This window comes from Pseudomonas sp. CFII68, assembly GCF_000416195.1.
Lineage (GTDB): Bacteria > Pseudomonadota > Gammaproteobacteria > Pseudomonadales > Pseudomonadaceae > Aquipseudomonas > Aquipseudomonas kilonensis.
Map to the genome: position 1 here is coordinate 1 of NZ_ATLN01000035.1, position 50262 is coordinate 50262.

Genomic DNA, 50262 nt, shown 5'->3' on the forward strand with positions numbered 1-50262 from the left:
CAGCAACGGATATGTACCCAATCCAATCCAATCCAATCCAACCCAGAACCCAGTCACCCCAACATCGGCTTCGGCACCGAAGGGTCGGCCTCCTCCTCGGGGATCTTGACGAACACGCTGTACCGCGCGCCCTCCATCGCCTCGAAGGCAATGAGTTTTTCGATCAACGGCCCGCTCAGGACTTTGCCAGCGTTGAGCAGCAACATGCCGTTGTCGGCATTGAGGTTGCGCGCCAGGATCATCCCGGGGGTCAACTCGCGCGTGGTGGAGACTTGCACCGTCGGGTCCGACAGGGTCACGTCTTCCAGGTATTCGGCACACGCCTTGATGAAGTCCTCGATCATGTCCGGGTCGTACAGCTTGCCGGCGTATTTGCGGATGTAGACCAGCGCTTCGTCGCTGTTCATCTGCCGCTCCAGGATCAACCCGCGCTGCAGCTCGATGAAGTCCACCGCCAGTTTCAACAACCGCGAACCGAACGGAATGGCGTCGCCCCGAAGGTGCTCGGGGAAACCGCTGCCGTCCCAACGCTCCTGGTGATGGCGGATGATCCGCGCCGCGTCCTTCATCGGGTCCAGGGTCATCAGCAGCGATTCGCTCTGCTTCGGATAGGCCCGATAGAGCTCAAGTTCCGTGTGGTGCAGCATGTCGGCGGGCGTGACCATCATGTTGTCGGTCCAGCTCAGCTTGCCGATGTTGTAGAGCGCCGCCGCCATGGTCAGGTCGCGGTCGGTGGACTCATCGAGGAAATGCAGCCGGCTGTAGACCCTGATCAACTCGATGATCTGCCGGTTGGTCTGCTTGGCCTTGGGCAGGCGCAGGTTGGCGATCAGCGAAAACACTTCAGTGCTGGTCACATAACTGCGCTTGAGCTCGTCATAAGCCAAATCGAGCATGTCGGCGGTCTGCTGCAGCTCGGAGGTGCGCGACGCCACGCGTTTTTCCAAGGTGGCGTTAAGGGTCTTGAGTTGCTGGTTCTGCTCGCGGTTCAGCGCTTCGAGGCGCTGACGCTCGCTTTCGGAATGCTGGTGGGACAGGGCCTGGCGCAAGGCCTGGACCAATTCCTCATCGTTCCAGGGCTTGCTGAGGTAACGATAGAGCTGCCCCTCGTTGATGGCCTTGGTCATCATGTCCACATCGGCATAACCGGTGAGCAGGATGCGCAAGGTCGATGGGTACAGCTTGCGGATCTCGGCCAGCAGCGTGGCGCCATCCATGTTCGGCATGCGCGCGTCGGTCATTACCAGGTCGACCGGCCGCTCCTTGAGAATTTCCAGGGCCTTGGCGCCACTGTCGGCCAGCAGGATCTCGTACGGCTGGCTGCGCAATAGCCGACGCAGGCTATTGAGAATCGACTCTTCGTCATCAACCAGCAGCACTGCCGGTTTCTTTACCGGAACGTCCGGCGATTGATCTTCCATTTGAAACCCCCCTCCTAGTCACGACAACCGTTCTACCTTACCCCCGAAATACAGGCTAGTAGATTGCGAACATTTAGACACATTTGCCATCACTGGCCGAGCGTATCCCGATCAGACGACTATGCTCTACCCCATGAAGGGCCAAGTACAGGCCGAATACTCATGCCAGCGAAAGGGATATCAGATGTTTCCAGGGTTCTATAGTCAGCATCAGAACGGTGCACGGCCATGAGCCTGCCATTGGATAAAACCAATCGGCGGATCCTGATCGTCGACGACACGCCAACCATCCATGAGGATTTTCGCAAGATCCTCAGCCCCCAGGCGAGCGCCAATGACAGCCTGAGCAGCGCCGAAGAAGCCCTGTTCGGCTCGCCTGTGGCGGTCTCCGGCACGAGTTTCGTGCTCGATTCGGCGTTCCAGGGCATGGAAGCCTTGAACAAGGTCGAAACGGCACTGGCCCAGGGGCAACCCTTCGCCATGGCGTTCATCGACATGCGCATGCCACCGGGCTGGGACGGCCTGGAAACCATCGAACGGCTTTGGCGCGCCGACCCCAAGCTGCAAGTGGCCCTGTGCACCGCTTATTCGGACTATTCCTGGGAAGACATCGCCGATCGTCTTGAACTGGGCGACCGCCTGCTCATCCTGAAAAAACCTTTCGATGCCATCGAAATCCGCCAGATGGCCAGCACCTTGACCGTCAAATGGCAGATGACCGAGGACGCGGCGCTGAAAATGGACATGCTCGAGCGCGCGGTCGAGGAACGCACCCGGGAACTGGCCGACGCCAACATCATCGTGCAGAACAGCCCGACCATCCTCTATCGCCTGCGGGGCGAGCCGCCGTTCCCATTGATGTACATCTCCCACAACATCACCAAATTCGGCCATTCCGCGGCGCAACTGACCAACGCGCCGGACTGGGCGCAAACCCTGATCCACGCCGATGACCAGGACAAAGTCCATGAGGCCATGGTCCGCGTCCTGGACCGCGATTCCGCAGGGGCCTCCATCGAGTTCCGCATGCGTACCGGCGACGACACGTTCCGCTGGGTGGAGAACCGCTACATCCCGGTGCGCAATGAGCATGGCCTGTTGCTGGAGATAGAAGGCATCATCCTCGACATCACGGAACGCAAGCTGGCCGAAGAAAAAATCTCCTTGCTGGCCCGCACCGACGGCCTGACCGGGCTGGCCAACCGCGCCACCATGATCGAGCGCCTGCACCAGGCCTTCGCCGCCGCTCGTCGCGGGGCCGCGCCGTTTGCCATGTTCTACCTGGACCTGGACCACTTCAAACGCATCAACGACACCTTGGGTCATCCCATCGGCGACCTGCTGCTGCAGGAGGTCGCCGCTCGCATCAAGGCCTGTACCCGGGAAAACGACGTGGTGGCGCGCCTGGGCGGCGACGAATTCGCCCTGCTGCAATTGGACGTCCATGAAGCGACCCACTGCGCCGCGCTGGCGGGCAAGATCCGTGATGCGCTGGTGGCGCCGTACTCCCTGGACGGCAACGACGTGCGGATCTCGGTGAGCATCGGCATCGCCTTGTACACCCCGCAGAGCCTGAGTGCCGATAGCCTGATGGCGCAGTCCGACATGGCCCTGTACCGCTCCAAGGAAAAGGGCCGCAACCAGTACCATTTCCACAATGAAGAAATTAACCAGGAAGTCACCGACCGGGTCGCCCTCGCCAACGACCTGCGCCAGGCCATCGAGAACAACGAACTGCACCTGCACTACCTGCCGGAAGTCGACCTTGGCACCGGCAAGATCCTCGGCATGGGCGTGCAAGTGCGCTGGAACCACCCTCAACGTGGCTGGCTGGAACCAGCGGCCTTCATGCCCGCCGCCGAGAAAACCGGGATCATCATTGGCCTGGGGCATTGGGTACTGGACCAGGCTTGCCAACAAATGCGCCAATGGCGTGACCAGGGCATGGCGCCCCCGGTGATCGCCATCGACCTGTCCCTGACCCAGCTCAAGACCGGCCCGGAATTGATCTACGACGTGCTGCGCACCACCGCGCGCTGGGAACTGGCGCCCTGGGATCTGCGCTTCGACGTCACCGAAGCCACCCTGGCCCAGACCAAGTGGACCCACAACGACGTGCTGCCGCGCCTCTGCGAACTGGGCGTGCAGATCGCCATCGATGACTTCGGCACCGAGTACTCCTCGTTCGATTACCTCAAGACCTACCGGGTCAATCACCTCAAGCTCGCCCAGCGTTTCCTCGACAGCGCCAACGCCGACCCCGAAAACGCCACGACGTTGCGGGCGATCATCAACTTCGCCCGGGACGTGGGCATCGGGATCATTGCCGAGGGTGTCGAGACCCAGGAGCAACGCACCACGCTGATGTCCAGCGGCGGGGACATGCAGGCCCAAGGGCACTACTTCAGCACCGTGGTCGACAGCGGCCAGGCCGCCGAGTTGCTCAAGGTCGGCACCATCGTCCCGGCGACAGACCACTGGACCCGCCCAGCGAGCCAGCTATCGGAGAGCAATCCATGAATCCAATGGCGGTACCTGCCAACCGGCGAATCCTGGTGGTGGACGACACGCCGGCGATCCACCAGGACTTTCGCAAGATTCTCAGCCCCAGCGCCGGCAGTGATGACTCGCTGGACGACACCGAGAGCCTGCTGTTCGGCACCCCGCAGGTCAATCGGCTGCAATTCCAGATCGACTCGGCCTACCAGGGAGAGGAGGCGCTGGAACTGGTCAAGCGCGCCCAGGCCGAAGGCCAGCCCTATGCGCTGGTGTTCGCCGACATGCGCATGCCACCGGGCTGGGACGGCCTGCAAACCATCGAGGCGCTGTGGGAGGCCGACCCGCGCCTGCAAATCGCCCTGTGCACGGCGTTCTCGGACTACTCCTGGGAAACCATGTCCGAACGGATCGAGTTCGACGATCAGTTGCTGATCCTCAAGAAACCCTTCGACACCCTGGAAATCCGCCAGATGGCCAGCGCCATGACCTGGAAATGGCAGCTGGCCCAGGATGCGGCGAGGAAAATGCGCAGCCTGGAACGCACGATCGAAGAGCGCGTCCAGGAATTGCTCAAGGTGTCCCACCTGCTGCAATACGACGTGCTCACCGAGTTGCCCAACAGCATGTTGCTCGGCGATCGGCTGACCCAGGCCATGGCCCAGTGCCGTCGGCATGACCGGCAACTGGCGGTGATGTTCATCGGCCTGGACCGCTTCAAGCGCATCAATAACGCGCTGGGCCATCCGGTGGGCGATGAAATGCTCAAGCGCGTGGCCCGGGCGCTGGCCACCGTGGTGCGTGAATCCGACTCGGTGTTTCGCTACGGTTCCGATGAATTCGTGGTGGTGCTGGGGGACGTCATCGACCCGCAGCAGACCAAAGGCGTGGCCGACAAACTGCTGGCGGCCATCAGTTCCCCACAGCCCATCGACGGCCATGACCTGAGCGTCACCGCGAGCCTGGGCATCAGCGTGTACCCGAACGACGGCTTCGACGCCGTGGCGCTGATCAAGAAAGCCGAGACGGCGATGCGCAACGTCAAGGAAACCGGCCCCAACGACTACCGGTTTTTCACCGAAGACATGAACCGCCGGGCGCGGCAGCAGCAGACCATCGAATCCGGCCTGCGCCTGGGCCTGCTACGCAAGGAGTTCGTGCTGCATTACCAACCCAAGCTCGACCTCAAGAGCGGCAAGGTGGTCGGTGTCGAGGCGCTGGTGCGTTGGGACAGGCCGGATCATGGCCTGGTCTATCCCTCGGATTTCATTCCGGTCGCCGAGGACAGCGGCCTGATCGTCCCGCTGAGCCAATGGGTGCTTCAGGAGGCCTGCCAGCAGGCCTGCCGCTGGCAAGCCCAGGGCATGCGCCCGCTGTACCTGTCGGTGAACGTCTCGGCCATCGATTTCCGCCAGCGCGGCTTCGTCGAAGGCATTGCCCGCACCCTCAAGGAAACCGGCCTGGACCCGACACAGTTAGAACTGGAGATCACCGAAAGCGTCCTGATGCAGAACGTCGATACCACGGTCGCCGTCCTCAAGGCCATCAAGCAACTGGGGATACGCCTGGCCATCGACGACTTCGGCACCGGCTATTCAAGCCTGAGCTATCTGCAGAAATTTCCGGTGGATGTGTTGAAGATCGACCAGTCGTTCGTCGGCGACCTGAGCATCGACAGCAACGACGCCAAGCTGGTGAGCACCATCATCAGCCTGGGCAAGAGCCTGAACCTGCACATCATTGCCGAAGGAGTGGAAACCCTCGAGCAGTTGGAATTTCTCAAGAAACACCACTGCGAGGAGGTCCAGGGTTATTACTTCAGCAAGGCCGTGGAACCACAGGCCTTCGTCGACTGGATGACCGAGTGGGAAAAACGCCAGAACCCGTTTTCGTGAACACCTGAGTGTCATCAACCAAAGTTTCAAGGAAAACATCCCATGGCGTCACATGGACTGATTCTGGCTCTCGGCCTACTCGTGGGAGCAAGCGTGACCGCTCACGCCGAACCACTGGACGAACCCCTCAAACCCCTGCCCCCGATTCCGACCCTGGACCCCAAGCGCGTCCAACTGGGGCTGCGGCTGTTCAATGACCCTCGCCTGTCGGTCAACAACACCCTGTCCTGCGCCAGTTGCCATCGCCTGGACAAGGGCGGCGCCGACGACAAGCCGTTTTCCTTAGGCTTCGACGGCAAGCCGGTGGAGGTCAACACCCCTACCGTGTTCAATGCCAGCCTGAACTTCCACCAGTTCTGGGATGGCCGCGTCGACACGCTGGAAGAGCAGGTCCATGCGGTCGTGACCAGCCCGGTGGAAATGGGCAGCACCTGGGAATCGGTGGTCAAGCGCATCGCCGATGACCCTGGCTATGCCAAGGACTTCAAGGACGCTTACCCCGACGGCGTGACCAAGCCCAATATCCAGGGCGCACTGGCCGACTACGAACGCACCTTGCAGACGCCCAATTCGCGCTTCGACCAGTACCTGCTGGGCAATACCGACGCCCTCACACCCCGGGAAAAGTTCGGTTACCAGCGCTTCAAGGAATACGGCTGCATCGCTTGCCACCAGGGCGTGAACATGGGCGGCAACATGTTCCAGAAATTCGGCGTCTTGGGTGACTACTTCGAGGACCGGGGCAACCCCACCCGAGCCGACGAAGGGCGTTTCAACATCACCGGCGATGAAGCCGACCGCCAGGTTTTCAAGGTGCCCAGCCTGCGCAACGTCGCCGTCACCGCCCCGTATTTCCATGACAGCTCCGCACCGAGCCTGGAACGCGCGGTGGAGGTGATGTTCAAGTACCAGTTGGGCCGCGAGCCCCTGAAGAACGATACCCAGCTGATCGTCGAATTCCTCAAGACCCTGACCGGTGAGTGGGAGGGCAAGCCCCTATGACAGTCCTCCGTCGCCTCGGCCTGGCCTTCATCGGCGTCTTGCTGGCGGGCATCCTGTTGTTCATGTACATCAATTCAGGCGCCCAGCAGGCCGCCTCGTACATCGAGTCCCGGGACCTGATCCGCCTGCTCAAGCAACAGGACGCCATCTGGGACAACGAAGTCCTCAAGTCGCGGATCGCCCTGACCCACAACTATGACCCGCTGGTCTCGCCCCTGCACGAGATGGCACGCCTGTGGCAGCGTCTGGACGCCATTGAATCGGAACCGGGGCGCCACGGGCCGTCACTCTGGGAAGCTCAGCGCGACGAATACCTCAAGCTGGTCAAGGAAAAGACCCGCCTGGTGGAACAATTCAAATCCCATAACGCGGTGCTGCGCAATTCCCTGGCCTTCCTGCCCACCGGCGAGGACGACATCCAGGGCCAGTTCGCCCGGCTGCCCGACACGTACAGGCTGGAGTTGCAGAACGTTGCCATCGACACCTACGACCTGCTCCTCAGCAGCATGGAGTTCGCCCAGCTCAGTTCCCCTGATATAGCGGCCGAGGTTCTGCTGGGGTTGAACCAGCTGGAGGTCAACAAGGAGCGCCTGCCTGAGGGGCTGCTTAGCTCCGTCGAAGTCCTGCGCAGGCACATCGGGGTGATCCTGCGCGAACAGCCACGGGTCAACGAATTGTTGCTGGGAATCGAAGCGATCCCCGTGGCCGATCGCCTGGACACCATCACCCAACTGCTCGAGAAAGACCAGGCAAAAGCCGCCGCCCAGTACGAGCGCAACCACGTTTACCTGCTGGTGTTCGCCACGCTGCTGGTGCTGATCCTGATCTGGCTGGCGATCCGGCTGGTACGCAGCTTCGCCGAGATCAAAAGGGTCAACAACGCCCTGCAAACCGCCAACGATGAACTGGAACAGCGGGTTGAAGAACGGACCCGCCAGCTCAAGGACACCCAGAGCGAATTGATGGACACTGCCCGCCAGGCCGGCATGGCAGAAATCGCGACCAACGTGCTGCACAACGTCGGCAACGTCCTCAACAGCGTGAACATCTCCGCCGACCTGGTCAGCCGCAAAATACGCAGCAGCAAGGCCCAGGGGCTGGGCAAGGCCATGCAACTGATCAACGAACACGCCGATGACCTCGGGCACTTTTTCACCGAAGACGCGAAAGGCAAACTGTTGCCTGGCTACCTCAACCAACTGGTCGAAGCCATCGCCGTTGAGCAGCAGGGTCTTACCGACGAGCTGGCCCAGCTGAGCAAAAGCGTGGACCACATCAAGGATATTGTCTCCACCCAGCAATCCTATGCCGGGGCCAACAGCCTGCTGGAACCGTTGGTGGTCAGTGAACTGCTCGAAGACGCCCTGCGCATGAACTCGGGCGCCCTGACCCGCCATCATGTTACGGTGATCAAGGAATACGGCGAGGTGCCGCGGATCATGGGCGACAAGCACCGCTTGCTGTTGATCCTGATCAACCTGATCAGCAATGCCAAATACGCCATGGCGGGGGTTTCCAATCATGCGCGGAACATGACCCTGAAGGCCGCCGTCATCGATGGCGAAACCTTGCAAATCAGCGTCAAGGACGAAGGCGAAGGGATCGCGGAGGAAAACATGACGCGCATCTTCGCCCACGGCTTTACCACGCGTAAGGACGGCCACGGCTTTGGCCTGCACAGCTGCGCATTGGCGGCCATTGAAATGAACGGCCACCTCACCGCCCACAGTGAGGGGCCAGGAAAAGGGGCGACCTTCGAATTGCAGGTGCCCCTGAAACTTGCAGAAGGTGAGCCATGAATAGCATGAGTAACCGCCGCATCCTGTTGATCGACGATACACCCGCCATTCATGAAGATTTCCGCAAGATCCTCACCCCGGAGGATGACAGCAACGCTGACTTGCTGGACATGGAAAGCGCGCTGTTCGGCGATGCGCCAAAACCTGTCGCCACGGTGTTCGAACTCGACTCGGCCTATGGCGGACAGGAAGGCCTGAACAAGTTGCTGGAGGCATCGGCAAAAGGGCGTCCTTATGCCCTGGCCTTTGTCGACATGCGCATGCCCGAAGGCTGGGATGGCGCCAAGACCATCGAAGAACTCTGGAAGCGCGACCCGTTGCTGCAAGTGGTGGTCTGCACGGCGTATTCGGATTACTCCTGGGATGAACTGCTCGACCGCCTGAACGGCCACGATCGCTTGCTGATCCTGAAAAAGCCGTTCGACAACATCGAAGTCCAGCAGATGGCCAACACCCTGACCACAAAATGGGAAATGACCTCCCGTGCGCAACTGAAAATGAACAAGCTCGAAGACCTGGTGGAACAACGCACCCAGGCGTTCAAACAGGCCAGCGAGCTGCTGCAAATGGAGATCGACGAACGCAAGATGCTGGAAACCCAGCTGGTGCAATCGGAAAAGCTCGCCTCGCTGGGCCAGTTGGCGGCCGGGGTGGCCCACGAAATCAACAACCCGATCGGCTTCATTTCTTCCAACCTGGGGGCGTTGGACGGCTACTTTGGCAAACTCCAGGAAATGCTCAGCGCCTACGGCAGCGCCGAGGGGGCCATCGCCTCGCCGGAGCTGGTGGTGCACTTGCGCAAGCTGCGCGAACAGGTGGAACTGGACTTCCTTGTCGAGGATATCCCTTTGCTGATCAAGGAATCCAAGGATGGCATCGGCCGGGTCGGGCAGATCGTCAAGGACCTGAAGGACTTCTCCCGCGTCGACTCCAGCCAGGAATGGCAGATGGCCAATTTGCAGCAGGGCATGGATTCGACGTTGAACATCGTCGCCAATGAAATCAAATACAAGGCCGACGTGGTCAAGGAGTACACGCCGTTGCCGGAAGTGGAATGCCTGCCGTCGCAGATCAACCAGGTGATCATGAACCTGATCGTCAACGCCGCCCAGGCCATCGGCCCCGAGCGCGGCACCATCACCCTGCGCAACGGCGTCGGTGACGAATCCGTATGGATCGAAGTCGCCGACAACGGCTCGGGCATCCCCCCCGAGACCCTGCAGAAAATCTTCGACCCGTTCTTCACCACCAAGCCCATCGGCCAAGGCACAGGGCTCGGGCTGTCGTTGTCCTACGGCATCGTGAAAAAACACAACGGCGAGATCACGGTACGCAGCGAAGTCGGGGTCGGCACTACCTTTCGCGTGGAATTGCCGGTGCGGCAGATGAAGCAGGCGAGCTGAGCAGCTCCTGGGGTGGGAACACTGTAGAAGCTGTGGGAGCTGTGGGAGCTGTGGGAGCAAGGCTTGCCCGCGATGGAGACACTCGGTATTTCAGAAACCGAGGCGCCTGTATCGCGAGCAAGCTTTGCTCCCACAGTTTTGCTCCCAGACAGCTTTGCTCCCACACACCCTTGTTCCCATGACAATCCCCTCGTCATAGGGTTGCCCGTCGTTTTGCCGTCGGCGCAGAATGCCTGCGCTACCCCTCCCCCAAGGAAACCGTATGAGCCTGTCTCTGCTGAGTCGTTACGCCTTCTTTGCTGGCTGTGTCATCTTCACCCTCGCCAGCCTGCCGTTCCTGCAATACGACTGGCTCTGGCCGATCACACTGGTGACCGGGTTGCTGAGCCTGCTGGGGCTGTTCGACCTGCTGCAAAGCCGCCACGCCGTGCGTCGCAACTATCCGATCCTGGGCAATATCCGCTACCTGGTCGAAGGCATCCGCCCGGAGATCCGCCAATACCTGCTCGAATCCGACAGCGATGCCCTGCCCTTCTCCCGGGCCCAGCGCTCGCTGGTGTATTCCCGGGCCAAGAACGAAAGCGCCGACAAACCGTTCGGCACCTTGATCGACGTGTACCAGACCGGCTTCGAATTCATCGGCCACTCCATGCGCCCAGCCCCGCTGAGCGATCCCAGCGGTTTTCGCGTGACCGTCGGCGGCCCGCAATGCACCCAGCCGTACTCGGCGTCGGTGTTCAACATCTCGGCCATGAGTTTCGGCTCCCTGAGCGCCAACGCCATCCGGGCGTTGAACCAAGGAGCCAAGTTGGGCAACTTCGCCCACGACACCGGTGAAGGCAGCATCAGCCCCTACCACCGCGAACACGGCGGCGACCTCACCTGGGAGTTGGGCAGTGGCTACTTCGGTTGCCGTACGCCTGACGGGCGCTTCGACCCGGAGCGTTTCGCCGCCCAGGCCCGGAACCCGCAGGTGCGGATGATTGAAATCAAGATGAGCCAGGGCGCCAAACCCGGCCATGGCGGGATCCTGCCCAAGCACAAGGTCACCCGGGAAATCGCCGAGACCCGGGGCATCCTCATGGGCGAGGACTGTGTTTCGCCTTCTTGCCACAGCGCGTTTTCCACGCCGATCGAACTGATGCAGTTCGTCCAGCAACTGCGCGAACTGTCCGGTGGCAAACCGGTGGGCTTCAAGTTCTGCCTGGGTCACCCGTGGGAGTTCATGGGCATCGCCAAGGCCATGCTGGAAACCGGGATCCTGCCCGACTTCATCGTGGTCGACGGCAAGGAAGGCGGTACGGGCGCGGCGCCCGTGGAGTTCACCGACCACATCGGCGTACCGTTGCGCGAGGGCCTGCTGTTCGTGCATAACACGCTGGTGGGCCTGAACCTGCGGGACAAGATCAAGCTCGGCGCCAGCGGCAAGATCGTCAGCGCCTTCGACATCGCCAGTGTCCTGGCCATCGGCGCCGACTGGGCCAACGCCGCGCGCGGCTTCATGTTCGCCATCGGCTGCATCCAATCGCAAAGCTGCCACACCAACAAATGCCCCACCGGCGTCGCCACCCAGGACACCCTGCGCCAGCGTGCCCTGGTCGTCCCGGATAAAGCCCAGCGGGTCTACAACTTCCACCGCAACACCCTCAAGGCCCTGGCCGAAATGCTCGCCGCCGCCGGGCTTGAGCATCCTGCGCAATTGCAGCCCAAGCATCTGGTGCGGCGGATGTCGGCCACCGAGGTGAAGTTGTTTTCCCAGTTGCATGTGTTCCTCAAACCGGGGGAATTGCTGACGGGAGAGGTCAATGGGGCGTTTTATTCGCGGATGTGGCAGATGGCGCGGGCGGATAGTTTTGAGCCGCGGGAAACAGCGGCGGCGTAAACATCAGCTATTCGCGGGTGCGCACAAACTCCTGTAGCGAGGGGATTTAGCGAAACGTCGCACCGCCCCGCTGGGCTGAAGCAGCCCCAAAAACAGACGTCGCGATGCAACAGCCAGACCGAGCCAGTCGGTTTACGACTGCTGCGCAGCCGAGCGGGAGCAAGCTCCTCGTCACGGTGATGCGCTGTGGCTACCGCGGATCGGCTAAGTCCAGTGCCCGTTTACCAGCGGTCCAGATGTTGGTTTGATTGCCCACTTCAGTTGAGGACGGAGTTGCTTTGATAATGTATAGGGAAGCAGTCATTTCCTCGGAAACAAAAGTAAGAACTTGCTCCCATTTGCCTTTTGCGCTCGGCCAGACGCTGGACTTATGGGCTATCCACCAGACCCTTGCCCCGGGACATTGCAAAGTATCCACGTCACTCAAATAAGGGTCTTTAAAGCCATCTGAAATCAACGCGTAATGATTACGGCCAGCCTCTTCAGGAGACACTTTAAGATAAAGCTTCGGTTGCACTCCTGTTTTATTGTAATAGCTAAAGACCAGATATGAAAAAAATGTATCAACCACTATATCGTCTGCCAGCTTAATTTCTTGCTTGACTTTGTTTGCCAACACATCAATTTTCATCTCTCTACGAAAACCAATGCCACTCAAGTTATCTGTTTGCTTATACACCGCTCTCAACCCTTGCACCTCTACAAGAACAATGAATATTAAAGCCATCATCACAACACAAGACCGCCGCTCCCAAGAGTCCAAGCACACTGCAATGACTAATGACAAACCGATCGCAGAAAGCAACAGATACCTGGGAACAAAAACCGGAACAAAAAGCGACACCAGAGCGACAGCAAAAATAGGAACCAAAAAACACCCTCCAAGCAAAGCATTGAAACGATATGCGGTCCCCCTCCAGAAACTTATCGATATCGCACATATGCCCAGCATCAAAGGCAACGGATACAAATACACCGATTGAGCCCACCTGCCGTTCAACATAATGAACTGCCAAAACAAACTAAATACTCCCTCCACCGTGATAGCCGGTATCCATTCAATCCCTCGATTGCCTAACAAGTATCGAGTGGAATAAAAGGCCCAAGGCGCGAGCAATCCTAAAATCGCACCATTAGCCAGCATCCATGCTCCCCTTGGCAGCGCGGTCTGAAATACACTGCATCGTCCTGTCCACCAATAAAACCAATGGACAAGCACACCCAGCGCCGCAAAGTAGTGTGTGTAGAAAGCGGCTGTCATTAAACATATATAATAGATCGGAAAATTCTTATTCTCTGGATCCTTGATCCAATACACCAATGCTACGGTCGCGCCCATCAGCCAAAAGCTGAGCAAGGTGTACATACGCGCTTCTTGACTATAGCGGACCGAGATCGGCAGTAACGCCAGCAGTAATGCCGCAATCCAGGTTGCCCTTCGCGTGGCCACCAAACTCATCAGTTTTATGCCCAGCAAAACTGTGCCAACGTCTGCGACGGCGCTAAGCGATCTCACGGCCAAAACCCCATCGCCAAACACCACCATCCAGTAATGCAAAAAGAAGTAATAGAGGGGCGGATGAACATCCCTTGCCGTAATGGACCAGATCTGCCAAGGCTCGTGCCTGGCAAGCAGTACGCTGAAAGCCTCGTCAAACCAGATGGTCGGTATCGTGATTTCGTAAAAACGCACACACAGCGCAAGCAGCACCACGGTTGCCAAGGCTGAGCCGTCGATATACCGGTTTGAAAGCTTGCCTGGATACGCGTGAGAGTCAGTCATAGACGATCCCCGATCAGCTCGTGAAAGGTCTCGTCGGTTTCTCGCATGCCCAACTCTCCTCGGATTATTTCCCTGATGACATATCTCGGCCGATGTTTCGTCTCCAGATAAATCCGCCCAATGTACTCACCCAACACACCAATGCCGATCAGTTGAACCCCACCCAAAAACAAAATCGCCGTCATCAACGATGGATAACCGGGAAGATCATTCCCAAAGAACAGCTTGTCCAACACCATGTACGCGGCATACAGCAGCGATAAAAACGAGATGCAACCGCCGACATAAGTCCACAACCGCAACGGCACGGTGCTGAACGAAGTGATACCTTCCAGCGCCAGGTTCCACAATTTCCAGCCGTTAAATTTACTGCGGCCAGCGGCGCGACCGGCGCGGTCGTATTCAACGATGACGGTATTGAACCCAGCCCACGACAACACGCCTTTCATAAATAACTGATACTCGGGAAGGGTCTTGATAACCTCTACCACCTTGCGGTCCATCAGCCGAAAATCACCCACGTTCCGCTCGATATGGGGATAGGCAATACGATCGAGCAAACGATAGAACAGCGCAGCGCATCCACGCTTGAGATAACTATCGGATGAACGATCACGACGCTTGGCCAGCACCACCTCGGCGCCCTTCTCCCACTCCGCAATCAACCTGGGAATAACGTCGATGGGATCTTGCAAATCCACGTCCATCGGGATCACCACATCGCCGCTGGCGTGCACGATTCCGGCAAACAACGCCGGCTCCTTGCCAAAATTTCGAGAGAGATCAATGAACACGACCAAGTTATCGACCAGCGCAATGTCCCGAGCCAAAAATCCAGTCTGGTCAGCGCTGCCATCGTTGATAAACACGATCTCGACGCTGTAGTCGACCAGCGCCGGATGCTGGCGAACGCTCTTGTAGAACAGCTCAAGGGTCTGCTCTTCATTGAACACCGGCACAACCAGTGAAATTTTCATGGGCGGTGCCCACGAAACACTACGAACCGAGAGAGCAGGAAACCGAACACCAGACTCAGCAGGGAAAATACCGCCACCGTCAGTAACCCATGGAGCCGCCAGCGGTCTCCCAGATAACCCACGGCATAACTGAGCACGCCCATGACACACAGGAATACCACATACCCCGTCACCGAGTGTTTGGCCTCGAAGGTATAGAGCGCATTGAGGTAATAGGAAAAGGAAGCCGCCACACAGAACGCAGCAAGATTGCTGGTCGACTGATCGAGACCGATCGCTACGCGAAGCACGAAAAATATTTGCCAATGAAGCAGTGTGTTGGCCAGCCCGACCAGTGCGTAAGTGGAAAAGCCGCTCCATATCGCTTTCATGCTCGCTCCCGAACTTGTCGGTGCTTCACTTGCTGAAAGACGGTCATACCCGCTGACGACCACGAAGCAACTTGAACCGGAAAAAGCTGTACCCCATCGTCAGGTTCAGCAAGAAATACAACGCCACCGTCTCCCATCCAGGCAAATTCAGGGCATCGCCGATCGAACCGATACCGTAGCTCACGGCGGCCATCGTGCAATTGAGCAGGAGATAGCCACTCCATGACTGCTGGGGCCCGAAGATGAAAAGCGCATTCACATAAAACGAAAACGCCGCCGCCACACAAAACGCCGCGAGGTTACTGGTTGCCTGAGTCAGGCCGACGGCGCCATACAGCAAGAAAAAAACCTGACAATGGATCAATCCATTGACCAGCGCGATCACTATCAACGCAGAGAAGCCCTTCATCATGCCTACCTTGCCATTCGCCAATTGGCGGGCTTCCAAGCTAGGCCACGGTGTTGCGAGGATCTACTGTCAGAACTTACAGGTCGAACACCTACTCCGACGAACGGCCAGGTTCATTCCTACGAAAAAGCCCCAGTCATTCCGACTGGGGCTCTTGTTTTACAGCGCTATCACCTCACGAAACCGAACGCACACCGCCCCGCACATCCCCAGTCGGTTGCAACTTGAAGGTATAAAACAACACCGTCAGCAACACCAGGAACGCCGGGCCGACATACAACGCCACGCGGGTATCCGGGAAGTACGCCATCAGGCCCACCACCAGCACCAGGAAGGCCAGCGCCAGGTACGAGCTGACCGGGTACAGCCACATGCGGTACTTGAGGGCCGCACGCTCGGAAGCGCTCAAGCCTTGGCGGAATTTGAGCTGGGCCAGCAGGATCATCACCCAGGTCCAGATCGCGCCGAACGTGGCAATCGACGTCACCCAGACGAAGACTTTCTCCGGCACCAGGTAATTGAGCAGCACGCCCAGCAGCAATGCGGCGATGGACAACAGCAATGCGCGGCGCGGTACGCCGTTGGCCGAGGTCTTGGCGAAACCGGCCGGGGCCTGGCCGTTCTGCGCCAGGCTGTAGAGCATCCGCCCGGTGCTGAAGATCCCGCCGTTGCAGGACGACAGCGCGGCAGTGATGACCACGAAATTGATGATGCCAGCGGCGGTCTTGATGCCCAGGCGCTCGAAGGTCATCACGAATGGGCTGCCCTGGGTGCCGATTTCGTTCCACGGGTAGATCGACAGGATCACGAACAGCGCGCCGACGTAGAACAACAGGATCCTCCAGAACACCGAGCCGATGGCGTTGGGGATGGTTTTCTGTGGGTTCTTCGCCTCACCGGCGGTCAGGCCGATCATCTCCACGCCCAGGTAGGCGAACATGACCATTTGCAGGGACATCAACACGCCGGACACACCGTTGGGCATGAAGCCGCCATGGGCCCAGAGGTTGGAAATGCCCAGGGCCACGCCGTCATTGCCGAAGCCGAAGGCGATGATGCCGACTCCGCCGATGACCATGGCGATGATGGTCACGATCTTGATCAGGGCGAACCAGAACTCGAACTCACCGAAAGCCTTGACCGCGATCAGGTTGATCGAGCCCATGCTGACCAGCGCGGCCAGGGCCCAGATCCAGCGGGGCACGTCGGGGAACCAGATGCCCATGTACACCGCCACCGCGGTGATTTCCGCCACGCAGGTCACCAGCCACAGGAACCAGTAGTTCCAACCGGTCAGGAAACCTGCCAGTGGGCCGAGGTAATCCTGGGCATAGCGGCTGAACGAACCGGCCACCGGGTTGTGCACGGCCATTTCGCCGAGGGCGCGCATGATCACCAGGATCGCCAGGCCGCCAAGGATGTAGGACAGCATGATCGCCGGACCGGCCATTTCAATGGCCTTGGCCGAGCCGAGGAACAGCCCGACACCGATGCAGGCGCCGAGCGCCATCAGGCGGATATGCCGCTCACCGAGTTCACGTTTGAGCGGACCGCCCTGAGCGGTCTCGCCATGGGGCAGATGATTGCCGACAGGCATAGGGATACAACCTCGTCTTGTTATTGGATTAGCCACCGAGTGTCCAAAGCCACAGGCCGATAGGCCTGCCACCTTGCCGAAACCGGGTCTGTCTTGTGGGCAGACCGTCCTGTGGAACCACAACCTCAGGATCAGCGGGCCATGCAGTATAAAAAGCCAGGGATAGAGAGTTTCACTGTAAAACCCGGGAAATTCAGGGATAAGCCTGCGCCACAAGTGGCTTTTGGAGAGGCGTTGTCTGGGATTACAGGTCATACGGAAACGGCACCGAGTATTGCACAGCATTGGTGCAGCGTCATGTTTGGGCATGGAGCGAGGGCTCTAGTGCAAGCTTTTCAGCCCCCATGTGGTGAGAGAAATCATCTGTGGCGAGGGGATTTATCCCCGCTGGGCTGCGCAGCAGCCCCCAAAACAGCAACCCGGTATGTCTGGACAATTGAGTGGCCTGCATTGGGGCTGCTGCGCAGCCCAGCGGGGATAAATCCCCTCGCCACAGATAAGTCTCCACAGGTAAATTCCCTGGTCACAGGGAGCATGAGACGCCTCAAAGCCATGCGGCGTCCCAGAGAGGGTAATCGCCAATGCGATCCACCAACCCCGCCCGAAGCGGATTGGCGATGATGTAGCGGGTGGAGGGCTTCAGATCCTCGTTGTCGCGGATCGCGCGGTCATGGAAGCCGCTTTGCCAAAGCGGGCCAGAGACTCCCGTTATGTTGTTGACACGATGGGTGCATCGAGCTTTGGTGGCGCCGATGACACGACTCAGATGGCAATCGTGAACTTGCAGCAACCAATGGAAATGATCCGGCATCACCACCCAGGCTAAAGAGTTCACCTGGCCCGAATCATGAGCACGTTTGAATTCGGCGACCAATAGCCGTCCAATCTTCCAATCGGAAAAAACCGGCCGCCGCTGATGAACAACAACAGTCACCAGATAGGCTCGTCCTGGCTCTGAGTAACGACCTCGACGCAAGCGATGAGAATTGGGGCGTGAATGCATTCCTTGCTTCCTTTGAAAGGGTTTGAATGCAGCCTAGCCATGCAGCTAGTTTTTCGATGCGGAAAAGGTCGAGCGAATATTCCGAAGCTTGCGTAGTACTTGTGGCGAGGGGATTTATCCCCGCTGGGCTGCGCAGCAGCCCCCCCCAAAACCGCAACCCGGTATTGTCTGGACAATTGAGCTGCCTGCATTGGGGGCTGCTGCGCAGCCCAGCGGGGATAAATCCCCTCGCCACAGGAACCTCGCCACCTGTTGGTCTCACATTGATGCCCACAATTTCCCCGCCCCCCACGCCAACCACCGTCTAAGCTTCAAGCAAGTCCGATCAATCTGCGTGAATGGATCAGTCGACTATGGGCGCTTTGTGGCAAACCGATTCGAATGAACCTGTGGTCCCGACTGAACGTATGGAAGAAGCGCCTTTACCTCAAAAAAAACGCCGCGCACGGCATGGCTGGCGGGCATTCTGGTTGTTGCTGCTGATTATCGTGGTGGTGGTCGGCCTGGCGGTGGCCAAGGAAATGCGCACGTCGCGGTTCCAGGCCCGGGAGCTCAGCAAATACGCTGAGTCCCTGAGCTATGCGGTGCAGCCGGGGCCCAGCGATGCCATCGTCTATCCGGGTGCAGGCCCGTTCGACCGGCGCTTGGGCTACAGCGCGCTGGGGGAATTCCTGCCGCGCCTGCTCAAGCGCGACTACGTGATCCAGGCCCAGGCGCGGTTCTCGCCGGCCTTGATGGGCTACGTCGAAAAAGGCCTGTTCGTGCCCTACGCGGAAAAGATCCAGGCCGGGCTGACCATCACCGACTGCCGCGCCGCACCGGTCTATCAGTTCAAGTACCCGCAGCAACTGTATGCGAACTTCGAAGCGATTCCGCCCGTGGTGGTGCAAAGCCTGTTGTTTATCGAGAACCGCTTTCTGCTCGACCCCAAGCAACCGCTGGCAAACCCGGCAGTGGACTGGCCGCGCTTCGGCATGGCGGCCTGGTCGCAAGTCGCCAAGCTGTTGAGCTTGCCGGGACAGTCCGCCGGGGGCAGCACACTGGCGACGCAACTGGAAAAATACCGGCACTCCCCCGAGGGCCTCACCGTGTCGGGTGGGGAAAAAATCCGCCAGATGATTTCCGCCAGCGTGCGGGCTTATCAGGCCGGCCCGCAAACCCTCGAGGCGCGACAGCGGATCATCCGCGACTATCTCAACAGCGTGCCGCTCTCCGCCGTGCCGGGGCATGGTGAAGTCCATGGCATGGCTGAAGGCTTGCGAGTCTGGTACGGCGCCGATTTCAAGCAGGCCAATGAACGCCTGTCCAGTACCGCCAACGACCCCAAGAGCCTGGCAGAAAAAGGCCTGGCCCTGCGGGAAATGCTGTCATTGATGATCGCCCAGCGCCGACCGTCCCATTTCCTCTCCAAGGGCCACGATGAACTGGCACGCCTGACCGACAGCCACATCCGGCTGTTGGCGCAGAACGGCGTGATCGATGCACCGCTGGCCGCGGCGGCCCTGGCGAGCAAGGTCAGTTATCGTGACTGGGTCAAGGATCCCACCGTCCAGCCCAACGAAACCAACAAAGGCATCAGCGCCGCCCGCAGTCGCCTCGCCGCCCTGCTCAATCGTCCGCTGTACGACCTCGATCGCCTCGACCTCTCCGCCACCAGCACCTTGCAAAGCGACTTGCAGGCCCAGGCCACCGACTACCTCAAGCGCTTGGCCGACCCGGCCTTCGCGACCGAGATCGGCCTGATGGGCGAACGCCTGCTGACCCCCTCCAGCACCACCCAGGTGCGCTACAGCTTCACCCTGCTGGAACTGACCCCCGATGGCTCACGCGTGCGGGTGCAGACCGACAGCACCGACCAGCCCTTCGACATCAACGAAGGCAGCAAGCTGGAACTGGGCTCCACCGCCAAGTTGCGGGTGCTCACCACGTATCTGCAGATCATCGCCGAGCTGCACGAGCGCTATGCCCAGCAAACCCCGGCGGCATTGAAGAAAGTCGACATCGCCGAGCCGGACCACCTCTCCCGCTGGGCCGTGGACTACCTGATCCAGAACACCGACCGCAGCCTGCCGAAAATGCTCGAGGCCGCGCTGGACCGCACCTATTCAGCCAGCCCCGGCGAGGCATTTTTTACCGGCGGCGGGCTGCACACCTTCCACAACTTCCGTAAAGAAGACAACGGCCGCATCCCCACACTGCGCGACTCCTTGCGTGAATCGATCAACCTGCCGTTCATCCGCCTGATGCGCGACCTGGTGCGCTACGCCACCTATGCCGGCCCCAATAACAGTTCCGAGCTGCTCAAGGACGACAAGGACCCGCGCCGCCAGGAATACCTGGCCCAGTTCGCTGATCGCGAAGGCACCTCGTTCCTGCTCAGGTTCTGGAAGAAGTATCAGAAAAAGGACACCGGCCAACGCCTGGAAACCTTCCTCGACGGCATGCGCCCTACGGCGATCCGCCTGGCCGCCGTTCACCGTTATTTCTTTCCCAACGACAGCCAGGAAAATTTCAACCGCTTCGTACGCGCGCACTTGAAATCGGCCAAGAGCGCGGAAAAACTCACCGACGAACGCCTGGAACGGCTCTATCAAAGCTATGGCCCCGGCGCCTATGACCTGCCGGACCAAGGCTTTATCGCCAAGGTCCACCCGCTGGACCTGTGGTTGATGGGTTACCTGCTGAACAACCCCGACGCCAAGTTCAGCCAGATCGTCAAGGCCAGTGAGTTCGAGCGCCAGGAAGTCTACAGCTGGCTGTTCAAGAGCCGGCACAAGAGCGCCCGCGACAGTCGCATCCGCACCATGCTGGAGATTGAAGCCTTCCTGGATATTCACCAGCGCTGGCAGCAGGTCGGCTATCCGTTCGACCACCTGGTGCCGTCGCTGGCCACCGCCATCGGCAGCTCCGGCGACCGTCCCGCCGCGTTGGCGGAACTGGTGGGCACCATCCTTAACGATGGCATCCGCAAGCCCGCGCTGCGCGTCGACAGCCTGGACTTTGCCGTCGGTACGCCTTACGAGACACGGCTGGTGAGCAATCCGGATAACGGCAAGCGCGTGATGCCGGTGGAAGTGGCCCAGGCCTTGCGCGGTGCGCTGTCCCAGGTGGTGGATGCCGGCACCGCGAAACGCGTGGCCGGCAGTTTCAAGTTGGCCGACGGTACACCGCTGGCCATGGGCGGCAAGACCGGTACCGGCGACAACCGCATCGAAGCGATCGGCTCCGGCGGGCGGGTGATCAGTTCCAAGTCGATCAACCGCACCGCCACCTTCGTGTTCTTTATCGGCGACAGCCATTTCGGCACCCTCACCGCCTACGTCCCGGGGGCCTCGGCGCAGAACTTCAAATTCACCTCGGCCTTGCCGGTGCAAGTGCTCAAGGGCATGGCGCCGTTTCTCTCGCCCTACTTGCAGCCGGGGACTCATACCCAGTGCAAGCCGTTGGTGGCGAGGCAATGATTTGCACAAGGGCTCTGGATTACAGGGTCACGCGAGGGACTGCATCGAAGATGACAGTGAAGCTCCCGGTGTATAGGCCTGGTTCTTCTCCACCAGGACGACTGGATGGATAGATAAGCATCTCGACCTGGGTGCCTGGCGTGGAGGAAGCATCATCCACCACCTCCTGAGGCACACTGCTCAGCATCGTCCGGTTGAATGCTACCCACAGGTCAATCTGACTTGTCCCGTTGCTCAGCCAAGCCCGACCTTCCTCGATATAGGCATGCACGGAGCCTTCCGTGTTTTTTACATCAAAGGTCTGGCGCACAATACTCAGACGTTGTGTCACAGGGTTGTAGTGCATCACTTCGTTCCTGCCAAACTCCGGATCCCGCGGCTGCACATGAAACTGCTTGTTCGGAATGTTGGCGGTGATGTGAATGGACGAGCGTGCATCATCGGCCGCCATTACCCACGAAGAATTCAAGGCCGCGACAGCCAGAGCAGTCACGAACACCCTCTTTTTAAACATGTTTGACTCCTTTTTTATAGTTAATAGCACCTGTGGCGAGGGAGCTTGCTCCCGCTGGGTGGCGAAGCCGCCCTCGCTTTTCAACCCGCTGAAAAACGCTTCAGCCATGCCACCGTTGCGACTGCTGCGCAGCCGAGCGGGAGCAAGCTCCCTCGCCACAGAGCTTCATGCAGATGCTCCACTCCATGAGCCTTACCACTCCATGCACTTGCGCTGGCTCGCTCTACGGCGCAGTCGCATCGAACACCATGTGCACCGTGCCGTAGTAGTCGCCGGGCTTGTAGTCGTCAGCAGGTTTGATGGCGGCGATCTCCAGCGGCACCTGGCGCCCGGGCCGGGCTTCGGTGGCCGAGACCACCTGGGCCGAATCCAGGGTCAATACGACGTTGTTGAACATCACCCGCAAGTCAATGCGCTCACGGCCATTGGACAGGTACGCCTCTTCCCCCAGGCGTGCGCCGATGGCGCCGTTGCTGTTCTTCACCTCGTAGGTCGCCCGCAAGGGGCTGAGGTCGGTGGTGATGGTGCTGAAGGGCAGGCGCTGTTCGCGTTGGACCAATTGCGGATCGAGGGGCAACACGTAGAAGTCGAGCGTCGGGATGGTCACGTAGACTTCGAACGTTTCCCGCTCGACCGCGCCCCAGGCCGCAGCCCAGGGCAACGTCAGGGCAGTCAATGCGAGGGGGCGTATCAATGCCTTGAACATTTTGGTCTTGAACATTTTGATTACCTCTGGCACCCACGACGGCTCGGCGACGGCGGCCATCAACCTTTGATCTCGACGTTCTTTTTCTGGTTGCCTTCGACCAGGGTGAAGCGGTACTCACGCCCCGCTTCCTTGTCGAACGCAAAGCTCTGGCCGCTCTTGACGTGATGCTTGGTGGTCGGCTTGCAGTCGTTGTCTTTCTTCGCCACGCAGTCCTTGAACTCATCGATCACCAACACGGTGTTGCCGTTGTTACGCAATTGGTAGCGGCTGGCGCTGTCCTCGATCACTGTCTCGTAACGGGTGTCCTTGGGCCGCACGAAAAACACGGTGCCGTAACCCGCCAGGATCTTGACCCCGGCGGCCACGCGTTCCTTTTTATATTCCTCGCGTTCTTCGGCGCTGATGGCGAACTCGTCTTCGGCTTCCGGCACTACCGGCACGAAACGCACCCGGAAGTAACGCTCCTTGTCGCGGTTGCCCATGAACAGCAACCGCGTGCCCTGCACCCCGTTGGCCGGTACGATCAGCCGCGCCGGGCTGGCCATCAGGCCGTCCTTGGCCTGGGCACTGGCCTGGTTCTGCAGCGGCACTTCCTGGTAGGTGCCGTCCTCGTTGTAGATGATTTCCAGGATATTGACCTTGACGAACGCCGTGGACGTCCCGCCGTTGAACACCCGTTTCATGTAGGTGCTTTTGTCGCCGTCCAGGTAGTCGTAGACCACCCCGACACCAATCTGCGGCCCGGCCTGGGCCATGCCGCAAAACAGATAGAACCCAACCCATGCCCATAAATGCTTCATCACTTTTTCAACCTCATGCATTAAACGTAATTCACTGAATATGGCTGGCCTCAAGGCCGCTCAGACTTCCGAATCCCAGATCACCGTGACGTTGCCGGTATAGGCCTTGGCGCCGCTGTCCAGCATCTCTTCGACGCTGCTACGGGCCACTTCAAAGTGCAGGGTGCCTGGCCTACGATCGACGTAGAAACCCGGCTGGAACAGTTCGGTGCCGCTGCCGTCACGCAGCAACCGGCGACGGTTGGCCGGTTGCCCGGAGCTGTCCGTCAAGCCGTCGGGCAGGGTCACGCTGACATCCACCGGCACGGCGTGGCCGGTGCCGGTTTCGGCGATCGCGCAGGTATTGCCACTGGTGTGCTGGCATTCGATGGCCATCTTGAAACGTGACGAGGCCGAGATATGGAAGCGTTGATCGCGAAACAGCCGAGCCGGTTTTCGCCCACTGTTCAGCCAGGCTTGCCAGCCTTCCGGGGGCACCAGTTCCACGCGGTTGCCGCCGGGGGGCACTTCGACCTTGAGGGTGTGCTCGACGTCGAGTTTGAAATTGAGGGTAATCACCGAGTCATTGGGGAGCATGACGTCACCCACATCGAAGTCCTGCCCCGGCCCAACGCCATAGCTCACCGAGCCCCGGTATTGACCGGACGACATCTTCAAGGGGTTGGGTGTGCGCAGTTCGTAGGCGAAGTCCAAGAAGTGGTAGGCAATGCTGGGGATCAAGTAGGCGGCCTTTTTGGCACACACCCCCTCGGTTGGCGTCTTCCAAAAGAAGTTATAGATGTACTCGTTCATGGTCCCGAAATGGGTGGACTGACAGGGCGAAGGCGCGTACTTGAAACTGGAGCCGCTCCATAACCTGTTATGGGCGGTTGTGAGATCCACACCGCCACCCACCAGACTGATGACGCTGACAGGGAGTCGGTAGCGCGAACCGATGCCGGAGACACGAACTTGAACGATTTCAGTTTCGCCCGTATCGGTATGGATCACCTGTGCCAGGCGCCAAGTGGCGGGCACATCAAACATCGCCCCTTGCCGGGAATCCCCATGATTGGCTTGAATGGGACCGGTAGACTCGAAGGCAATGGGCAGCTGGATGCTGAACATTTTTTCCCTCTCACAGACCGCCGGATACAGCGCGCAATAACCCGAGACCGGGGTGGTATTGAGAAAGGTGTTTTCATTGGGCTTCGAGGGATCGGGCCTGAATATGGCGCTGACATCCTTGCTGACGGCATGAGCCGTCGATACACAGGTCAACACCACCACCGATACCATGCCTTGCACTGCCATTGGTAACTGCTTCATCTCTACCTCACCCTCAAATCGGCCCGGACTGCCCAAGCCACTCCTTTTTAAATTTCCGAATCCCAGATCACCGTGACGTAACCGGTGTAGGCCTTGGCGCCGCTGTCCAGCATCTCTTCGACGCTGCTACGGGCCACTTCAAAGTGCAGGGTGCCCGGCCTACGATCGACGTAGAAACCCGGCTGGAACAGTTCGGTACCGCTGCCGTCACGCAGCAACCGGCGACGGTTGACCGGTTGCCCGGCGGCGTCGGTCAAGCCATTGGGCAGGGTCACGCTGACGTCCACTGGCACGGCATGGCCGGTGCCGGCTTCGGAGATCGCGCAGGTATTGCCGCTGACGGTTTGGCATTCGAGTGCCATCTTGAAACGGGAAGAGGCGGAGATATGGAAGCGTTGGTCGCGGAACAACCGCGTGGGTTTGCGGCCGCTGTTCAGCCAGGATTGCCAGCCTTCCTGGGGGACCAGTTCGACCCGGTTGCCGCCGGGGGGGACTTCGACTTTGAGGGTGTGCTCGACGTCAAGCTTGAAGTTGAGCGTGAGCGCCGAATCGTTGGGGATCATGACATCGCCCATGTCAATGTCCTGCCCTGGCCCAACGCTATAGGTCAGCGACCCGGTGTATTGGCCGGACGACATTTTCAGTGGGTTGGGGGTGCGCAGTTCGTAGGCAAAGTCCAGATAGTTGTAGCTCATGGCAGGGATCAAGTATCGGGCCGTTTTCCCACACACACCTTCTGTCGGCACCTTCCAGAAAAAGGCATAACTCGTAATGTTATAGAGTGAAACACCGCTGTATTGACATGGCAAAGGCGCATACACCCATTCAAGACCGCTCCATAACGCCCGGTGGGCTCCCCAAACGCTCGCGCCGCCACCTACCAATTCGATCACACTATTGGAGAACAATTGTCTCGACCCAAAGCCGGACCAGCGCACTTCAACAGTTTCTATTTCGCCCGTCCCCGTATGGGTAACTTGTACCGGACGCCAACTGGCAGGCACTTTAAACATCGCACCTTGCCGAGGATCTTCATGATTCGCCTGGATAGGACTGATCGTATTGGCAGAGAGACGTAATCGAACGCTGAACATTCCTGTCGCTCTGCAGTCCGACGGTCTATCTGCGCAGTAACCACTGATAGGCGTGGTATTGAGAAAGGTATTCTCATTGGGTTTCGATGGGTCAGGCCTGAACAGAGCGCTGATATCCTGGGTCAAGGCATTGGCCGCAGGCACGCACGCAAACAACAACACCGAGACCACGCTGCGCACTGCAACCGATAAGGGTTTCATTTATACAACCTCATACAATCAAGACAAATCGCTGCAAATAGGTAGGTGAGCAATTCACTTGTGGGAGCAAGGCTTGCCCGCGATGCAGGCGCCTCGCTCTTCAGGTGAACAGCGTTATCGTTCATCGCGAGCAAGCTTTGCTCCCACAGTTTCAGGAGCAAGCTTTACTCCCACAGTCTCAGGAGCAAGCTTTGCTCCCACGGTCTCATGAGCGCTGTTTCGCACTGTCAGCCTCGGCCAGCGTCGTGTCGGCCAAGGTATCCGGCGTGCAGCGCAAGTCACCGATCATCAGCACATCGCCTTCGCGGCTCGCGTTGTCCGGGTCGAGGCGGAACCGGCAGAACAACTCGCTGCCATAACGCACTTCCAGGGTGGGCGAGCCGGCATTCATTTCCATGGAGAAGAACCCGTCCGCCTCGCTGACACCGCGACTGGCGTGGTTGATCACGTGATGGCCCTTGAGCGGTTCCCCCTGTTCGTCCAACAGACGACCCAGCACGGTCACTGTTCTCAACACACTGATCTTGCGGTAATCCACCCCGCCCTTGTTCAGGTGATAACGGGTGCGGGACGGCTCGATGTTCGCCGCCGGCGGATGCACGCCGTCGAAATCGAAGGTCACCATGCTGTTCTTGTAGGCGGTGATCGGCACGAAATTGCGGCCCGGGTGCAAGGTGGTGCTGCCGCCGGTCAAGTCGTCGGCCCGCAGGATGATGTCGTCCAGGTCGGTTTCCACGTCGACGATCATGCCGGCACCGCGCCCCTGGGGCACGCCGGTGAAGGCGGCTTTCTGTCCGCCCACCGCCACCGTGCTGCTCAGGTTCAAACCGCCGGTGAGGTTGTCGTTGTAGGAGGAGCGCTGGATGAAGCCATCGCCGTACATCGACTCGGTCATGAAGCTGGCGATACCCGACAGCCCCACGCCATAGGTGTCGGCCAGCGCCGTGGCGGAGACGCTTTGCAAGACGTGGTCTTCCAAGTCGCGGCGATACGAAACCGAGGCATTGTTGTCCCGCGCGCCATCGCGCGAAGTGCGGGTGCCAACGCTGCCCGACCAGTATTCGCCCGGCCCGCCCAAGGCGACGCTGAGGCTCAGGTCCAGGCCACGGTTGCGCTTGTCGGCGGTGCTCGAAGTGCCGGGGCGGTCGAACACCGACAGCCGCCAGTTGGCATCGCTGCCACGCAGCGTGGTGCGCTGGGTCCAGCCCAAGTCCAGGCCGGTGCCCTGGACGTTGCCTTCGCTGTAGGCCAACCGGCCGTTGATGGAGTTCTTGTTGCTCAAGCGATGATTGACCGACAGCGATGAATTGCTGGTCTGGCCGACGTAGACGTTGCGCTGGCGGATACGGGTGCCGTCCGACAAGGTTTCGTAGGTGTTGCGGGTGTCGAGCCAACTGCGGTTGTGGCTGGCGACGATGCTGCCATGGCCGTAGCTGTACAGGCCTTGCAAGTCCATGCCGGTGCCGTACTGCTGGGTCTGGTAGACGTTGGCGTACAGGCTGGTGTTGCTGGCGAGTGTCCAGTCGATCGAAGTGCCCACTTGCAGTTTGTCCTGCACCTGGCGCGTGGACGCACCGAGGATCACCCGTGGGTGCAGCAGGTAGTTGACGCCGATGCCGGCGGTCGTGAAACCCGAGGGCTGATCTTCCCAGTTGCTCCACAGCCGGGTTTCGCGACCGGCGAACAGGTTGTAGCGCCAGCGGTCCTCGGTACTGTTCCAGTTGTTGGGCTTGTAGACCAGCTCCTGGCTGGTGGCGGTGGTTTGCCCATCTTCAATCAGCCGCACTTCCACTTCATAGATACCACCGGGCAACGGGCGGGTGTCCAGGCTCTGCAAGCCAGCGCTGACGGCCTGGGTATTGATCAGCAGGCCGCTGCGATAAATTTCCACCGACGCCTGGCGGCTGGCGGTGACATAAATGGGGTAGACGCTGGGCTTGGGATTGTCGATCACCAGGCTGTCGGAGCTGCCGTACATCACCCCCAGCGCGGTGTCCGGGTTGGCGCCGAACGAACGGATCTGGCGATTCAAGCCATCGGAACCGGGCGTGAAGTAACCCAGGCGGAAGAAATTGCCTTCCATTTCCCGTTGGGTATAGAGCTCATGGACGGCGTGGTAGAGCTTGTCGTCCGGCCCGCCAAGACGCGAGAGCTGAAGGTCCAGCGACTGGCTCCAGTTACCCACGCTGGAACTGGCATTGAGGCCATACCGCCCACCGGTGTCCTGTTTCTGGCCACCGTTGATATTGAGTTGGTTATTGAAGATCAGGCCGAGGCTGCCGCCTTCCGGCTGATCGTAGAAACGCTTGGCTTCAGTTGCGCGCTCGACATCCTGGGTCAGGATCGACACCAATGAATTCTCGAGGCTGTAATGCACGGCCAACAGCCCGCCGGTGCAGTTGGTTTCACACGCGCCCAGCACTTGTCCCTGCTTGAGGCGTTGCTCCCATTGTTCGCGCTCGACGGCCTTTATCGTGCTGTCTTGCGTTTCGGTGAATTCCAGCAAGGTAATGCGATCATCTCGCGTCAAGACCACCATGGCTTCGCCGAGATACTGCTGATTGAGTTCTATACGAACCGCGAGTGGCACATCGAAGAAGTGGGCTTCAAACTCCGCCGGCAGGCCCTTGGCCTGGGACAACAGGCTTCTTGGCGTCGTACCGGGGGCGATTGGCGCGGCCAATGCTGTCGCGCACAAAAATAGCGCGAGCGCACCTGCGATGGGTGTCATCGGAAACATCAACGGATTCTCATATTCAGCGTGCTATCGGGGCGTTTCAGGTACAGGCCGACCGGCTGGGGAGGGCCGGCCGGCCTGCGGCGATGCCCATGGGCGAGGAGAGACTCACCGGGCAGCGAATGGCCTTACGGGCGCGGCACGGCGTCGAAGATGACGGTCATGTCAGCGGTGTACAGGCCGTTCTGGGTGTCCAGGGGCCTGGCCGCGACGATGGTCATGTCGGCCTGGGTGCCTGGCGTGGAGGTCGCATCGTCCACCACTTCCTGCGGTATGGCGGTCAGGGTGACGCCGTTGAAGGCGGTGGTCAGGGCGATGGAGTTGCTGCCGTTGTACAGCGCGGCCGGGCCGCCTTCGATATAGGCGTTTACCGAACCTTCGGTGTTTTTCACGTCGTAGGTCTGGCGCAACGAAGTCAAGGTGCCGCTGACCGTGTTGTAGCTCATGACTTCGTCTTTACCGAAGTCAGGGTTGCGTGGCTGCACATGGAACTGCTGGGTCGGGATGTTCGCAGTGATGTGGATCGACGAGCGAGCATCATCGGCAGCAAATGCCAGCGAAGAACCCAGGGCGGCGGCGACCAGGGCAGTACTGGATACGAGTTGTTTGAGCATGTTGTTAACACCTGTTCTTAGCAATAAAGAGAAAAGGTTGAAATTTGCAAACCAAGCGCAATTTGGCTTGCCCTCCAACGCCGAGCATGATCGGCGCTCTTTAACTAAAAAAAAGCAGGAAGATTCCTATAGGCTTGTAGTAAATCCAATATACGAAAGAGCGAAAAATACGCAGTTTTCGATAAAACATAAGTTTGGATGTCAGAAACAGCCCACATTTTAAGCCTACGCCACTTTTATCATTACAAATGTATGCCGCCGCATCCCGCATACATTGAGCATTCAGGTAAGGTCCTTTCCTGAACCCAAGTAACCCGCCGCCAAACCAAGATGTATCTTAGTTTGCGAAAAACAATCAAGTTAAAAGATATATCTTTTATTCAAGATATATCTGAGTGCTATCTATATGCAGAACGGAGACAGCATATGAACGCCCTTTATTCTCATTCCGACTCTTCCTCCAAACGCGAACACGACGGTTTCGAACGACGCCCGACAGGTTCGCGTGGCAACCGGGCCCCCCGGGTCTTCGCCGCCGGTGATTTGAAGGTGTTGTTGCTGGCGCTGATTGCCGAGCAGCCATGCCACGGCTACGACCTGATCCGCCGGATAGAGCACATGTTCGAGGGTGCCTACAGCCCCAGCCCCGGTGTGATCTATCCGACCCTGACCTTCCTGGAAATGAACGCGATGATCAGTTGCGGCGTCGAAGACGGAAAAAAGTGCTACAGCGTGACCGATGCCGGACGTCTATCCCTGGAGAAGCAGGCCGAAGCGCTGGATGAGGTGCGTACGCGCATTGAAATCAGCAAGCGCACATTGCGCGGCCATGATCGTCCCCCGGAGATCCATGAAGCGGTGTATAACCTGCGCCATGCCCTGCAAAAGCACCCTGGCCACTGGAGCCCGGAAGAAATCCGGCGGGTGCGCGACCTGCTCAACGACACCGCCAAAGCCATCATCGACGGCCCCGACCGTCCACCTGTCTCGGAGTCAAGCCAATGACCGAAGTCGATCCAAACACTATTCATCGTGTCAGCCATGAGATCAAACGCCGTCGCCTGCAAGTGTTGCGGGTGCAGGACCTGACCCCACGCATGCGCCGCATCACCGTCGGCGGGCCGGAACTGGCCGGGTTCGCCAGCCTGGGTACGGACGATCATGTGAAATTGCTGTTCCCGCAGAACGCCGAGGAACACGCCGCTCTGGAAAACTTCAGCCCCAGCATCGACAAGGCCCAGGGCCCGATGCCCGAGATGCGCGACTACACCCCGCGCCGCTATGACCTCGATACCCTGGAGCTGGACGTCGATTTCGTGCTCCACGGCGACGGCCCCGCTGCAACCTGGGCGGCCCAGGCAACGCCCGGGCAATACCTCTACATCGCCGGGCCACGGGGCTCGATGATCGTGCCGGACATCTTCGACAGCTACCTGCTGATCGGCGACGAAACCGCCCTGCCCGCCATCGCCCGTCGCCTCGAAGGCCTGGCGCCCAACCGGCGTGCCCTGGTGGTGGTGGAAGTGGAAAACGGCGCCGAGCAGCAGATTCTCCAAAGCCCGGCGCAGGTGCACGTGATCTGGGTGCTGCGCGAGGGGCGCCAGGACAACCTGCTGCGCACCGTGCAACAGCTGGACATGCCCGGCGGCAAGCTGTACGCCTGGGTCGCGACCGAGAGCAAGGTGTCGCGGCAGATTCGCAAGGTGTTGCTGGAAGAGAAAGGCCTGGACCAGGACTTTGTGAAGGCGGTGGGGTATTGGAAGCTGGATGACAGTGAGGAAGATTGAGGGACTGGCGGTGGCTGAAGTACCCTGCACCCGCTGACTGAACACAACCCTCTTTGGGAGCAAGGCTTCTGTGGGAGCAAGGCTTGCCCGCGATGAGGACGATGCGGTCTTTCAGAAATCGAGTCGCCTGTTTCGCGAGCAAGCTTTGCTCCCACAGGGCCATCGCTGTCCTTTAATGTCTTGATCAACCTTCCACCAGGTACCCCGCCCCATGCTTTTCCTGCTCGCCTACATCAGCAGCGTCGTGCTGATCAACTTCGCGTTTTCCGCCGCGCCGCACCTGGACATCATCTGGTCGGCCTGGGGCGGCCTGGTGTTTATCCTGCGGGACATGGTGCAGACCCGTTTCGGCCACGGCGCCATCGCGGCGATGCTGGTGGCGCTGGTGTTGTCCTACGTCACCTCGGACCCAACCATCGCCCTGGCCAGCGCCACGGCGTTCGCCGTGTCCGAATGCATCGATTGGCTGGTGTTCACCATCACCAAGCGCCCACTGCATGATCGGTTGTGGATCAGTTCGGCCCTGAGCATTCCCCTGGACACGTTCATCTTCTTCGGCCTGATCGACGCCCTGACGCCCGCCGTGGTGATCACCGCCCTGCTCTCGAAATTCGCCGGGGTCACCGCCGTCTGGCTGATCATGGCCTGGCGTTTACGTAAACAGGCCATCGCCGGGCGGTTCATGTAAAATGCCGCGCTTTCTCCCATGGGAAGCTCGCCCGGCGCGCAACCCGCGATGATCCGCTCCTGTTTGAGGACCTTCAGATGACCCGTATCGGAACCCCATTGTCGCCCACCGCGACCCGCGTTTTGTTGTGTGGCAGCGGTGAGCTGGGCAAGGAAGTGGTAATCGAACTGCAGCGCCTGGGCGTCGAGGTGATTGCCGTGGACCGCTACGCCAACGCGCCGGCCATGCAAGTGGCCCACCGCAGCCATGTGATCAACATGCTCGACGGTGCTGCCCTGCGTGCGGTGATCGAGGCCGAGAAGCCGCATTTCATCGTGCCGGAAATCGAAGCCATCGCCACCGCCACCCTGGTGGAACTGGAAGCCGAAGGCTTCACCGTGATCCCCACCGCCCGCGCCGCGCAACTGACCATGAACCGTGAAGGCATCCGTCGCCTGGCCGCCGAAGAACTGGGCCTGCCGACCTCGCCGTACTTCTTCGCCGACACCGTGGAAGACTACCGCAAGGCCGTGGAAACCCTGGGTTTCCCGTGCGTGGTCAAGCCGGTGATGAGTTCCTCGGGCAAGGGCCAGAGCCTGCTGCGCAGTACCGATGACGTGCAAAAAGCCTGGGACTACGCCCAGGAAGGCGGCCGTGCTGGCAAGGGCCGGGTGATCATCGAAGGTTTCATCGATTTCGACTACGAAATCACCCTGCTCACCGTGCGTCACGTCGGCGGCACCACCTTCTGCGCGCCGGTCGGCCACCGTCAGGAAAAGGGCGACTATCAGGAATCCTGGCAGCCACAAGCCATGAGCCCGGTGGCCCTGGCCGAATCCGAGCGCGTCGCCAAGGCAGTGACCGAGGCCCTGGGTGGTCGCGGCCTGTTTGGCGTCGAGCTGTTCATCAAGGGTGACCAGGTGTGGTTCAGCGAAGTCTCGCCACGCCCACACGACACCGGCCTGGTGACGCTGATCTCCCAGGACCTGTCGCAATTCGCCCTGCATGCCCGCGCCATTCTCGGCCTGCCGATCCCGCTGATCCGCCAGTTCGGCCCTTCGGCCTCGGCGGTGATCCTGGTGGAAGGCCAATCGACCCAGACCGCTTTCGCCAACCTGGGCGCGGCCCTGAGTGAACCGGACACCGCCCTGCGCCTGTTCGGCAAACCGGAAGTCAACGGCCAGCGCCGCCTGGGCGTGGCCCTGGCCCGCGACGAATCCATCGAAGCCGCCCGTGCCAAGGCGACCCGCGCCTCGCAGGCCGTCAAGATCGAACTGTAAACAAGATCGCTTGCCCATGGTGACCTGTGGGAGCAAGGCTTGCCCGCGATGAACGATAACGCGGGCCACCTGAAGACCAAGGCGTCAGCATCGCGAGCAAGCTTTGCTCCCACGGTTAACTGGGGTGACATCCGGGTATTAAAAAAGGCGACACCCGCAAGGGTGTCGCCTTTTTCATGGTCGCCGGTTGAGCTTAATCCGGCAGTTTGTAGGCAATCACATAATCGCCCTGCTTGGTGCCCAGGGAACCGTGACCACCGGCAACAACCAGCACGTATTGCTTGCCGTCCTTGCCGGTGTAGGTCATCGGCGTGGTCTGGGCGCCGGCGGGCAGGCGGCCTTCCCACAGTTGCTTGCCGTTCTTCACGTCATAGGCACGCAAGTACTGGTCGAGAGTGCCGCTCAGGAACGCCAGGCCGCTGGCGGTGGTGAAGGGGCCACCCAGGCTCGGGACGCCCATGCTCAGCGGGATCGGTACCGGCGAGCTGTCGCGCACGGTGCCGTTCTTGTGCTTCCACAGGGTCTTGTTGGTGGTCAGGTCCACGGCCGCGACATAACCCCACGCAGGCGCCTGGCAAGGCAGGCCCATTGGCGAGAGCAGCGCTTCGAGGATCACCCCATATGGCGCGCCCTTGTTAGGCTGCACGCCTTCGGTTTCGCTCTTGCGCCCCGGGCCACCCGCCACTTCGGCCGCTGGCACCAGTTTCGACTTGAACGCCATGTAGCTCGGATTGACGAAGGCGATCTGGCGCACCGGGTCCACCGAAATGCCGCCCCAGTCGAACACGCCGAAGTTGCCTGGGTAGACGATCGAGCCTTGCAGCGACGGCGGCGTGAACATGCCGTCATAACGCAGCGACTTGAAGTCGATCCGGCAGAGCATCTGGTCGAACGGGGTCACGCCCCACATGTCGCTTTCCTTGAGGACCGGCGGCACGAAGTTCAGGTCGGACATCGGTTGGGTCGGCGAGGTGTGGTCGCCTTCCACCGCGCCTTGCGGCACAGGGATTTCCTTGATCGGCACGATCGGCTGGCCATTGCTGCGGTCCAGCACATAGATGCTGCCCTGCTTGGTCGAGGCCAATACAGCGGGTTTCACGCCATCGGCGGTCTTCAGGTCCATCAGGGTCGGTTGACCGCCGACGTCCATGTCCCACAGGTCGTGATGAGTGAACTGGAAGTACCAGCGCACCTTACCAGTGGCGATGTCCAGGGCGGTCAGGCCAGCGGCGTATTTTTCCGATTCCGGTGTGCGCAAACCACCGAACTGATCGGGGGTCTGGTTGCCCATCGGCAGGTAGAGCATGCCGAGTTTTTCATCGACGCTGAACATGGACCACATGTTCGGGGAGTTGCGGGTGTAGGTCTTGCCTTCGGCAATCGGCGTGGTGTCGTCCGGATTGCCGCTGTCCCAGTTCCACACCAGCTTGCCGGTGTGCACGTCGTAGGCACGGATGACACCGCTGGGCTCGTCGGTGGAGACGTTATCGGTGACGTGGCCGCCGATCACCACCAGGTTCTGGGTGACCGCCGGTGGCGACGTGGAGTAGTAACCGCCGGCGGTGAAACCACCGATGTTGGCGGTCAGGTCGACCTGGCCCTTGTCGCCGAAGTCTTCGCACATCTTGCCGGTGTCGGCGTTGAGGGCGATCAGACGGGTGTCGGCGGTCGGCAGGAAGATCCGCCGTGGGCATACGCTGCTGGCCGGCGTGGTGCTGGCGGCACCGGTGGGGCTCTGCTCGGCAGAGGCGTACGCGGCGTCATCGTGATAGGTCACGCCACGGCAGGTCATGTGGGCCCAACCCTTGAAGTTCTGCGCTTTTTGCGTGGATAGCTTCGGATCGAAACGCCAGATTTCCTTGCCGGTTTCAGGCTCCAGAGCAATCACCTGGCTGTGAGGCGTGCACACGTAGAGCATGCCGTTGGCCTTCAGCGGGGTGTTTTCGGCAGTGGTTTCACCCGGATCGTTCGGCCCTGGCAGGTCGCCGGTGCGATAGGTCCAGGCCGGCACCAGTTTGCTGACGTTCTCGGGGGTGATCTGCGCCAGCGGCGAATAGCGGTCGCCATGGGCACTGCGCCCGTAGGAGTTCCAGTCGCCGTCCGGCATGGCCGGTGCGGTGTTGGCCATGCCCGGCACGCTGTCGCGGTCCAGTTGGCCCTTGATTTCACCCGGGTTGGTGAACTGGCTGGCGAGCGCGGCAACACCGGCGATGACCACGGCGGCGCCCAATGCGCGGGTGCCCACAGCCGAGGCATCGGCGGTCAACAGCGGGCGACGCAACCACGGCAGCAACATGACGATGCCCAAGGCAAACAGCATCGCCAGGCGCGGCACCAGTTGCCACCAGTCCAGGCCCACTTCCCACAAGGCCCACACGGTGCTGGCGAACAGCACCAGCGCGTACAGGCCCAGGGCCGCGCGACGGGCCATGATCAGCAGCACGCCGGTCAGCGCCAGGCCGAGACCGGCCAGCAGGTAGTACAACGAGCCGCCAAGCGTGCTCAGCTTGACTCCCCCGGCCAGCAGGACCAGGCCCATCAATAGAAGCAGAATGCCGAGCAGACTCGGTAGCAGACGGCTTCGACTCAAAGCACCCTCAGTGCTCATAGTGTGTTTCTCCGTGACGTTTTAAGGAGTCCCGCGCAAGTAGTCACTGTAGATGACGATCTTGCGGGGGCATGGTTCAGTTGAAAAAGGTAATTGGGTGTACGCGGACCATTGTGGGAGCGGGCTTGCTCGCGAAAGCGGCATGTCAGGCGACTTTTATGCCGGATGTGAAATCGCCTTCGCGAGCAAGCCCGCTCCCACAGAAAGTCGTTCGTCATACGCCAAAAGACAGCGCTGTCTTTCGGAGTCTGGACATCGAGCATTCTTAGATTTTTCAGCAGGTAATAAACTGGACGCAGAGGCTTCGGCACAACAGAAGAAGCGTTTCAGCAGGCGGCGCAAGGATAATGTCCTGCTCTCAATAGAGAAAGAGCTTTTGCTGACATGAATCATCTCGGATTCGGTAACAGTGCGCCTGGCGCTGACGGCCATGATGAAGGCTATGCTTCCACCAAAGGGGCACCTCGGCTAAGGTGCGCGGCTTTACACCTTTAGCGCGAAGGCCTCCCATGACCGAACCCAACAACAACCCGCTGCACGGCGTGACGCTGGAGCAGATCCTCAACGCCCTCGTGCAGCACTACGAATGGTCGGGCCTGGCTGAACGCATCGACATCCGTTGCTTCAAGAGCGACCCGAGCATCAAGTCGAGCCTGACTTTCCTGCGCAAGACGCCGTGGGCACGGGAGAAGGTCGAGCGCCTGTACATCAAGTTGATGCGCACTAAACGGCCGGTCTGAGTCATGGGGATTGACAAGGGTCGTCAGCGCTTCGTATCGGTGACGGCACTGCTGGGCTGGGTGGGATTGAGCATCCAGCTGTACCTGATCCTGCTGGGTCGCTGGAAACTGGACGCGAGCCTGCTGGGCGGGCTGGTGAGTTTCTTCAGCTTCTTCACGGTACTGACCAACCTGTTGGTGGCGGTCGTTCTGACCTGGGAACTGACCCACCGCCAATCCCCGACCCGACGCTGGTTCCTACGGCCCAGCACACGCAGCGGCGTCGCCGTGAGCATCGCCCTGGTCGGCCTGGCCTACAACCTGCTGCTGCGCCACCTCTGGCAGCCCGAAGGCTGGCAGTTCGTGGCCGATGAGTTGCTGCACGACGTGGTGCCCTTGCTGTACATCGCCTATTGGTGGCTCTACGTGCCCAAAGGCGGCTTGCGCCTGGGCCACATCGGGCTTTGGGTGATCTACCCCTTGGTGTACTTCGCCTACGTCCTGCTGCGCGGGGATCTATTGGCGGCTTACCCCTACCCTTTCATCGATGTGGCGAACCTGGGTTATCCACAGGTGTTCATCAATGCCGGGGGGATATTGCTGGGGTTTATCGCGATTGCGCTGGGGATGGTGGGGGTCGATCGGTGGGCATCGTTGAAATAGAGGCCTGCAGAGCACATAGCTGTGTGAGCCAAACCTGTGGGAGCAAGGCTTGCCCGCGATGACTGTGGGAGCAAGGCTTGCCCGCGATGAAGATCACGCGGTTTACCTGAAGACCACGGCACCCGCATCGCGAGCAAGCTTTGCTCCCACAGATAGGTGTCCCCCAGGTAGGTGTCCCACAGGGATTTTGTGTTCACAGGTGGAGATCACCGCCTAGCCGGCAACATCCACACCAACCCACTGGCCTTGGCCCGTTCATGACACAACGCCAAGACACCGCGGCGCTCCTCGTTGTCCATCCGGCTCCACCGGGTGATCTCCGCCACGGTGCGCTGGCAACCGGTGCAGATGTCGTCATCGTCCAGCGCGCAGATGTTCACGCAGGGCGAAGGCACCGGGCGTTCAGGGGCGCTCATGGTTCCTGCTCGAACAGGTCGCGGGCGTAGCGCTGGGCATTGTGCACATAGTGCGCGGCGCTGGCCTCGAGCATGTTCTTCTGGGCCTCGGTCAGTTCACGCACCACCTTGCCGGGCGAGCCCATCACCAGCGAGCCGTCGGGAATTTCCTTGCCTTCGCCGATCAGCGAGTTGGCGCCGATGATGCAGTTCTTGCCGATCTTCGCGCCGTTGAGAATCACCGCGTTGATGCCGATGAGGCTGTAGTCGCCCACCGTACAGCCATGGAGCATGGCGTTGTGGCCGATGGTCACACCGGTGCCGATGGTCAGCGGATAGCCCATGTCGGTGTGCATCACCGTGCCGTCCTGCACGTTGCTGTTCTTGCCGATCAGGATCAGTTCGTTGTCACCGCGCAGTACGGCGTTGAACCAGACATTGGCGCCCTCTTCGAGGCGGACCTTGCCCACCAGCGTGGCGTTGGGCGCGACCCAGCTCTGTGGGTGGGTTTCGACACGGGCATCGCCCAGGCGGTATTTCATGAGGGTCCTCGGGTCATCAGGTATTGATGTAGCTTTTGGGCGGTGTGTGCAGGTCGATGTCGGCGTCGTACAGCAGGTTGACCAGTTCGACGATCATGATCGCCGTCAGGCCCCAGATCTTGTACTCGCCAAATCGATAGCTGGGCACGTACCAACTGCGGCCCTGGTAATCGATACGGTGCGTGTGTTCACGCGGATCCTTGCGGAAAAACTCCAGCGGCACGCTGAATACCGCAGCGATCTCGGCATCGTTGGCCTGGTATTCGACGTAGTCCGGAATCACCCCGACATACGGTGTGACCTTGATGCCATGCAGCGAGATCAACGGGCTGAGGGGGCCGATCACTTCCACCAGGCCGGGCGGCAGGCCGATTTCTTCCTCGGCTTCGCGCAGGGCGGTGAAGATCAGGTCCGGGTCTTCCGGGTCGCGGCGCCCGCCGGGGAACGCCACCTCGCCGCCATGGGTCGAGAGCCCGCTGGCGCGCAGGGTCAGTACCAGCTCCGGTTCATCGCTGCGGGTGATCGGCACCAGCACCGCGGCTTCAGGGAAACGTTGGTCGGCCTGCAGATCGTGCGGGGTATGGTTGCTTACTCGATGCAGTAGCTCGTCCAGCATGAGACTTCTCGATTTATTCGCTACCTTGCATCATGCACCAATCGTTCAAGCGGCCCAACCCCCGCACCACGTCGTGTCGCGAAACGACAACTTGCCGCACCGGCCTACGCACGCCAAGATAGGCGCAGCATTCAGGAACCCAAGCATGAAATTCTGTAGCCAGTGCGGTAACCCGGTGACCCAGCGCATACCCGAAGGCGACTCGCGCCTGCGTTTTGTCTGCGACACCTGCCACACCATCCATTACCAGAACCCCAACATCGTGGCCGGTTGCGTACCGACCTGGGGCAGTAAAGTCCTGTTGTGCCGGCGCGCCATCGAGCCGCGGCGCGGTTACTGGACGCTGCCGGCAGGCTTCATGGAAAACGGCGAAACCATCGAACAGGCCGCCGTGCGCGAAACCGCCGAAGAAGCCTGCGCCCGGGTGCGAAACTTGAGCATCTATACGCTGATTGACGTACCGCATATCAGCCAGGTACATGTATTCTTCCGCGCCGAGCTGATGGATGAGGATTTCGCCGCCGGGCCCGAGAGCCTGGAAGTGAAGCTGTTCGAAGAAGCGGACATTCCCTGGGACGAGTTGGCTTTCCGTACGGTGGGCCGCACCCTGGAATATTTCTATGCCGACCGCCGCGCCGAGGATTACCCGGTGCGATCCGAATCGATTCCACCGTTGGCTCAGCCGGCCAACACCTGAAAAACCAATCAATATAGTCGCGACACCTCTAGGGATATCGTTTCAATGCGCTGGTTGCTTGTCCTGTTCTGCTTGTCGTTCACAACGGTGTCCCAGGCCTCGGCGGTGGGAACCTACAACGGCAAGGTCATCGAAAAAGTGCTGGTGCTCAAGTCCGCCCATCAATTGCAATTGATCAACGACGGCAAGCCGCTCAAGACCTATCGCATCTCCCTGGGCAAGGGCGCCAAAAAAGGCCCCAAGCTGATAGAAGGCGACAAGCGCACCCCCGAAGGCTTCTATTGGCTGGACTGGCGCAAGACCAGCGACCGGTTCTATCTGTCGATGCACATTTCCTACCCCAACATCAGCGACGCCGCCCGCGCCCGCCGCGAAGGCGTGGAACCGGGGGGCATGATCATGATCCACGGCACGCCGGATTCGGAAGAGAACCCTGAGCAGTTGTTCCATACGCTGGACTGGACCGATGGCTGCATCGCCATGCGCAATGTGGACATGCGCGAGGTGTGGAGCCTGGTGCCGGATGGGACGATGATCGAAATCCGACCGTAGTACCCGACCACACATGAGATCCCTGTGGCGAGGGGATTTATCCCCGTTGGGCTGCGCAGCAGCCCCCCTAAACAAACAACTCAATTTTCCTGACACACCGAATTGCCTGGCTTGAGGGCTGCTTCAGCCCAACGGGGATAAATCCCCTCGCCACAGGGAACGGTGTCGACCAGCCTTTTGTTACAAGTCCAAGAACCGCAACGCAATCCCCTCCCCCAGCCTTGATCTACCCTCAGAACTGATGCGGTGGTTCGGCTCGCTGTGCCCCGCAGAATCCAAAGTGAGACGTGTCACGTCGAAGCATAGGTAGTCATGACGTATGTGATTCGACAGGGCTTCACCTGCTCCAGATGAGACATCAAATCATGACAACTCATAACAGTTTTATACGGACGACAGCGGTTGCGGTGGTGGCGTTGACGGGTGTGTGGCAACCGGGCTCCGACGCGTGGGGGGGCGATGGAAAAGAGGAGCCGTGGTATACCGCCTGGCTTCAGGTCGCGGCGGATTCGAGCGTGCCGATCCGCGATACCAAGCCATCGTTGCATTGGCGTACCGACATGGGCACGCTCTATCGAGGAGACACTACGGATCAGGGACTCGGGGCCTTCCAAGACGGGATCTTACCCAAAGCCGCAGGCTTCCCCATACCCGAGTGGATGTATGACTGGTGGAGCCACGGAGCTGGGGCAGGGAAATCGGTCTACAGCAGTACAACCCGCGACCAGGGTCTCGCCCAACGTTTCGCCAAGGAATGGGTGTATGAGATCAAAGCCCCTCATGGTATTGACCAGGATGCATCTGGTGGAGCTGTCAGCGAGCAGGAAATCAGCTTTCCGGGGGGAGTCAAGCGCGAGTTCATCAGGCAAGCATGCAAGAAAGACAACCTTGCCGATTGTGAAGCGAACCAGAACTACCGCGAGCCGACCGGCCATGAAAGCCCACTGGAGGTCGCGGCGGTCAGCATAGAATGGAGCCGGATCACGCCTCCAGAAGGTTTGGCGTGGGTAAAAAGCAAAGAGTCCCTCTGGGCGGTCGGTTCCCAGACAATCAATCCAGTACAGGGGGCGGCTGCGCTTGCCCAAGGGTTACGGGGCAGGAGCTCGCTGCCACCCATTCTCAGATGGGCCAGCCAGCCGGAGTCCCCCTACATTCAATCGGTCGTTGTGGCATTTCGCGACTATAGCGAAGCCAAGGTCTGGGCTGTCGTGGAAGCACAAAACGGTGGATGGGTATATGAAGTCAGACCCAACAGCGTGGCAGTGGATCTATCAGGGCGTAACACCGGCGCACGCGAAGGCGCCTTCGCGTTCATCGGCGGTATCAAGGGAGGCCTGTTGATGAACGCCCGCCGTTTCGAGAAAGGCGTGGGCGAACCGGTCGAGTGCATTGGCATCGAAAAAGAAGCTTGCCGCCTCGAAAACCGCCATCAATAGTTTTCGCAGTGCAGGCTGGCTAATGCTAACTCCCACAATGGTGTTGTGAACGCCACTAACCACTGTGGGAGCGAGCTTGCTCCGGGCGGCGATCCGACGATGGGGCCGGCACTTATGGCATCAAGTCCGAAGCTCTACCCGGTCCAAGGCTTTGTTCGCCAACAACGTTCCCAGCTCGATCATCTGCGCCACCCCCAACGCCACATGCCGCCGCGAACCGTCCAAGTCAAACAGGAGGTCGCTAAGCACCGCATTGGCCGAGGCCAGGGTTTCGCTGAGGTTAGCTAGCAAGGTTTCGGTGTCAACGTTGTCCGATACGCTGAACAACTGCACCGAGGGTTTGGGTTCTGGTTCGCTGTCGTCAGGCTTGAGGTAATGATCCATCGCGCGGTCGGCGGCTTCTTTCAGCTTTTCGGGGGCGTAGTCGCCGTAGGGGAAGGTGGAGGCGGGTTTTGGCATGTCAGAATTATTTTTCAATTGAAGCTCCTTTAAATTAATGGAGCCCAGGACAAAACGTCCGGGCTTGTTGCCCCTTGATTTTTTTCGGACGGTCAAACCCGGTCGCTGAACTGGCAGCGACACCCAAAGGCTAGAGCCCTACCTTCCGAGGGACAACCTTAAAAACATGTCGGAAACTTCGGTGCGTCTGACAGACCAGCCATCTGATCAGAGATGTTTCGCACAAATTCAGATAGGCTTTTTTTGGATTGAATTGGGTACATATCCGTTGCTGCGGTAACGGCCACTTAGGGTTCCGCCCTGACGGCGGCTCACTTTTGAGAAGCGCAAAAGTAAGCAAAACGCTCATGCCCCACCACTCGGTGCCTCGCCTAGGCTCGGCATGCCTGAACGAAGGCATTGTTCCGTGGGCCCTTCGCGGCGGGCCCACGGAGCAATTCCGGAGTGAGGGCACACCGAGCCTAAGCGAGGTGCCGAGTGGTGGGGCAGAAGCGTTTTGCTTACTTTTGCGCTTCTCAAAAGTGAGCCGCCGTCAGGGCGGAACCCTAAGCAGCCGTGACCGCAGCAACGGATATACACACAAAACCAACACCCAATAAAAAACCCGCTGATCCACTCAGCGGGTTTTTCATTTAGCGATTTAAGCGATTCAAGCGCAGGAAGATCAAAAATCCTCCAACCGCCACACCTCATACGCCGGCGTCTCATAGGGATGGCTGAGTTTCAAAACCTCCACCACCGCACGAATCAACTCATCAGCAACGACAAGCTCCACCTTCCATTCCTCGACCTGCTCAACCTGCCCCGCCTCACCAATGAACGGCTGGCTGCCGTCCAACGGGCGAAACTGGCCCAGGCCCAACACTTGCCAGGCGCAGTGCTCATAGTCACCGATTCGCCCGCCACCGGCAGCGAATACGGCGCTTTTGACCACGTCCAGATGGCTGGCCGGGACGAAGAAGCAGAGCTTGTACACCGCCTTAGTTCACCCAGACGCGCGCGTTGCGGAACATGCGCATCCATGGCGCGTCTTCGTTCCAGTCGTCCGAACGCCACGAGTTCTGCACCGCGCGGAACACACGCTCCGGGTGCGGCATCATGATCGTGACGCGGCCGTCGCGGCTGGTCAGGCCGGTGATCCCGCGCGGCGAGCCGTTCGGGTTGGCCGGGTAGGTTTCGGTGACCTTGCCGTGGTTGTCGACAAAACGCAGCGACACGCAACCGGACAAGTCGGCTTCGAGCAGCGCTTCTTCGCTTTCGAATTCCGCATGGCCTTCGCCGTGGGCGATGGCGATCGGCATGCGCGAACCGGCCATGCCCTGCAGGAAGATCGAATTCGACTCCTGCACCTGGACCATCGCCACGCGGGCTTCGAACTGCTCGGAACGGTTACGCACGAAGTGCGGCCAGAACTCGCTGCCCGGGATCAGCTCGTGCAGGTTGGACATCATCTGGCAACCGTTGCACACACCGAGGGTGAAGCTGTCGGTGCGTTCGAAGAAGCCCTGAAACGCATCGCGGGCGCGGCTGTTGAACAGCGCCGACTTGGCCCAGCCTTCACCGGCACCCAACACGTCACCGTAGGAGAAACCGCCGCAAGCGACCATGCCCTTGAAGTCATTCAGGTCGACACGACCAGCGAGGATGTCGCTCATGTGCACGTCGATCGCGTTGAAGCCGGCGCGGTCGAACGCTGCCGCCATCTCCACCTGGCCGTTGACGCCCTGCTCGCGCAGGACCGCCACTTGTGGGCGAATGCCTTTCTTGATGTAGGGCGCGGCCACGTTTTCGTTGACGTCGTAGCTGAGCTTGGCGCTCAGGCCCGGGTTGTCTTCTTCCAGCAGCGCGTCGAATTCCTGCTCGGCGCAGTCGGCGTTGTCGCGCAGGCGCTGGATCTGGTAGCTGGTTTGCGCCCACTGGCGCTGCAACAGGCTGCGCTGGCCTTCGAAGACGGTGTCGCCGTTGAAGGTGATGTTGATGTGGGCGTTGTTGATCGGCTGGCCGATCACCGAGACGCAGTCGGCCAGGCCAGCCGCGCTGAACTGGGCGAGGATGTCCGGGGTGGCGTCCTGGCGAACCTGGATCACCGCGCCCAACTCTTCGTTGAACAGGATGGCCGGGATTTCGGCGGTGGACTCGGCAACGCTGTCGAGGGTCAAGCTCAGGCCACAATGGCCGGCGAAGGCCATTTCCACCACAGTGGTCAGCAAACCGCCGTCGGAACGGTCGTGGTAAGCCAGCAGGTGACCGTCGGCGTTGAGGCCCTGGATGACGGCGAAGAACGCTTTCAGGTCTTCGGCATCGTCGACGTCCGGTGCTTGCGAACCGAGCTTGCCATGCACCTGGGCCAGGATCGAGGCGCCCATGCGGTTCTGGCCACGGCCCAGGTCGATCAGGATCAGGTCGGTGGTGCCCTTGTCCATGCGCAGTTGCGGGGTCAGGGTCTGGCGGATGTCGGTGACCGGGGCGAAACCCGTCACGATCAGCGACAGCGGCGAGGTCACGCTCTTGTCCACGCCTTCGTCGTTCCAGCGCGTGGCCATGGACATCGAGTCCTTGCCCACCGGAATGGTGATGCCCAGCTCAGGGCACAGCTCCATGCCAACAGCCTTGACGGTGTCGTACAGACGGGCGTCTTCACCCGGGTGACCGGCGGCGGACATCCAGTTGGCCGACAGCTTGATGTCGGAAATCTTGCCGATACGCGAAGCCGCGATGTTGGTCAGGGTCTCGCCGATCGCCATGCGGCCCGACGCCGGGGCGTCCAACAGTGCCAGCGGCGTGCGCTCGCCCATCGCCATGGCTTCACCGGTGTAGACGTCGAAGCTGGTGGCGGTCACGGCAACGTCAGCCACCGGCACCTGCCACGGGCCAACCATCTGGTCACGGGCCACAAGGCCGGTGATGGTGCGGTCGCCGATGGTGATCAAAAAGCTCTTGCTCGCCACGGCCGGGTGATGCAGCACGCGCTCGATGGACTCGGCGACATCGAGTGTCGACGGATCGAAATCGTCGCCCAGCTCGGCTTCGCGAACGGCCGAACGGTGCATGCGCGGGGCCTTGCCCAGCAGCACTTCCAGCGGCATGTCCACCGGGCTGTTGCCGAAATGGCTGTCGGTGACGGTCAGTTGCGGCTCGGCGGTGGCTTCACCCACTACCGCAAACGGGCAGCGCTCGCGCTCGCAAATGGCCTGGAAACGTTCGAAGTCGGCCGGACCGACCGCCAGGACGTAACGCTCCTGGGATTCGTTGCTCCAGATTTCGTGCGGGGCCATGCCCGGCTCGTCGTTCGGAATGTTGCGCAGTTCGAAGCGGCCACCACGGCCACCGTCGTTGACCAGTTCCGGGAAGGCGTTGGACAGGCCGCCCGCGCCGACGTCGTGAATGAAGCTGATGGGGTTGTGTTCACCCAACTGCCAGCAACGGTCGATGACTTCCTGGCAACGGCGTTCCATTTCCGGGTTTTCCCGCTGGACCGAGGCGAAGTCCAGGTCCGCCGAGCTGGTGCCGGTGGCCATGGAGGAAGCGGCACCGCCACCCAGGCCGATCAGCATGGCCGGGCCACCGAGGACGATCAGCTTGGAGCCGACCAGGATCTCGCCTTTCTGCACGTGTTCGGCGCGGATGTTGCCCATGCCGCCAGCCAACATGATCGGCTTGTGGTAACCACGGACTTCCTCACCACGCGGGGTGGTGATGGACTGTTCGAAGGTACGGAAGTAGCCGGTCAGGGCCGGACGGCCGAATTCGTTGTTGAACGCCGCGCCCCCCAGGGGGCCTTCAATCATGATGTCGAGGGCGTTGACGATGCGCTCAGGCTTGCCGTACGGCTTTTCCCACGGCTGTTCAAAGCCCGGGATCTGCAGGTTCGACACGGTGAAGCCGGTCAGGCCGGCCTTGGGCTTGGCGCCGCGCCCGGTGGCGCCTTCGTCACGGATCTCGCCACCGGAACCGGTGGACGCGCCCGGGAACGGGGCAATCGCGGTCGGGTGGTTGTGGGTCTCGACCTTCATGAGGATGTGCACCGGCTCCTGGACCGCACCGTACTGGCGGGTCTCAGGGTTCGGGTAGAAACGACCGGCAACGCTACCGACGATCACCGCCGCGTTGTCCTTATAAGCCGACAGCACACCTTCATTGTGCATCTGATAGGTGTTCTTGATCATGCCAAACAGGCTTTTTTCCTGGTCCTGGCCGTCAATGTCCCAACTGGCGTTGAAGATCTTGTGGCGGCAGTGCTCGGAGTTGGCCTGGGCGAACATCATCAGTTCGATGTCGTGGGGGTTGCGCTTCAAGCCCTGGAAGGCGTTGACCAGGTAATCGATCTCGTCTTCGGCCAGGGCCAGGCCCAGCTCGACGTTGGCTTTTTCCAGCGCGGCACGGCCGCCGCCCAGTACGTCGATAGCGGTCAGTGGCTTGGGTTCGGCGTGGCTGAAGAGGCCGGCGGCCTGCTCCAGGTTGCCCAGGACGACCTGGGTCATGCGGTCATGCAGGCCTTCGGCGATCAGTTGGGCCTCGGCCTCGCTGAACTCACCGGCGACATAAAAGGCAATACCGCGCTCCAGGCGCTGGATTTTCGCCAGGCCGCAGTTGCGGGCGATGTCGCTGGCCTTGCTCGACCACGGCGAAATGGTGCCGAAACGCGGCAGTACCAGGAACAGGCGACCGGCCGGCTCCTGGACAGGAACACTGGGACCGTACTTCAGAAGGCGCGCAAGCACCTGCTGTTCGTCGCCGGTCAAACCGCCGGTGACTTCGGCGAAGTGAGCGAATTCAGCATACAAGCCACTGACAGCCGGAACCTTCTGGCTCAGTTGCTCAAGGAGTTTGCTGTGGCGAAAGGCAGAAAGGGCAGGAGCGCCGCGCAGGATCAACATCTTCGGGACAGCCTCGGGAAGGGGTGTGCTTTGAGGCCGTGCATTCTAGCCTAAACCGCCGGCAACGGCACCCGAAACGGCACGCGCGATGCTGGCCGAATGTCGGTCTTTGCGCACACGGCGGTATTGGACACCCGCACCAAGGTTTTCGCAGAGTTATTTTTCAGCGACGCAAAGCCCTGCGCGCCCCGGCCGGCTGGTGCTGCGGACATGTTTTGCAATGGCTAGCAGACTGGCCTTTTGCTGTCGAGATATGGCGGTAGGGGCCGTTTGCGTATACTGCGCAGATGTTTTCCCCAACGGCTTTGCGTCCGCGATATGCCAGATGGCTGATCGCAACCGGACTCTTCCTGGTGCTCGGTGGTTGTGTTGAGAAACCCAACACACTGGAGCGCGTAAAGGAGGATGGCGTGCTGCGGGTGGTTACCCGAAACAGCCCTGCCACCTACTTCCAGGATCGCAATGGTGAAACCGGCTTCGAATACGAGCTGGTGAAGCGCTTCGCCGACGATTTGGGGGTGGAGCTGAAGATCGAGACCGCCGACAACCTCGACGATCTGTTCAACCAGATCGGCAAGCCCAACGGTCCGGTACTCGCGGCGGCGGGCCTTGTCAGCAGCGAGCAGCGCAAGAAGCAGGTGCGGTTTTCCCGCTCCTACCTGGAAGTCACCCCGCAAATCATCTACCGCAACGGCCAATCACGCCCCACCGACGCGGCGGCCCTGGCGGGCAAGAAGATCATGGTGCTCAAGGGCAGCACCCACGCTGAACAACTGGCCCAACTGAAACTGCAGTATCCAGGCATCGAATACGAAGAGTCCGACGCAGTCGAGGTTGTCGACCTGCTGCGCATGGTGGATGAGGGGCAGATCGACCTGACGCTGGTGGACTCCAACGAAGTGGCGATGAACCAGGTGTACTTCCCCAACGTGCGCGTGGCGTTCGACCTGGGCGATGCCCGCAGCCAGAGTTGGGCGGTTGCCCCTGGCGAGGACAACAGCCTGCTCAACGAGATCAACAGCTACCTGGACAAGGTGCAGAAGAACGGCACCTTGCAGCGCCTCAAAGACCGTTATTACGGGCACGTTGACGTCCTAGGCTACATGGGCGCCACCACGTTCGCCCAACACTTGCAGCAACGACTGCCCAAATACGAACAACATTTCAAGGCCTACGCCAAGAAAGAGAAAGTCGACTGGCGCCTGCTGGCCGCGATCGGCTACCAGGAATCGCTGTGGCAACCGACGGTCACCTCCAAGACTGGCGTGCGCGGCCTGATGATGCTGACCCAGAACACCGCCCAGGCCATGGGCGTATCCAACCGCCTGGATCCGAAGCAAAGCATCATGGGCGGCGCCAAGTACCTGGCCTACATGAAGGAGCAGTTGGACGAAAGCATCGAGGAGCCCGACCGCACCTGGTTCGCCCTCGCCGCCTATAACGTGGGCAGCGGTCACCTGGACGACGCCCGCAAACTGGCGGCCAAGGAAGGGCTGAACCCGAACAAGTGGCTGGATGTGAAGAAGATCCTGCCGCGCCTGTCGCAGAAACAGTGGTACAGCAAGACCCGCTACGGCTACGCCCGGGGCGGCGAGCCAGTGCATTTCGTGGCGAACATCCGTCGCTACTACGACATCCTGACCTGGGTCACGCAACCGCAGCTCGAAGGCAACCAGGTGGCCGAGGGCAACCTGCATGTGCCGGGTGTCGACAAGAGCAAGCCTAACCAGGAATCCCCGCAGCTATAACAGCCGTACACAACCCTTAATGTGGTAGCGGACCTGTGGGAGCAAACACTCCTTAATGTGGTGCCTGTGGGAGCAAAGCTTGCTCGCGATAGCGGTTTGACTGTCAGTCCGCTATCGCGAGCAAGCTTTGCTCCCACAGGCTAGCTCTCACAGGCTACCTTCCGCAGGGTGTAGTGGCAGGGTCAGGGTTTGGCGGCAGCCAGGATCAGCGCTTTCATTTCCGACACAGCCGACTTGAACCCGACGAACAACGCATGGGCCACCAGCGCGTGGCCGATGTTCAGCTCGTTGATGCCCTTGATGGCCGCGACGGCTTCGACGTTGTGGTAGTGCAGGCCATGGCCGGCGTTGACGATCAGGCCCTGGGCCAGGCCGAAGGCGACGCCATCAGCGACTCGCTGCAGCTCATCGGCCACATCCGTGGGCGTCTCGGCATCGGCGTAACGGCCGGTGTGCAGTTCGATGGCCGGCGCGCCAACACGCTTGGACGCCTCGATCTGCCGTTCGTCGGCATCAATGAACAGCGATACCTCGGCGCCAATCTTCGACAGGCGTTCCACCGCCAGGCTGATCCGCGCCTCCTGCCCCGCTACGTCGAGGCCGCCTTCGGTGGTCAGCTCCTGGCGAGTCTCCGGCACCAGGCAGATGTGCGCCGGGCGGATGAGCTCGGCGAACGCCATCATTTCTTCGGTCACGCCCATTTCGAAGTTCATGCGGGTTTGCAGCACATCCTTGAGCAGCAGCACGTCACGCTCCTGGATGTGGCGACGGTCTTCACGCAGGTGCACGGTGATGCCGTCGGCGCCCGCCTCTTCCGCGTCCAGTGCGGCCTTGACCGGATCCGGGTAACGCGTACCGCGGGCCTGGCGCAGGGTGGCGACATGGTCGATGTTCACGCCGAGAAGAATGCGATTGCTGGTGCTCACGAAAAGGCTCCTGAATGGACGAATAGTCGGCCCACAGCATACGGGTTGATCAGGGCTTGCGAAACAGCTCGCGACTGACCAGTGGCCGCCCGCCCAGATGCACCGCCAGCGCCTGGCGCATCAGCCGCTTGGCCGCCGACAAGGCGCCCGGCGCACTCCAGTCGGCCTCGGCCATGGCCAGCAGCTCGGCCCCGTTGAACAGCCCCGGTTGCAGCAGGTAGACCTGCTCCAGGCCGGCATCCACTTGCAAGCGGTACAGGCCATCGGCGGCGATGGGCTCGCCGTGCAGGTCAGTGTTCAGGGCGAAGCCATAGCCCAGGTCATCCAGCAGCCGCCATTCGAAGGAGCGCAGCAGCGGCTCCAGCGGACGGCCTTCGGCCAGGGCCAGCAGGGTGGCGGCGTAGTGGTCGAAGACAGCCGGGTGGGGATCTTCGGCCGGCAGCAGGCGGATCAGCAGCTCATTGAGGTACAAGCCGCTGAACAGCGCCTCACCGTTGAGCCATGCGGCGACGCCATTGCTTTCCATGCGCCCGACATTTTTCAACTCGCCCCGGCCCCGGAACTCGACTTCCAGCGGCACGAACGGCCGCGCCAGCGTCCCGGCCTTGCCCCGCGCCCCACGCAATACCGCCCGCAACCGCCCTTGCGGCGTGAGGAAGTCCACCAGGGCGCTGCTTTCGCGGTAGGCGCGGCTGTGGAGGACGTAGGCGGGTTGGCCGGTGGGTTGGGTTGGGGGCATGGAAACGAAGTCTCACTGACGGAGCACAATTTATAAACAACCCGAAACCAATGTGGGAGCGGGCTTGCTCGCGAA

41 protein-coding genes are annotated in these 50262 nt (G+C 60.4%); 18 read left to right on the forward strand and 23 right to left on the reverse strand.

Translation table 11 applies throughout. The features are described from left to right. Positions 1-53: 53 nt before the first annotated feature. A complete protein-coding gene (locus CFII68_RS20530) occupies positions 54-1421 on the reverse strand; it encodes an HD domain-containing phosphohydrolase (protein ID WP_018603274.1) in 1368 nt (455 codons plus the stop codon). 228 nt (positions 1422-1649) lie between these two features. Here CFII68_RS20530 and CFII68_RS20525 point away from each other — a divergent pair, with 228 nt between their 5' ends. The 6 genes from CFII68_RS20525 (at position 1650) to CFII68_RS20500 (ending at position 11898) form a co-directional block, all read left to right on the forward strand. Continuing rightward, positions 1650-3941, forward strand: coding sequence for an EAL domain-containing protein (locus CFII68_RS20525; protein ID WP_018603276.1), 2292 nt, complete (start codon positions 1650-1652; stop codon positions 3939-3941). Further along, a complete protein-coding gene (locus CFII68_RS20520; protein ID WP_018603278.1) occupies positions 3938-5812 on the forward strand; it encodes a GGDEF and EAL domain-containing protein in 1875 nt (624 codons plus the stop codon). Before CFII68_RS20525 ends, CFII68_RS20520 begins: the two co-directional genes overlap by 4 nt. A gap of 42 nt (positions 5813-5854) precedes the next feature. Further along, positions 5855-6814 (forward strand): cytochrome-c peroxidase, encoded by a 960-nt coding sequence (locus CFII68_RS20515; protein ID WP_018603280.1) that lies wholly within the window; start codon positions 5855-5857, stop codon positions 6812-6814. Then, complete coding sequence (locus tag CFII68_RS20510; RefSeq protein WP_018603285.1) at positions 6811-8613, forward strand: DAHL domain-containing protein; 1803 nt, start codon at positions 6811-6813, stop codon at positions 8611-8613. Before CFII68_RS20515 ends, CFII68_RS20510 begins: the two co-directional genes overlap by 4 nt. Beyond that, on the forward strand, positions 8610-10016 hold the full coding sequence (locus CFII68_RS20505) for an ATP-binding protein (RefSeq protein WP_018603287.1): 1407 nt from the start codon (positions 8610-8612) through the stop codon (positions 10014-10016). Before CFII68_RS20510 ends, CFII68_RS20505 begins: the two co-directional genes overlap by 4 nt. A 262-nt stretch (positions 10017-10278) precedes the next feature. Further along, positions 10279-11898, forward strand: coding sequence for an FMN-binding glutamate synthase family protein (locus CFII68_RS20500; protein ID WP_018603288.1), 1620 nt, complete (start codon positions 10279-10281; stop codon positions 11896-11898). A gap of 190 nt (positions 11899-12088) precedes the next feature. On the opposite strand, the gene CFII68_RS20495 is transcribed toward CFII68_RS20500, so the two are convergent. From CFII68_RS20495 to CFII68_RS0125815, 6 genes are all read right to left on the reverse strand, one after another. Continuing rightward, the gene (locus tag CFII68_RS20495) at positions 12089-13681 is read right to left on the reverse strand and encodes a glycosyltransferase family 39 protein (protein ID WP_018603291.1); all 1593 of its coding nucleotides are present in this window, start codon (positions 13679-13681) and stop codon (positions 12089-12091) included. Continuing rightward, entirely contained in the window at positions 13678-14658 is a 981-nt protein-coding gene (locus CFII68_RS20490) for a glycosyltransferase family 2 protein (RefSeq protein ID WP_018603293.1), read from the reverse strand. Before CFII68_RS20490 ends, CFII68_RS20495 begins: the two co-directional genes overlap by 4 nt. After that, the gene (locus CFII68_RS20485) at positions 14655-15029 is read right to left on the reverse strand and encodes a GtrA family protein (protein WP_018603295.1); all 375 of its coding nucleotides are present in this window, start codon (positions 15027-15029) and stop codon (positions 14655-14657) included. The genes CFII68_RS20490 and CFII68_RS20485 overlap by 4 nt, the downstream gene beginning before the upstream one ends. A 43-nt stretch (positions 15030-15072) precedes the next feature. Continuing rightward, entirely contained in the window at positions 15073-15477 is a 405-nt protein-coding gene (locus CFII68_RS20480; RefSeq protein WP_235862366.1) for a GtrA family protein, read from the reverse strand. Between the two features lie 136 nt (positions 15478-15613). After that, positions 15614-17035 carry an amino acid permease gene (locus CFII68_RS20475; RefSeq protein ID WP_018603299.1) on the reverse strand — a complete coding sequence of 474 codons (1422 nt, stop codon included), beginning with the start codon at positions 17033-17035 and terminating at the stop codon, positions 15614-15616. Positions 17036-17579: 544 nt separating this feature from the next. After that, positions 17580-18038, reverse strand: coding sequence for a transposase (locus CFII68_RS0125815; RefSeq protein WP_033062473.1), 459 nt, complete (start codon positions 18036-18038; stop codon positions 17580-17582). Between the two features lie 353 nt (positions 18039-18391). Between CFII68_RS0125815 and CFII68_RS20470 the strand changes: the two genes are divergently transcribed. Then, the gene (locus CFII68_RS20470; protein WP_018603301.1) at positions 18392-21499 is read left to right on the forward strand and encodes a transglycosylase domain-containing protein; all 3108 of its coding nucleotides are present in this window, start codon (positions 18392-18394) and stop codon (positions 21497-21499) included. 19 nt (positions 21500-21518) lie between these two features. Here the strand turns inward: CFII68_RS20470 and CFII68_RS20465 are convergent, their stop codons facing one another. The 7 genes from CFII68_RS20465 to CFII68_RS20440 form a co-directional block, all read right to left on the reverse strand. Continuing rightward, the gene (locus CFII68_RS20465; protein WP_033062481.1) at positions 21519-22013 is read right to left on the reverse strand and encodes a hypothetical protein; all 495 of its coding nucleotides are present in this window, start codon (positions 22011-22013) and stop codon (positions 21519-21521) included. Between the two features lie 223 nt (positions 22014-22236). Beyond that, positions 22237-22719, reverse strand: a complete 483-nt coding sequence (locus CFII68_RS20460) for a CS1 type fimbrial major subunit (RefSeq protein ID WP_033062482.1) — start codon at positions 22717-22719, stop codon at positions 22237-22239. 59 nt (positions 22720-22778) lie between these two features. Next, positions 22779-23522 carry a pilus assembly protein gene (locus CFII68_RS20455; RefSeq protein WP_033062484.1) on the reverse strand — a complete coding sequence of 248 codons (744 nt, stop codon included), beginning with the start codon at positions 23520-23522 and terminating at the stop codon, positions 22779-22781. A 60-nt stretch (positions 23523-23582) separates the two neighbouring features. Then, positions 23583-24815 carry a hypothetical protein gene (locus tag CFII68_RS20450; protein ID WP_018603308.1) on the reverse strand — a complete coding sequence of 411 codons (1233 nt, stop codon included), beginning with the start codon at positions 24813-24815 and terminating at the stop codon, positions 23583-23585. Positions 24816-24877: 62 nt separating this feature from the next. Continuing rightward, positions 24878-26125 (reverse strand): hypothetical protein, encoded by a 1248-nt coding sequence (locus CFII68_RS0125820; RefSeq protein WP_033062474.1) that lies wholly within the window; start codon positions 26123-26125, stop codon positions 24878-24880. A 205-nt stretch (positions 26126-26330) separates the two neighbouring features. Then, the gene (locus CFII68_RS20445) at positions 26331-28865 is read right to left on the reverse strand and encodes a CS1-pili formation C-terminal domain-containing protein (RefSeq protein ID WP_033062475.1); all 2535 of its coding nucleotides are present in this window, start codon (positions 28863-28865) and stop codon (positions 26331-26333) included. 125 nt (positions 28866-28990) lie between these two features. Next, the gene (locus CFII68_RS20440; RefSeq protein ID WP_018603314.1) at positions 28991-29476 is read right to left on the reverse strand and encodes a CS1 type fimbrial major subunit; all 486 of its coding nucleotides are present in this window, start codon (positions 29474-29476) and stop codon (positions 28991-28993) included. A gap of 426 nt (positions 29477-29902) precedes the next feature. On the opposite strand from CFII68_RS20440, the gene CFII68_RS20435 reads away from it, so the two are divergent. The 4 genes from CFII68_RS20435 (at position 29903) to purT (ending at position 33210) form a co-directional block, all read left to right on the forward strand. Further along, positions 29903-30481: a PadR family transcriptional regulator gene (locus tag CFII68_RS20435; RefSeq protein ID WP_018603316.1), complete on the forward strand. Its 579-nt coding sequence runs from the start codon at positions 29903-29905 to the stop codon at positions 30479-30481. Then, positions 30478-31263 carry a siderophore-interacting protein gene (locus tag CFII68_RS20430; protein WP_018603318.1) on the forward strand — a complete coding sequence of 262 codons (786 nt, stop codon included), beginning with the start codon at positions 30478-30480 and terminating at the stop codon, positions 31261-31263. Before CFII68_RS20435 ends, CFII68_RS20430 begins: the two co-directional genes overlap by 4 nt. Positions 31264-31474: 211 nt before the next feature. Next, the gene (locus CFII68_RS20425; protein ID WP_003205220.1) at positions 31475-31951 is read left to right on the forward strand and encodes a preQ0 transporter; all 477 of its coding nucleotides are present in this window, start codon (positions 31475-31477) and stop codon (positions 31949-31951) included. Positions 31952-32028: 77 nt separating this feature from the next. Beyond that, the gene (gene purT / locus CFII68_RS20420; RefSeq protein ID WP_018603333.1) at positions 32029-33210 is read left to right on the forward strand and encodes a formate-dependent phosphoribosylglycinamide formyltransferase; all 1182 of its coding nucleotides are present in this window, start codon (positions 32029-32031) and stop codon (positions 33208-33210) included. A 193-nt stretch (positions 33211-33403) separates the two neighbouring features. Here the strand turns inward: purT and CFII68_RS20415 are convergent, their stop codons facing one another. Then, positions 33404-35818 (reverse strand): glucose/quinate/shikimate family membrane-bound PQQ-dependent dehydrogenase, encoded by a 2415-nt coding sequence (locus tag CFII68_RS20415; protein WP_018603335.1) that lies wholly within the window; start codon positions 35816-35818, stop codon positions 33404-33406. Between the two features lie 52 nt (positions 35819-35870). On the opposite strand from CFII68_RS20415, the gene CFII68_RS27395 reads away from it, so the two are divergent. The 3 genes from CFII68_RS27395 to CFII68_RS20405 all read left to right on the forward strand — a co-directional run bounded on the left by CFII68_RS27395 (position 35871) and on the right by CFII68_RS20405 (position 37200). Continuing rightward, entirely contained in the window at positions 35871-36206 is a 336-nt protein-coding gene (locus tag CFII68_RS27395; RefSeq protein WP_156334932.1) for a hypothetical protein, read from the forward strand. 121 nt (positions 36207-36327) lie between these two features. Then, a complete protein-coding gene (locus tag CFII68_RS20410) occupies positions 36328-36558 on the forward strand; it encodes a VF530 family DNA-binding protein (protein WP_003205228.1) in 231 nt (76 codons plus the stop codon). A 3-nt stretch (positions 36559-36561) separates the two neighbouring features. Beyond that, the gene (locus tag CFII68_RS20405) at positions 36562-37200 is read left to right on the forward strand and encodes a Pr6Pr family membrane protein (RefSeq protein ID WP_018603341.1); all 639 of its coding nucleotides are present in this window, start codon (positions 36562-36564) and stop codon (positions 37198-37200) included. Positions 37201-37406: 206 nt separating this feature from the next. On the opposite strand, the gene CFII68_RS20400 is transcribed toward CFII68_RS20405, so the two are convergent. The 3 genes from CFII68_RS20400 to CFII68_RS20390 are packed head-to-tail and all read right to left on the reverse strand — an operon-like array spanning position 37407 to position 38753. Continuing rightward, positions 37407-37616, reverse strand: coding sequence for a DUF1289 domain-containing protein (locus CFII68_RS20400; protein ID WP_018603343.1), 210 nt, complete (start codon positions 37614-37616; stop codon positions 37407-37409). Beyond that, on the reverse strand, positions 37613-38137 hold the full coding sequence (locus CFII68_RS20395) for a gamma carbonic anhydrase family protein (protein WP_018603344.1): 525 nt from the start codon (positions 38135-38137) through the stop codon (positions 37613-37615). Before CFII68_RS20395 ends, CFII68_RS20400 begins: the two co-directional genes overlap by 4 nt. Before the next feature lie 16 nt (positions 38138-38153). Further along, the gene (locus CFII68_RS20390; RefSeq protein ID WP_018603345.1) at positions 38154-38753 is read right to left on the reverse strand and encodes a CoA pyrophosphatase; all 600 of its coding nucleotides are present in this window, start codon (positions 38751-38753) and stop codon (positions 38154-38156) included. 145 nt (positions 38754-38898) lie between these two features. On the opposite strand from CFII68_RS20390, the gene CFII68_RS20385 reads away from it, so the two are divergent. From CFII68_RS20385 to CFII68_RS20375, 3 genes are all read left to right on the forward strand, one after another. Beyond that, positions 38899-39450: an NUDIX hydrolase gene (locus CFII68_RS20385; RefSeq protein ID WP_014339999.1), complete on the forward strand. Its 552-nt coding sequence runs from the start codon at positions 38899-38901 to the stop codon at positions 39448-39450. A gap of 45 nt (positions 39451-39495) precedes the next feature. Next, complete coding sequence (locus tag CFII68_RS20380) at positions 39496-40002, forward strand: murein L,D-transpeptidase family protein (protein ID WP_018603349.1); 507 nt, start codon at positions 39496-39498, stop codon at positions 40000-40002. A gap of 365 nt (positions 40003-40367) precedes the next feature. Beyond that, on the forward strand, positions 40368-41438 hold the full coding sequence (locus tag CFII68_RS20375) for a hypothetical protein (protein ID WP_018603351.1): 1071 nt from the start codon (positions 40368-40370) through the stop codon (positions 41436-41438). A 120-nt stretch (positions 41439-41558) separates the two neighbouring features. On the opposite strand, the gene CFII68_RS20370 is transcribed toward CFII68_RS20375, so the two are convergent. The 3 genes from CFII68_RS20370 to purL all read right to left on the reverse strand — a co-directional run bounded on the left by CFII68_RS20370 (position 41559) and on the right by purL (position 46774). Continuing rightward, positions 41559-41897, reverse strand: a complete 339-nt coding sequence (locus CFII68_RS20370; RefSeq protein ID WP_033062476.1) for a DUF6124 family protein — start codon at positions 41895-41897, stop codon at positions 41559-41561. 664 nt (positions 41898-42561) lie between these two features. After that, complete coding sequence (locus CFII68_RS20365) at positions 42562-42873, reverse strand: YqfO family protein (protein ID WP_018603356.1); 312 nt, start codon at positions 42871-42873, stop codon at positions 42562-42564. 4 nt (positions 42874-42877) lie between these two features. Further along, a complete protein-coding gene (gene purL / locus CFII68_RS20360; protein WP_018603358.1) occupies positions 42878-46774 on the reverse strand; it encodes a phosphoribosylformylglycinamidine synthase in 3897 nt (1298 codons plus the stop codon). A 287-nt stretch (positions 46775-47061) separates the two neighbouring features. Between purL and mltF the strand changes: the two genes are divergently transcribed. Continuing rightward, positions 47062-48522 (forward strand): membrane-bound lytic murein transglycosylase MltF, encoded by a 1461-nt coding sequence (mltF, locus tag CFII68_RS20355; protein ID WP_018603360.1) that lies wholly within the window; start codon positions 47062-47064, stop codon positions 48520-48522. Between the two features lie 182 nt (positions 48523-48704). On the opposite strand, the gene pdxJ is transcribed toward mltF, so the two are convergent. Together pdxJ and recO are read right to left on the reverse strand one after the other, a co-directional pair. Further along, positions 48705-49448 (reverse strand): pyridoxine 5'-phosphate synthase, encoded by a 744-nt coding sequence (gene pdxJ / locus CFII68_RS20350; RefSeq protein WP_018603362.1) that lies wholly within the window; start codon positions 49446-49448, stop codon positions 48705-48707. Between the two features lie 49 nt (positions 49449-49497). Next, the gene (gene recO / locus CFII68_RS20345; RefSeq protein WP_018603364.1) at positions 49498-50187 is read right to left on the reverse strand and encodes a DNA repair protein RecO; all 690 of its coding nucleotides are present in this window, start codon (positions 50185-50187) and stop codon (positions 49498-49500) included. Positions 50188-50262: the final 75 nt, after the last annotated feature.

What these genes read in the sequence shown, in the direction of transcription:
- mltF (WP_018603360.1), top strand. Translation starts at nt 47,062, where the DNA reads ATGTTTTCCCCAACGGCTTTGCGTCCGCGATATGCCAGATGGCTGATC.
- CFII68_RS20475 (WP_018603299.1), bottom strand. Translation starts at nt 17,035, where the DNA reads ATGCCTGTCGGCAATCATCTGCCCCATGGCGAGACCGCTCAGGGCGGT.
- CFII68_RS20530 (WP_018603274.1), bottom strand. Translation starts at nt 1,421, where the DNA reads ATGGAAGATCAATCGCCGGACGTTCCGGTAAAGAAACCGGCAGTGCTG.
- CFII68_RS20450 (WP_018603308.1), bottom strand. Translation starts at nt 24,815, where the DNA reads ATGGCAGTGCAAGGCATGGTATCGGTGGTGGTGTTGACCTGTGTATCG.
- CFII68_RS20465 (WP_033062481.1), bottom strand. Translation starts at nt 22,013, where the DNA reads ATGTTTAAAAAGAGGGTGTTCGTGACTGCTCTGGCTGTCGCGGCCTTG.
- CFII68_RS20410 (WP_003205228.1), top strand. Translation starts at nt 36,328, where the DNA reads ATGACCGAACCCAACAACAACCCGCTGCACGGCGTGACGCTGGAGCAG.
- CFII68_RS20400 (WP_018603343.1), bottom strand. Translation starts at nt 37,616, where the DNA reads ATGAGCGCCCCTGAACGCCCGGTGCCTTCGCCCTGCGTGAACATCTGC.
- CFII68_RS20500 (WP_018603288.1), top strand. Translation starts at nt 10,279, where the DNA reads ATGAGCCTGTCTCTGCTGAGTCGTTACGCCTTCTTTGCTGGCTGTGTC.
- CFII68_RS20405 (WP_018603341.1), top strand. Translation starts at nt 36,562, where the DNA reads ATGGGGATTGACAAGGGTCGTCAGCGCTTCGTATCGGTGACGGCACTG.
- purL (WP_018603358.1), bottom strand. Translation starts at nt 46,774, where the DNA reads ATGTTGATCCTGCGCGGCGCTCCTGCCCTTTCTGCCTTTCGCCACAGC.
- CFII68_RS20435 (WP_018603316.1), top strand. Translation starts at nt 29,903, where the DNA reads ATGAACGCCCTTTATTCTCATTCCGACTCTTCCTCCAAACGCGAACAC.
- CFII68_RS0125820 (WP_033062474.1), bottom strand. Translation starts at nt 26,125, where the DNA reads ATGAAACCCTTATCGGTTGCAGTGCGCAGCGTGGTCTCGGTGTTGTTG.
- CFII68_RS20425 (WP_003205220.1), top strand. Translation starts at nt 31,475, where the DNA reads ATGCTTTTCCTGCTCGCCTACATCAGCAGCGTCGTGCTGATCAACTTC.
- purT (WP_018603333.1), top strand. Translation starts at nt 32,029, where the DNA reads ATGACCCGTATCGGAACCCCATTGTCGCCCACCGCGACCCGCGTTTTG.
- CFII68_RS20385 (WP_014339999.1), top strand. Translation starts at nt 38,899, where the DNA reads ATGAAATTCTGTAGCCAGTGCGGTAACCCGGTGACCCAGCGCATACCC.
- CFII68_RS20445 (WP_033062475.1), bottom strand. Translation starts at nt 28,865, where the DNA reads ATGTTTCCGATGACACCCATCGCAGGTGCGCTCGCGCTATTTTTGTGC.
- CFII68_RS20430 (WP_018603318.1), top strand. Translation starts at nt 30,478, where the DNA reads ATGACCGAAGTCGATCCAAACACTATTCATCGTGTCAGCCATGAGATC.
- CFII68_RS20515 (WP_018603280.1), top strand. Translation starts at nt 5,855, where the DNA reads ATGGCGTCACATGGACTGATTCTGGCTCTCGGCCTACTCGTGGGAGCA.
- CFII68_RS20505 (WP_018603287.1), top strand. Translation starts at nt 8,610, where the DNA reads ATGAATAGCATGAGTAACCGCCGCATCCTGTTGATCGACGATACACCC.
- CFII68_RS20415 (WP_018603335.1), bottom strand. Translation starts at nt 35,818, where the DNA reads ATGAGCACTGAGGGTGCTTTGAGTCGAAGCCGTCTGCTACCGAGTCTG.
- CFII68_RS20395 (WP_018603344.1), bottom strand. Translation starts at nt 38,137, where the DNA reads ATGAAATACCGCCTGGGCGATGCCCGTGTCGAAACCCACCCACAGAGC.
- CFII68_RS20375 (WP_018603351.1), top strand. Translation starts at nt 40,368, where the DNA reads ATGACAACTCATAACAGTTTTATACGGACGACAGCGGTTGCGGTGGTG.
- CFII68_RS20380 (WP_018603349.1), top strand. Translation starts at nt 39,496, where the DNA reads ATGCGCTGGTTGCTTGTCCTGTTCTGCTTGTCGTTCACAACGGTGTCC.
- CFII68_RS20470 (WP_018603301.1), top strand. Translation starts at nt 18,392, where the DNA reads ATGGGCGCTTTGTGGCAAACCGATTCGAATGAACCTGTGGTCCCGACT.
- CFII68_RS20495 (WP_018603291.1), bottom strand. Translation starts at nt 13,681, where the DNA reads ATGACTGACTCTCACGCGTATCCAGGCAAGCTTTCAAACCGGTATATC.
- recO (WP_018603364.1), bottom strand. Translation starts at nt 50,187, where the DNA reads ATGCCCCCAACCCAACCCACCGGCCAACCCGCCTACGTCCTCCACAGC.
- CFII68_RS20455 (WP_033062484.1), bottom strand. Translation starts at nt 23,522, where the DNA reads ATGAAGCATTTATGGGCATGGGTTGGGTTCTATCTGTTTTGCGGCATG.
- CFII68_RS20440 (WP_018603314.1), bottom strand. Translation starts at nt 29,476, where the DNA reads ATGCTCAAACAACTCGTATCCAGTACTGCCCTGGTCGCCGCCGCCCTG.
- CFII68_RS20370 (WP_033062476.1), bottom strand. Translation starts at nt 41,897, where the DNA reads ATGCCAAAACCCGCCTCCACCTTCCCCTACGGCGACTACGCCCCCGAA.
- CFII68_RS0125815 (WP_033062473.1), bottom strand. Translation starts at nt 18,038, where the DNA reads ATGCATTCACGCCCCAATTCTCATCGCTTGCGTCGAGGTCGTTACTCA.
- CFII68_RS20525 (WP_018603276.1), top strand. Translation starts at nt 1,650, where the DNA reads ATGAGCCTGCCATTGGATAAAACCAATCGGCGGATCCTGATCGTCGAC.
- CFII68_RS20460 (WP_033062482.1), bottom strand. Translation starts at nt 22,719, where the DNA reads ATGTTCAAGGCATTGATACGCCCCCTCGCATTGACTGCCCTGACGTTG.
- CFII68_RS20490 (WP_018603293.1), bottom strand. Translation starts at nt 14,658, where the DNA reads ATGAAAATTTCACTGGTTGTGCCGGTGTTCAATGAAGAGCAGACCCTT.
- CFII68_RS20390 (WP_018603345.1), bottom strand. Translation starts at nt 38,753, where the DNA reads ATGCTGGACGAGCTACTGCATCGAGTAAGCAACCATACCCCGCACGAT.
- CFII68_RS27395 (WP_156334932.1), top strand. Translation starts at nt 35,871, where the DNA reads ATGACGATCTTGCGGGGGCATGGTTCAGTTGAAAAAGGTAATTGGGTG.
- CFII68_RS20485 (WP_018603295.1), bottom strand. Translation starts at nt 15,029, where the DNA reads ATGAAAGCGATATGGAGCGGCTTTTCCACTTACGCACTGGTCGGGCTG.
- CFII68_RS20520 (WP_018603278.1), top strand. Translation starts at nt 3,938, where the DNA reads ATGAATCCAATGGCGGTACCTGCCAACCGGCGAATCCTGGTGGTGGAC.
- CFII68_RS20510 (WP_018603285.1), top strand. Translation starts at nt 6,811, where the DNA reads ATGACAGTCCTCCGTCGCCTCGGCCTGGCCTTCATCGGCGTCTTGCTG.